This window comes from Agrobacterium sp. RAC06 (assembly GCF_001713475.1).
In the GTDB taxonomy this organism is placed as follows: domain Bacteria; phylum Pseudomonadota; class Alphaproteobacteria; order Rhizobiales; family Rhizobiaceae; genus Allorhizobium.
On the sequence record NZ_CP016499.1, the window covers coordinates 114,754 to 171,259 of the forward strand.

Annotated in this window: 54 protein-coding genes, 1 tRNA gene and 2 pseudogenes (2 of these 57 running past the window's edge); 24 read left to right on the plus strand and 33 right to left on the minus strand. The window is 59.6% G+C overall.

Annotated features, from left to right (window positions below):
- The 4 genes from nirK to BSY240_RS00555 form a co-directional block, all read left to right on the plus strand.
- Positions 1–711, plus strand: partial view of a copper-containing nitrite reductase gene (gene nirK / locus BSY240_RS00540; protein WP_069041054.1) — the 3' portion only. It extends 429 nt beyond the left edge of the window; 711 of the gene's 1,140 nt are visible here — the last part of the coding sequence; the start codon falls outside the window, past its left edge; its stop codon occupies positions 709–711.
- Between the two features lie 69 nt (positions 712–780).
- On the plus strand, positions 781–1,677 hold the full coding sequence (locus tag BSY240_RS00545) for an SUMF1/EgtB/PvdO family nonheme iron enzyme (RefSeq protein ID WP_069043764.1): 897 nt from the start codon (positions 781–783) through the stop codon (positions 1,675–1,677).
- 97 nt (positions 1,678–1,774) lie between these two features.
- On the plus strand, positions 1,775–2,476 hold the full coding sequence (locus tag BSY240_RS00550) for a Crp/Fnr family transcriptional regulator (RefSeq protein WP_069041055.1): 702 nt from the start codon (positions 1,775–1,777) through the stop codon (positions 2,474–2,476).
- 124 nt (positions 2,477–2,600) lie between these two features.
- Positions 2,601–3,020 (plus strand): pseudoazurin, encoded by a 420-nt coding sequence (locus BSY240_RS00555; RefSeq protein WP_371418487.1) that lies wholly within the window; start codon positions 2,601–2,603, stop codon positions 3,018–3,020.
- A 96-nt stretch (positions 3,021–3,116) separates the two neighbouring features.
- On the opposite strand, the gene BSY240_RS00560 is transcribed toward BSY240_RS00555, so the two are convergent.
- From BSY240_RS00560 to BSY240_RS00600, 10 genes and pseudogenes are all read right to left on the minus strand, one after another.
- Entirely contained in the window at positions 3,117–3,827 is a 711-nt protein-coding gene (locus tag BSY240_RS00560) for a NapC/NirT family cytochrome c (protein ID WP_069041057.1), read from the minus strand.
- Positions 3,828–3,829: 2 nt separating this feature from the next.
- Positions 3,830–4,321 carry a nitrate reductase cytochrome c-type subunit gene (locus tag BSY240_RS00565; RefSeq protein WP_069041058.1) on the minus strand — a complete coding sequence of 164 codons (492 nt, stop codon included), beginning with the start codon at positions 4,319–4,321 and terminating at the stop codon, positions 3,830–3,832.
- Positions 4,291–6,795 (minus strand): periplasmic nitrate reductase subunit alpha, encoded by a 2,505-nt coding sequence (gene napA, locus BSY240_RS00570; RefSeq protein ID WP_069041059.1) that lies wholly within the window; start codon positions 6,793–6,795, stop codon positions 4,291–4,293. The genes BSY240_RS00565 and napA overlap by 31 nt, the downstream gene beginning before the upstream one ends.
- On the minus strand, positions 6,770–7,063 hold the full coding sequence (locus tag BSY240_RS00575; protein ID WP_069041060.1) for a chaperone NapD: 294 nt from the start codon (positions 7,061–7,063) through the stop codon (positions 6,770–6,772). Before BSY240_RS00575 ends, napA begins: the two co-directional genes overlap by 26 nt.
- Positions 7,044–7,544, minus strand: coding sequence for a ferredoxin-type protein NapF (locus BSY240_RS23555; protein ID WP_083229526.1), 501 nt, complete (start codon positions 7,542–7,544; stop codon positions 7,044–7,046). The genes BSY240_RS00575 and BSY240_RS23555 overlap by 20 nt, the downstream gene beginning before the upstream one ends.
- Before the next feature lie 11 nt (positions 7,545–7,555).
- A complete protein-coding gene (gene napE, locus BSY240_RS00580; RefSeq protein ID WP_069043765.1) occupies positions 7,556–7,738 on the minus strand; it encodes a periplasmic nitrate reductase, NapE protein in 183 nt (60 codons plus the stop codon).
- 203 nt (positions 7,739–7,941) lie between these two features.
- A complete protein-coding gene (locus BSY240_RS00585) occupies positions 7,942–8,577 on the minus strand; it encodes a helix-turn-helix domain-containing protein (RefSeq protein ID WP_083229708.1) in 636 nt (211 codons plus the stop codon).
- Between the two features lie 67 nt (positions 8,578–8,644).
- Positions 8,645–8,992: a hypothetical protein gene (locus BSY240_RS00590; protein WP_069041062.1), complete on the minus strand. Its 348-nt coding sequence runs from the start codon at positions 8,990–8,992 to the stop codon at positions 8,645–8,647.
- A gap of 112 nt (positions 8,993–9,104) precedes the next feature.
- Positions 9,105–9,716 (minus strand): response regulator FixJ, encoded by a 612-nt coding sequence (gene fixJ, locus BSY240_RS00595; RefSeq protein ID WP_069041063.1) that lies wholly within the window; start codon positions 9,714–9,716, stop codon positions 9,105–9,107.
- A pseudogene (locus BSY240_RS00600) lies at positions 9,706–11,186 on the minus strand (PAS domain S-box protein). Before BSY240_RS00600 ends, fixJ begins: the two are co-directional and overlap by 11 nt.
- 471 nt (positions 11,187–11,657) lie before the next feature.
- Between BSY240_RS00600 and rnk the strand changes: the two are divergent.
- The 3 genes from rnk (at position 11,658) to BSY240_RS00615 (ending at position 13,743) form a co-directional block, all read left to right on the plus strand.
- Complete coding sequence (gene rnk / locus BSY240_RS00605; protein WP_069041064.1) at positions 11,658–12,077, plus strand: nucleoside diphosphate kinase regulator; 420 nt, start codon at positions 11,658–11,660, stop codon at positions 12,075–12,077.
- A gap of 140 nt (positions 12,078–12,217) precedes the next feature.
- Positions 12,218–12,757 carry a hypothetical protein gene (locus BSY240_RS00610; protein ID WP_069041065.1) on the plus strand — a complete coding sequence of 180 codons (540 nt, stop codon included), beginning with the start codon at positions 12,218–12,220 and terminating at the stop codon, positions 12,755–12,757.
- Positions 12,758–12,825: 68 nt separating this feature from the next.
- Positions 12,826–13,743, plus strand: coding sequence for a DMT family transporter (locus BSY240_RS00615; RefSeq protein WP_069041066.1), 918 nt, complete (start codon positions 12,826–12,828; stop codon positions 13,741–13,743).
- A 275-nt stretch (positions 13,744–14,018) separates the two neighbouring features.
- Here the strand turns inward: BSY240_RS00615 and BSY240_RS00620 are convergent, their stop codons facing one another.
- Positions 14,019–14,348: a helix-turn-helix domain-containing protein gene (locus BSY240_RS00620; RefSeq protein ID WP_069041067.1), complete on the minus strand. Its 330-nt coding sequence runs from the start codon at positions 14,346–14,348 to the stop codon at positions 14,019–14,021.
- A gap of 125 nt (positions 14,349–14,473) precedes the next feature.
- Here BSY240_RS00620 and BSY240_RS00625 point away from each other — a divergent pair, with 125 nt between their 5' ends.
- Positions 14,474–15,364, plus strand: a complete 891-nt coding sequence (locus tag BSY240_RS00625) for a LysR family transcriptional regulator (RefSeq protein ID WP_069041068.1) — start codon at positions 14,474–14,476, stop codon at positions 15,362–15,364.
- Between the two features lie 312 nt (positions 15,365–15,676).
- Here BSY240_RS00625 and BSY240_RS00630 read toward each other — a convergent pair whose 3' ends face one another.
- Both BSY240_RS00630 and BSY240_RS00635 read right to left on the minus strand, forming a co-directional pair.
- Entirely contained in the window at positions 15,677–17,278 is a 1,602-nt protein-coding gene (locus tag BSY240_RS00630; RefSeq protein WP_069041069.1) for a type IV secretory system conjugative DNA transfer family protein, read from the minus strand.
- 2 nt (positions 17,279–17,280) lie between these two features.
- On the minus strand, positions 17,281–17,592 hold the full coding sequence (locus tag BSY240_RS00635; RefSeq protein ID WP_069041070.1) for a mobilization protein: 312 nt from the start codon (positions 17,590–17,592) through the stop codon (positions 17,281–17,283).
- A gap of 202 nt (positions 17,593–17,794) precedes the next feature.
- Between BSY240_RS00635 and traA the strand changes: the two genes are divergently transcribed.
- Positions 17,795–21,232 (plus strand): Ti-type conjugative transfer relaxase TraA, encoded by a 3,438-nt coding sequence (traA, locus tag BSY240_RS00640; protein WP_069041071.1) that lies wholly within the window; start codon positions 17,795–17,797, stop codon positions 21,230–21,232.
- Between the two features lie 132 nt (positions 21,233–21,364).
- On the opposite strand, the gene BSY240_RS00645 is transcribed toward traA, so the two are convergent.
- The 4 genes from BSY240_RS00645 to BSY240_RS00660 are packed head-to-tail and all read right to left on the minus strand — an operon-like array spanning position 21,365 to position 24,774.
- Positions 21,365–22,603 carry an ABC transporter substrate-binding protein gene (locus BSY240_RS00645; protein ID WP_236759399.1) on the minus strand — a complete coding sequence of 413 codons (1,239 nt, stop codon included), beginning with the start codon at positions 22,601–22,603 and terminating at the stop codon, positions 21,365–21,367.
- A gap of 46 nt (positions 22,604–22,649) precedes the next feature.
- A complete protein-coding gene (locus BSY240_RS00650) occupies positions 22,650–23,696 on the minus strand; it encodes an aldo/keto reductase (protein ID WP_069041072.1) in 1,047 nt (348 codons plus the stop codon).
- A 1-nt stretch (position 23,697) separates the two neighbouring features.
- The gene (locus BSY240_RS00655; protein WP_069041073.1) at positions 23,698–24,048 is read right to left on the minus strand and encodes a TIGR04076 family protein; all 351 of its coding nucleotides are present in this window, start codon (positions 24,046–24,048) and stop codon (positions 23,698–23,700) included.
- 12 nt (positions 24,049–24,060) lie between these two features.
- Positions 24,061–24,774 carry a GntR family transcriptional regulator gene (locus BSY240_RS00660; protein WP_069041074.1) on the minus strand — a complete coding sequence of 238 codons (714 nt, stop codon included), beginning with the start codon at positions 24,772–24,774 and terminating at the stop codon, positions 24,061–24,063.
- Between the two features lie 95 nt (positions 24,775–24,869).
- Between BSY240_RS00660 and BSY240_RS00665 the strand changes: the two genes are divergently transcribed.
- From BSY240_RS00665 to BSY240_RS00685, 5 genes are read left to right on the plus strand one after another with little or no spacing between them, the layout of a single operon-like run.
- Complete coding sequence (locus BSY240_RS00665; protein WP_069041075.1) at positions 24,870–25,682, plus strand: ABC transporter ATP-binding protein; 813 nt, start codon at positions 24,870–24,872, stop codon at positions 25,680–25,682.
- The gene (locus tag BSY240_RS00670; protein WP_069041076.1) at positions 25,679–26,425 is read left to right on the plus strand and encodes an ABC transporter ATP-binding protein; all 747 of its coding nucleotides are present in this window, start codon (positions 25,679–25,681) and stop codon (positions 26,423–26,425) included. Before BSY240_RS00665 ends, BSY240_RS00670 begins: the two co-directional genes overlap by 4 nt.
- Complete coding sequence (locus BSY240_RS00675; RefSeq protein WP_069041077.1) at positions 26,422–27,333, plus strand: branched-chain amino acid ABC transporter permease; 912 nt, start codon at positions 26,422–26,424, stop codon at positions 27,331–27,333. Before BSY240_RS00670 ends, BSY240_RS00675 begins: the two co-directional genes overlap by 4 nt.
- Positions 27,330–28,289 (plus strand): branched-chain amino acid ABC transporter permease, encoded by a 960-nt coding sequence (locus BSY240_RS00680; RefSeq protein ID WP_069041078.1) that lies wholly within the window; start codon positions 27,330–27,332, stop codon positions 28,287–28,289. Before BSY240_RS00675 ends, BSY240_RS00680 begins: the two co-directional genes overlap by 4 nt.
- A 10-nt stretch (positions 28,290–28,299) precedes the next feature.
- On the plus strand, positions 28,300–29,769 hold the full coding sequence (locus BSY240_RS00685; RefSeq protein WP_069041079.1) for an aldo/keto reductase: 1,470 nt from the start codon (positions 28,300–28,302) through the stop codon (positions 29,767–29,769).
- Between the two features lie 230 nt (positions 29,770–29,999).
- Here the strand turns inward: BSY240_RS00685 and BSY240_RS00690 are convergent, their stop codons facing one another.
- Positions 30,000–30,746 (minus strand): hypothetical protein, encoded by a 747-nt coding sequence (locus BSY240_RS00690; RefSeq protein ID WP_069041080.1) that lies wholly within the window; start codon positions 30,744–30,746, stop codon positions 30,000–30,002.
- Between the two features lie 517 nt (positions 30,747–31,263).
- Between BSY240_RS00690 and BSY240_RS00695 the strand changes: the two genes are divergently transcribed.
- The gene (locus tag BSY240_RS00695; RefSeq protein ID WP_069041081.1) at positions 31,264–31,959 is read left to right on the plus strand and encodes a hypothetical protein; all 696 of its coding nucleotides are present in this window, start codon (positions 31,264–31,266) and stop codon (positions 31,957–31,959) included.
- 23 nt (positions 31,960–31,982) lie between these two features.
- On the opposite strand, the gene BSY240_RS00700 is transcribed toward BSY240_RS00695, so the two are convergent.
- Genes BSY240_RS00700 through BSY240_RS00710 form a run of 3 tightly spaced genes read right to left on the minus strand, consistent with a single transcriptional unit; the run spans position 31,983 to position 34,747 of the window.
- Positions 31,983–33,041 (minus strand): trypsin-like peptidase domain-containing protein, encoded by a 1,059-nt coding sequence (locus BSY240_RS00700; RefSeq protein WP_150127363.1) that lies wholly within the window; start codon positions 33,039–33,041, stop codon positions 31,983–31,985.
- Between the two features lie 7 nt (positions 33,042–33,048).
- Positions 33,049–34,023 carry a hypothetical protein gene (locus tag BSY240_RS00705; RefSeq protein ID WP_069041083.1) on the minus strand — a complete coding sequence of 325 codons (975 nt, stop codon included), beginning with the start codon at positions 34,021–34,023 and terminating at the stop codon, positions 33,049–33,051.
- A complete protein-coding gene (locus BSY240_RS00710; RefSeq protein WP_069041084.1) occupies positions 34,013–34,747 on the minus strand; it encodes a hypothetical protein in 735 nt (244 codons plus the stop codon). The genes BSY240_RS00705 and BSY240_RS00710 overlap by 11 nt, the downstream gene beginning before the upstream one ends.
- 222 nt (positions 34,748–34,969) lie before the next feature.
- On the opposite strand from BSY240_RS00710, the gene BSY240_RS00715 reads away from it, so the two are divergent.
- From BSY240_RS00715 to BSY240_RS24565, 3 genes and pseudogenes are all read left to right on the plus strand, one after another.
- Positions 34,970–35,347 carry a hypothetical protein gene (locus BSY240_RS00715; protein WP_069041085.1) on the plus strand — a complete coding sequence of 126 codons (378 nt, stop codon included), beginning with the start codon at positions 34,970–34,972 and terminating at the stop codon, positions 35,345–35,347.
- Positions 35,348–35,642: 295 nt separating this feature from the next.
- A complete protein-coding gene (locus BSY240_RS23560; protein WP_083229527.1) occupies positions 35,643–35,912 on the plus strand; it encodes a helix-turn-helix transcriptional regulator in 270 nt (89 codons plus the stop codon).
- Positions 35,913–36,513: 601 nt separating this feature from the next.
- Positions 36,514–36,855: pseudogene (locus BSY240_RS24565) on the plus strand (tyrosine-type recombinase/integrase); the annotation flags it as partial.
- A gap of 200 nt (positions 36,856–37,055) precedes the next feature.
- Here BSY240_RS24565 and BSY240_RS00725 read toward each other — a convergent pair.
- Positions 37,056–37,131, minus strand: a tRNA-Ile gene (locus BSY240_RS00725).
- 193 nt (positions 37,132–37,324) lie between these two features.
- Here BSY240_RS00725 and BSY240_RS00730 point away from each other — a divergent pair.
- Positions 37,325–38,068 (plus strand): SIMPL domain-containing protein, encoded by a 744-nt coding sequence (locus BSY240_RS00730; protein ID WP_069041086.1) that lies wholly within the window; start codon positions 37,325–37,327, stop codon positions 38,066–38,068.
- A 74-nt stretch (positions 38,069–38,142) separates the two neighbouring features.
- Here the strand turns inward: BSY240_RS00730 and BSY240_RS00735 are convergent, their stop codons facing one another.
- On the minus strand, positions 38,143–39,399 hold the full coding sequence (locus BSY240_RS00735; protein WP_069043767.1) for an AGE family epimerase/isomerase: 1,257 nt from the start codon (positions 39,397–39,399) through the stop codon (positions 38,143–38,145).
- 157 nt (positions 39,400–39,556) lie between these two features.
- Between BSY240_RS00735 and metH the strand changes: the two genes are divergently transcribed.
- Positions 39,557–43,318, plus strand: coding sequence for a methionine synthase (gene metH, locus BSY240_RS00740; RefSeq protein ID WP_069041087.1), 3,762 nt, complete (start codon positions 39,557–39,559; stop codon positions 43,316–43,318).
- 14 nt (positions 43,319–43,332) lie between these two features.
- Here metH and BSY240_RS00745 read toward each other — a convergent pair whose 3' ends face one another.
- The 10 genes from BSY240_RS00745 to BSY240_RS00790 form a co-directional block, all read right to left on the minus strand.
- A complete protein-coding gene (locus BSY240_RS00745; RefSeq protein WP_069041088.1) occupies positions 43,333–43,995 on the minus strand; it encodes a hypothetical protein in 663 nt (220 codons plus the stop codon).
- A 260-nt stretch (positions 43,996–44,255) separates the two neighbouring features.
- Positions 44,256–44,786: a GNAT family N-acetyltransferase gene (locus tag BSY240_RS00750; protein WP_054151628.1), complete on the minus strand. Its 531-nt coding sequence runs from the start codon at positions 44,784–44,786 to the stop codon at positions 44,256–44,258.
- 74 nt (positions 44,787–44,860) lie between these two features.
- Entirely contained in the window at positions 44,861–45,730 is an 870-nt protein-coding gene (locus BSY240_RS00755) for a hypothetical protein (protein ID WP_069041089.1), read from the minus strand.
- A gap of 74 nt (positions 45,731–45,804) precedes the next feature.
- Complete coding sequence (locus BSY240_RS00760; RefSeq protein ID WP_069041090.1) at positions 45,805–46,962, minus strand: ABC transporter substrate-binding protein; 1,158 nt, start codon at positions 46,960–46,962, stop codon at positions 45,805–45,807.
- A gap of 102 nt (positions 46,963–47,064) precedes the next feature.
- Positions 47,065–48,108, minus strand: a complete 1,044-nt coding sequence (locus tag BSY240_RS00765; protein WP_069041091.1) for a zinc-dependent alcohol dehydrogenase family protein — start codon at positions 48,106–48,108, stop codon at positions 47,065–47,067.
- A 74-nt stretch (positions 48,109–48,182) separates the two neighbouring features.
- Positions 48,183–49,235: an ABC transporter ATP-binding protein gene (locus BSY240_RS00770; RefSeq protein WP_054151632.1), complete on the minus strand. Its 1,053-nt coding sequence runs from the start codon at positions 49,233–49,235 to the stop codon at positions 48,183–48,185.
- A 12-nt stretch (positions 49,236–49,247) separates the two neighbouring features.
- Complete coding sequence (locus BSY240_RS00775; RefSeq protein WP_054151633.1) at positions 49,248–50,030, minus strand: ABC transporter permease; 783 nt, start codon at positions 50,028–50,030, stop codon at positions 49,248–49,250.
- Positions 50,027–50,917: an ABC transporter permease gene (locus BSY240_RS00780; protein WP_006728769.1), complete on the minus strand. Its 891-nt coding sequence runs from the start codon at positions 50,915–50,917 to the stop codon at positions 50,027–50,029. The genes BSY240_RS00775 and BSY240_RS00780 overlap by 4 nt, the downstream gene beginning before the upstream one ends.
- Positions 50,918–51,015: 98 nt before the next feature.
- Positions 51,016–52,074 carry an ABC transporter substrate-binding protein gene (locus tag BSY240_RS00785; protein WP_371418486.1) on the minus strand — a complete coding sequence of 353 codons (1,059 nt, stop codon included), beginning with the start codon at positions 52,072–52,074 and terminating at the stop codon, positions 51,016–51,018.
- 181 nt (positions 52,075–52,255) lie between these two features.
- Positions 52,256–53,131 carry a MurR/RpiR family transcriptional regulator gene (locus BSY240_RS00790; RefSeq protein WP_371418485.1) on the minus strand — a complete coding sequence of 292 codons (876 nt, stop codon included), beginning with the start codon at positions 53,129–53,131 and terminating at the stop codon, positions 52,256–52,258.
- A gap of 184 nt (positions 53,132–53,315) precedes the next feature.
- Between BSY240_RS00790 and BSY240_RS00795 the strand changes: the two genes are divergently transcribed.
- The 4 genes from BSY240_RS00795 to BSY240_RS00810 form a co-directional block, all read left to right on the plus strand.
- Positions 53,316–54,086 (plus strand): N-formylglutamate amidohydrolase, encoded by a 771-nt coding sequence (locus BSY240_RS00795; protein ID WP_069041092.1) that lies wholly within the window; start codon positions 53,316–53,318, stop codon positions 54,084–54,086.
- Positions 54,087–54,191: 105 nt separating this feature from the next.
- Entirely contained in the window at positions 54,192–54,701 is a 510-nt protein-coding gene (locus BSY240_RS00800; protein WP_054151637.1) for a TRAP transporter small permease subunit, read from the plus strand.
- Entirely contained in the window at positions 54,698–56,047 is a 1,350-nt protein-coding gene (locus tag BSY240_RS00805; protein ID WP_069041093.1) for a TRAP transporter large permease, read from the plus strand. Before BSY240_RS00800 ends, BSY240_RS00805 begins: the two co-directional genes overlap by 4 nt.
- 105 nt (positions 56,048–56,152) lie before the next feature.
- Positions 56,153–56,506 carry the beginning of a TRAP transporter substrate-binding protein gene (locus BSY240_RS00810; protein ID WP_054151639.1) on the plus strand. It continues 687 nt past the right edge of the window, so the window shows 354 of its 1,041 coding nt (coding positions 1–354); its start codon is at positions 56,153–56,155; its stop codon lies off the right edge, out of view.

Genomic DNA, 56,506 nt, shown 5'->3' on the forward strand with positions numbered 1-56,506 from the left:
GGTGCGCTAGGCGGCGGTGCTCTGACCCTGGTTAATCCGGGCGAAACAGCCGTCTTGCGCTTCAAGGCTACCAAGGCCGGGGTCTTCGTCTACCATTGCGCACCTCCCGGAATGGTGCCGTGGCATGTGACCGCCGGCATGAATGGCGCGATCACGGTCTTGCCGCGCGACGGTCTCAAGGACCACAAGGGCAATGATCTGCCTTATGACAAGGTATACTATGTCGGCGAGCAGGACTTTTATGTCCCCAAGGATGCCGACGGCAATTACAAGAAATACGAGAGTGCCGGCGACGCCTATTCGGATGTGCTCGAAGTGATGAACACGCTGACCCCGAGCCACATTGTCTTCAATGGTGCGGTCGGAGCTCTGACGGGCGACAATGCGATGACGGCAGAAGTCGGCGACCGGGTCTTGATCCTGCATTCGCAGGCCAATCGTGATACCCGTCCGCACCTGATCGGTGGCCATGGCGACTATGTCTGGGCAACCGGCAAGTTCGCCAACCCGCCGGAACTCGATCAGGAAACCTGGTTCATCCCCGGAGGCGCTGCGGGTGCAGCCTACTATACTTTCCAGCAGCCGGGCATCTACGCTTATGTCAACCACAACCTGATCGAAGCCTTCGAAAAGGGTGCGGCCGCTCACTTCAAGGTCACCGGCGACTGGAATGACGATCTGATGACCGCCGTGGTCAAGCCGGAAAGCTGATCCTTGCGAATGTACGGGGTGCTCGATGAGCACCCCGTGGACTTCCTCTCAAACTCGTTGGAAATCGCCATGTCCGGCGCCGTTCTCACTCCCAGGCAGCCCAATTCGGTCGGCTCGGTGCTGCTGCCGCTTCTGCTCGTAAGCGCTCTGTCTACCGCCATCGCGTTTCAATCGGGCATCGTGCAGATGAGTGGTGGCGCCGATCTGCCACCACCTCAAACTATTTCGGTGGCGGCGGGACGTTTCGCCTACCGTCAACCTGGCGAGTTTTACCGCGCCGGATACGCCGTCGATGGGCCGAAGGCAGAATACGTGATGACGGCTCCTCTCACGATTATGAAGTATCAGGTCAGCACCCAGGACTACGATGCCTGCGTGGCCGATAGAGCCTGCCCGGCTCGGGAATCGGTCACTCCATCGCGCTCTGACATGCCGGTAACCGGCGTCAGCCACGACGACGCGACAATGTTTGCCCGGTGGTTTTCGAAAAAGAGTGGTGGAATCTGGCGACTGCCAAGTGACGTGGAATTGGCCTTTGCCGCTGGTCAGAAGTTTCCGGATGACGCCCTCGGTATCGACCCGGACAATCGCAACCCGGCATTGCGTTGGCTCGCCGACTATGAGCGCGAGGCGGCTCGCAAGAGATCCAAGGAACCGGCACCGCTTGCCCATGGAAGCTTCGGCGAGAACGAGCATGGGCTTGCCGATTTTGCCGGCAATATCTGGGAGTGGACAACGACCTGCAATCGGCGTGTCGACCTCGTCAACGGAGGGCAGCCGGTCACAACCGAAGCCTGCGGCGTCTACATCACCGCTGGCAAACACAGATCGCCATTAAGCTCGTTTATCCGAGACCCGAAAAGCGGAGGCTGCTCTGTCGGAGTTCCCCCTGACCATGTCGGTTTCCGGCTGGTCGAAGATCGTCGCTGGTACGCTCCTTTGCTCTTTTCGATCGGTGCCTTGTGAGGTAGGCTACCCCTCGAATGGCACACTCGCCACAATGGCCACTATTGGGCTCTTCGAGCCCTGAGAATGTGGGCTGGTGGCGGGAGAGGGATATATTTTGAAACTTGATCGGACGATCATCAAGTCTTTGTCATTGTTCGACAAGATGACCGATGACGAGTTGGACGCGCTACTTGTTCCCGCTCAGACGAAGCGATTGCCGATCGGCGAGTCCGTGTTCGAGCAAGGCCAGCCTGCCGCCTATTTCTTTCTCCTCCTGCATGGCCGCCTAAAGGTCACCCAGGTCACCAGCGCCGGTCAACAGATCATCGTGCGCGTGGTGCACCCCGGTGACCTCTTCGGCTTCGCCAAGGCGCTGCAGCGACAAGACTATCCGGGAACAGCCCTTGCTGCTGCCGAAAGCATAGTTCTGTCGTGGCCCACAGAGATGTGGCCAAAATTCGTAGAGCGAAATCCAAGGCTCGCTGTCAGTGCAATGGAGACGATCGGACAAAGGCTCGAGGAAGCCCATGTCCGCATTCGCGAAATGTCGACGCAAGAAGTCGAAAAGAGAGTAGCACATACCGTATTGCGGCTGGCACAGAAGGCTGGTCGCCCAGAGGCTGCGGGAATACGGATCGATTTTCCAATCTCTAGGCAGGATATTGCCGAGATGACCGGAACGACAATCCATACGGTCTCGCGCATATTCAGTTCCTGGGAGAGCAAGGGCCTGATCGAAGGTGGTCGGCAGAAACTCCTTGTGCGCGATATGGCTGAATTGGCATCGCTGGCGGATTCTCTCCCCGAACGTCGCTAACTGGATGAAGCGTTCTCTTACTTGATATTGAGCAAAGAAGGCTCGCCCATCCTGGCCTATCTCTTTTGCAACGGAACGAGGTGTTCTGTCTAAGGAGATGAAAATGCAACTTCGTAGTTTAACAATGGCAGCCGTAATCTTACTTTCGGCCCCAACCCTCTCAATCGCTGCTGATTTCGAAGTCAAGATGCTGAACAAGGGCGCCGAGGGTGCCATGGTCTTCGAACCGGCCGGTCTAAAGATTGCCCCCGGCGACACCGTCACCTTCGTCGCTACCGACAAGAGCCACAATGCCGAAGCCATCAAGGGCATGATTCCGGACGGTGCGGCGGAGTTCAAGGGCAAGATGAACGAGACGATCAAGGTGACCTTTGACGTTCCCGGTCTCTACGGCGTGAAATGCGCGCCGCATGTTGGCATGGGCATGGTCGCCGCCATCCTCGTCGGTGATGCGCCCGCCGCCAATCTCGATGCTTTCAACGCCGCAAAGCTGCCGAAGAAGGCGCGCGAGCGGATTGATGCAGCCGTCGCTTCGGCCCAGTAGATTTGCCCACTCGTTCATATTGCTTGGTCGACGCCGCCAGGGTGCTAACCCCGGTGGCGTCGCCATTTCTGCCTCGATGGTCGGCCGTGGCAGGGATCAGATCCCGCCATCAACCAGCAGGCCGCTATGCGCTCGGTCGATGGCATTGCGTAGTTCGTCGACCGGAGATGCGGTGGGAAGCTCTTCGCCTTCCAGTTCTTCCGGCATCCGCCAACCGGGATCAATTCCCTGCATGTTCGGGAGTTCGTGGGCGATGCCCTTGTGGCAATCAATGCACGTCGCCTTGCCGTTCAGAAGATAACGCGTGTGGATCTCAGCTGCACGTTCCGTCTGTTTCGACAGGTCCATAGCAACCGAGGAGTGGCAGTTTCTGCACTCAAGACTGTCATTAGCTTTCAGTCTCGCCCATTCGTGCTGCGCCAGCCGCAATCTCTCATCGAGGAATTTCTGACGTGTATTGATCGTTCCGAAGATCTTGCCCCAGACTTCCTTCGAGGCCTGCATCTTTCGGGCAATCTTGTCCGTCCATTCGTGGGGCACATGACAATCCGGACAGGATGCCCTGACACCGGAGCGGTTGGAGAAGTGGACGGTCCTCGTCATCTCCTCATACACATTGGTCTTCATTTCGTGACAACTGACGCAGAACTCCTCCGTATTAGTCAGTTCAAGTGCTGTGTTGAACGCACCCCAGAACATGACGCCGCCAACAAAGCCGCCGAGCGTCAGGAAGGCGAGGCTGAGCGTTGCCGCTGGCGTCGTCAGAACGCGCCATGTCCATGAGAGCAGGTTGCGGAGCCTCTGCATTTCTAATGCTCCTCGCCCATCAGCTTGACCCCCATGTCGCTCATGTCGCGGAAGGTGTTGCCGACCAAGGGGTTGGTCTGCGCCTGGGGGACGTGACAGGCTGTGCAGAAATATCGTCTCGGCGAGACATCTGCCAACATCTGTCCCTCCCGCGTGATGTAATGGGTCACGCTGATCATGGGCGCACCGGACCCTTCCGTGAACTCGCGCTTGTGGCAGGAGAGACATCGGTTGGTATTGACCGACAGTTGGTAGCCTTCGATCGAGTGTGGAATGATGGGAGGCTGGTCCGGATAGGCGCGCATCTTGCGCACGTCATCCACATTCCATTTCGGCAGGGGCTTTGCCGGAACGCTTTCCATCTGTTGGGGCGGGCCGGACAACTGCGGAACCGATTGAGCGACCACGCCACCACCGATGAGACAGGTTGCCAACAGGGCAGCGGCACCAAGTTGGCCTCTTGTCAGGCCACGGGAACGATCTTGACTGCGCATTTTTTGAAATCCGTTTGTTTGGAGATCGGATCGGTAGCGTCAAGCGTCACCTTGTTGATCAACTGGCTGGCATCGAACCATGGAACGAAGATCACGCCAGGTGGCATGCGGTTGCGGCCGCGGGTCTCGACGCGTGTCCGCATCTCGCCGCGACGCGAAACGATGGTGATCTCTGCCCCCTGGTTGATCCCGCGTTTTCGCGCGTCGTCGGCGTTCATGAAGCAGCGGGCGCCGGGGAAGGCCTTGTAGAGTTCTGGCACCCTCATTGTCATCGAACCGGAATGCCAGTGCTCCAGCACCCGGCCTGTTACCAGCCAGAAATCGTATTCCTCATCCGGCGATTCGGCCGGCGGTTCATAGGGCACAGCCAGGATGACCGCACGTCCATTGGGTTTGCCGTAGAAGCGCACCCCTTCGCCGGGTTTGACATATGGGTCATAACCCTCCCGGTAGCGCCATTTGGTCTCCTTGCCGTCGACGACCGGCCAACGAAGGCCCCGTTCCTGATGGTAGACGTCGTAAGGTGCCAGGTCATGCCCATGTCCGCGCCCAAACTCCGCATATTCCTCGAAGAGGCCCTTCTGGAGATAAAAGCCAAATGCTTCGGCTTCGCGATTGGCATAGTCGGCGTCCACCTCTGAGAGTGGGTATCGGTCCACCTTGCCATTGGCGAACAGCACCTCGAAAAGTGTTTTGCCGCGGTAGTCCGGGTTCTGCGCCAAGATCTCCTCGGTCCAGACTTCATCCGTCGTGAACCGTTTGGAAAACTCCACCAATTGCCATAGGTCCGAGCGCGCATCTCCTGGCGCATTGACCAGTTGATGCCAGACATGTGTTCGGCGCTCTGCATTGCCATAGGCTCCTTCCTTCTCGACCCACATGGCGGCCGGAAGAATGAGGTCGGCAGACATGGCGGTGATCGTGGGATAGGCATCGGAGACGACAATGAAGTTGTCCGGGTTCCTGTAGCCGAGATAGGTCTCGTTGCTGGTATTGGGGGCCGCCTGGACGTTGTTGTTGACCTGAACCCAATAGAAGTTCAGCTTGCCGTCCTTCAGCATCCTGTCCTGTTCTACGGCATGGTATCCTGGTTTGTCGGGAAGAAGACCTTCCGGGAGCTTCCAGATCTCCTCTGCGTGATGTCGGTGCTCCGGATTGGTCACCACCATGTCTGCCGGCAGGCGATGCGCGAATGTGCCGACTTCACGCGCCGTTCCACAGGCCGATGGTTGGCCTGTCAGTGAGAAGGGGCCGTTGCCCGGTTCAGAGATCTTCCCCGTCAGCAGATGCAGATTATAGATCATGTGGTTTGCCCAGACGCCGCGCGTGTGCTGGTTGAACCCCATGGTCCAAAGAGACATGACCTTGGTGTCGGGATTGGCATAGAGCTCAGCGAGTTGCTCCAGAAAGCCCGGATCGGACCCAGTCAGCTCGGCGACTTTTTCTAAAGTGTAATCTGCGACAAAGGCCTTGAAACTGTCGAAGTCGATCGGCTCCATCTTGGTCGGGTCGCCTGCGTTCTTCGCCTTCATCTCGAGCGGATCGTCGGCGCGAAGACCATATCCGATATCGTCCACTCCCTTCATGAAGGTCGTGTGGGCGCGGACAAAGTCCTCGTTCACTCGACCGGTCGAGATGATGTGGTTTGCGATATAGTTCATGATCGCCAGATCCGTGCTCGGCTTGAAGATGATCGGAACGTCGGCCAGATCCATGCTGCGGTGGGTGTAGGTCGAGAGCACTGCGACTTTTACATGTTCGTGACCCAGGCGCCGGTCTGCAAGGCGTGTCCACAGGATCGGGTGCATCTCCGCCATGTTGGAGCCCCAGAGCACGAAGGCATCGGCGTGTTCGAAGTCGTCATAGCAGCCCATGGGTTCATCCATGCCGAAGGTGCGCATGAAGGCATATGCGGCGGATGCCATGCAATGGCGGGCATTAGGGTCGAGGTTGTTGGAACGGAAGCCCGCCCGCATCAGCTTGGTGGCGGCATAGCCTTCGAAAATCGTCCACTGGCCGGAGCCGAACATGCCGATCGCTGTTGGTCCCTTTTCGCGCAGAACCTTCTTGCATCGCTCGGCCATTATATCGAACGCTTCGTCCCAGCTTACCGGTTCGAATTCGCCGTCCTTGTCATATTGTCCGCCACGCTTGCGCAGGAGCGGTGTGCTCAGGCGATCCTCGCCATACATGATCTTTGAGAGGAAATAGCCCTTTATGCAGTTGAGGCCGCGGTTCACCTCGGCTTGCATGTCGCCGTGTGTGGCGACGACCTGCCCTTCCTTGACGCCAACCATGACGCCACAGCCGGTGCCGCAGAACCTACAGGGCGCCTTGGACCATTTTATCTCGAGCGCTTCCACGCCACCGGGAACGGACTGGGCATGGGCCGGCAAGCTGATGCCGGCGGTGGCTGCCGCAATCGCGGCAGCATGGGCCTTGAGCAGACTACGCCGCGTCAGGTCTGTGTCCATTGATTAAACCCTCCTCCAAATTCTCTGCATGCTCAAAAACCATGTTTGCCGCCATGACATCCGGAAGGCCCGAAATGGCAGCGAGTGTCGCGCCCATCTCTCCACTGGATCTGCCCTCGATCACGATGACGATCTTGCCGCGTTCCGCGGCATGAACTTCGACGTCCGGCATCTCTGCCAATGCTTCGACAAGACGACCAGCGGCGGCCGGAGAGGTCAGAACGACAGCACTGGAAACATGGAAGCGTTCAGGGTTGCGCGTCGACATGAAAGCCACTCCTCCCCGATAGGGAAATTGCGTTCGTTGGACAGTGGCTGATGCAGGCTCCGCAGCCGGTGCAGTCATCCTCTACAACTGAAGGATGCCATGGTCCGCCAGCGCGTGGACGAAACCGGATTGCGTCAGTCGGACAATGGTCGCGGCATGACTGACAGTCGACGCTGTTGAGCGCCAGGCAATGCGGTTGCACCTGTGCCTTGTGGGGAATGGAGAGTTCGGCGCCGAAGAAGACATCCGCGTGCGGACAGTGTTCGCGACATTGGCCGCAAAAATCGCATCCGCCGGATGAGAAATCCAGTGCCGGTATGCCGGACTGCATCGAGATGATCGACTGCGGACAGTGATCAACGCATGCGCTGCATTGATCGCAGGTCTCTTCCACCGGACGTAAGAGACCCGGTGGCAGGATGCGGAGCTCTTGCCTGATCTGTCCTCGAAGGAGGGCTCGCCGCGAAAGTGAGGTCACCATGGCCTCCTCGCTTAAGCTGGAGGACCGGGTGGACCGGCGATGATCTGGTACATCCAGACCATGAAACCGAAGCCTCCAACGGCCGCTACCGCAAGGATCGGCCAGATGCCAAAGGCGAGGATAAAAAATGTCACAAGCTCTGATCGGCGCCGTATACGACGGTCCGAGGCAGGTAGCGGGGTCGAATTCTCGATGCTGTGATGCACGGGGTCTCCTCCTACTCCTCGCCGCAAGTGTGCGGAGTGTTCACTCTTCTGTCAAGGAAAGTGATGATTCGTGATATCGCACTGGTTGTGTCGGGGGTCCTGTCGCTGCGGCGCGGGTGTCGGCAGCCATGCGATCAAAATATCGGGAAACCCAGCTCTATGTTGACATTTTCCCAAGCCGCGCAGGTGGACTAGTTGCTGAGTATGCGAAGCTTTTCAGGCTTGATGATTTCTATGCTGCGCGCATTGTGAAGCTTGACGATGCCCATGTCGCGCAGTTTCGAAATCGTGCGCGAGACTGTTTCGATGGTGAGGCCGAGATAATCGCCTATGTCGATACGGCTCATGGGCAGGTCGATTAATTCAGTGCCACCTTGGCGATCAGCCAGATCGACCAGGAAAACGGCTATCTTTTCCAGTGAACTTTGGCGGCCGACGACACGCAGGTGCTCCTGAGCTCGAACCATCGCCTTCAATGCGACGCCAACCAGGCGGTCGTTGAGCTGGCCGCCGGCTGCGCGTTCGACGGTGGTCAGGCCTGTGTTCACCATGGCCTCGGCATAGAAGCTGTGGGTCTCATTGATCTCGAAGCCAAAGGTGTCGCCGACAAGATGAAAGGCGACGATCTGCCTGCGGCCGTCGGCCAGGAGGCGATAGATCCGCACAGCCCCGTATTCGATCTGGTAAAGTGATCGCGAGCGCTGGCCCTGGGCATAGATCACGCAGTCCGGCGCGTGAAAGGTCACCGGCCTGATATGCGTCTGGCTGCGTGCACGCGGCGGGGGCGAGAGATGCGAATTTTGTGCGATGGAAGCTGCGGTTTGCATCGGCATGTCCCCTTTGGTTGAAGGGATCATGTTGAATTGGGAGCTTGGCCGCTATTGAGTTCTTCCACTACGGATTTCTACGTAGGGCTGATACCGCGTTAGCAATATCAGGCCCGTTAAGCGGTTTGGACAGTACGCAAATGTCTTGCCTGTTTCCCCGGCCGTAATCTCTGTCGTCCTCCGCCAGAACAACGAGCTTTATGCCCCGGCTGGCAAGACTGAGGCCGGCCGTCAGATCGGCAGGCGGCAGACAGGTGTCGAGGATGACGCATTCCGCTCGGCTGATCGCCTCGTTCGCCATGGCCCAGTCGTTGAACTGTTCTACCGCCTGTCCATGCGTGTTGAGCGCAAAGCTGATCGACCGCAACAAAGCCGGGTCTTTGACAACAGCAACAATTGCAGACAGCGTGGACAATGGGATCCCAGAAGCTCGGTCGTGATCTTTCACCAAGCTTGCAGATCGCATCTTGGCCGACGCGCCACCTTGTCATGGATCAAGCGTTACGTCGGATTGCGCGACATATTGGCTAGACGCTGACGGTCAGTGACATGCGCACCAGTTCGGGTAGGCTGCGCGCCCTCATCTTCGTCATGACATTTGCGCGATGGACTTCGACGGTTCGCGGGCTGATGTCGAGATTGAACGCGATGGCCTTGTTGGGCTGGCCGGCGACGACGGCCGCCAGAATTTGCCGCTCGCGTTCGCTAAGGCTGCCAATGCGCGAGCGGATGTCATCGACGCTGAGCGTGCCCGCCGACGAGTCTGCCAGCCTCTCGGCCGCGCGCCGCACCGCCTCGATGATGACGGCCTCCTCAAACGGCTTCTCGATAAAGTCCACGGCACCCGCCTTCATCGCTTCGACAGCCATGGGAATATCGCCATGCCCCGTGACGATGATCGAGGGTATCGGCGGCGATATGCTCGAGATTTTGCGCACCAGATCGAGGCCGCTCATGTCCGGCATGCGCATGTCGGTGACCAGCACGGCGTTGCGAAGGCTCGGGGCGATTTCCGAAAAGGCGGTTGCGGACACATGAAGCCTCACGCCGAAACCGTTCACCGTGAGCATGAAGCCCAGCGATTTGCGAAGTGCCTCTTCGTCGTCAACGATATGGACGGTGAAGTCATCAGGCTGCATTCTGGTCCTCGTCGTGCTGGATAAGGGTGAAACAGAAGGAGGCACCGCCAAGCTCGCTCTTGGAAACGGTCATCTCGCCGCCATGGGCCTCGACGATGCGCCTGGAAATCGACAACCCGATCCCCATGCCTCCTGCCTTTGTCGTCGTGAACGGCTTGAAGATATCCTGGGCAACCTCTGGAGCAATTCCGGGACCGGAATCCTCGACCGTCACGGTCAGGAGCCCCATTTTGTCGGAACAGACGCTGACCCGGATTTCCTTTTTCTCGGTTTGCTTCATCGCCTCGATCGCATTGCGCATGAGGTTGGTCAGCACCTGCTGAATCTGGATCCGGTCGACGAAGACCTGGTCGTTGTCCGAAGTGAAATCGAACACGGTGCGCACGCCCTTTTCCCGCGAGCCGACGAGAGCGAGCGCTCCGGCCTCTTCGACGAGTTGGCGCAGGCTCTCCGTCCGCTTTTCCGTCTCGCCTTTGGTAACGAACTCGCGCAAGTGTCGAATGATCTGCCCGGCGCGAATGCTCTGTTCGCCCGCTTCCAGCAATGCGTCGCGGACCTGGATGTCGCGGTCGCCAACCGCGTTTTGCAGCAGGCGCGCGCAGCCATGTACGTAGTTGGCGATGGCCGACAATGGCTGGTTCAACTCGTGCGCCAGCGTCGACGCCATCTCTCCCATCTCGTTCAATCGGCCGAGCCTTGCGAGCTCGGTCTGGATCTCCTGTAGGCGGGCGGCGGATTCTTCTCGCTCCGTGAGGTCGCGAACGAACCCGGTGAAGAACCGCTTTCCGCCACGTTTGATCTCGCCTACCGCGAGCTTCATCGGAAAGGTCGAGCCATCCTTACGCTGGCCGACCACAACGCGGTCGACGCCGATGATCCTCTTTTCGCCCGTTGCCATGTAGCGACGCATGTAGCCATCGTGCTCGACGCGGTAGGGCTTAGGCATCAGCAGCTTCAGGTTCTGACCGATTGCTTCGGCTTCGGAATAGCCAAACTGGCGGACGGCTGCGGAGTTGAACGAGATGATGATTCCGTTTTCGTCACTGACGATGGTGGCATCGAGAACCGTGTCGAGGATAGACCCCATCCGGGCCTCGCGATCATCCAGCGCTTCCCTGAGCCCTGCTAGGGTCTCCCGATCCTCGTCTCTTCGTTTGGCAAACCAGACGATCAACGTCGCCAGGACGGCGAACGCGACTGCTTGGGCAATGACGATTTCCGAGCCTGATGAATGCACATTGAGAAGCCAAAGGGCGAGGCCGAAGACAGCCGCGAGCAAAGCCGGACCCGCGCCCCGATCATAGCTGTGGCGATGACCGGGATCGGCACGAGCAGGGAGAGCGCTTGCGAAGCGGCGGCGCCCATGACGAAAAGCGGCACGCCGACGATCGCGACCGTTCCGAGAACAGCAACGACATAACCCCAGGAATTGGGGAGCAATCGTCTTTCATTTCGTTGCACGTCGTCCATTTCGCCCCTGATTTCGCACACAATCAGCCAAAACAATGCAGATGGCGCAATGATCTGCGCTAATTCCGCTCGATTCGACATACGTACATGGGAAGCTAGCCCTTGTGTCCAATTGATAGAAGTCAAAAAGCTCCGAGGTCGAGTTCGTCCCCACAGATGGTCTGTTTCTTCGGCATCAGATCGCCCGCGCTGTGATACTGGCTAGGCGGCAACCGGCCTTGCTTGACTTCCGTGTCCGAGCCGGCCATCTTTCGTGCATGTTGATCGAACGCTTCCATAACATCCGCACACGGATGTGCCTCATCGCAGGCATCTGACCCCCGGCCAATCGCGTCGCGATAAGGTCGTGGGGCAGGGGTAGCGGTCCCCGCGAGGGGACAATGGGCTACGAAGCGACATTCAATACCAGTTTTTTGTTTCAGAGCGGTGCGCCGGATGCGCGGCCGCGCGTCTTGTACAGGAGGCCCGAGCATGGCTCTCGCAAAGAAACGGCAGCGCAAGCCGGCAATCATCCTCACCCGGACCGATCATGAAAGGCTTTACCGTCTCGCGGAGGCCTATGCCGGCCGGAATCCTGATGTTTCCGAGGAGCTTCTTAGCGAGCTCGATCGTGCGCGTATCGTTCAGGACACCAAGATAGGTGCCAATGTCGCACGCATGGGATCCAGGATCCGCTTCACCAGCGATCTCGGAGAAGATCGCAGCGTCACGCTGGTCTTCCCGGCTCAAGCGGATATTGCGGCTGACAAGATCTCCATCCTGACGCCAATCGGAGCGGCACTGATCGGTCTTTCGACTGGTCAGTCCATCGATTGGGTGGCACGTGACGGGCGTCTGCACCGCCTCCATGTCGAAGAGGTCGCATCCCCTGCAGTGATCGATCCGGCATGATGTTGCCTGCATTTTCCCGCCTCGCAATCCGGGGAGGTTGTCTCATCGCAGGATAGCCTCCCCTGCGCGATGTTCGTGCAGGGGTATCTCCCGCTCATGTCGATGGACGCGCTGGCGACAGCGCGATGGAGAACTGCGAAATGTCGAACGACACTTACATTCTGACCACAAAGGATTTCACCATACTCGAAGCCTTGTGTGACAACTGGCAGGGCCGCAATGATCGGCTCGTCGCGCTTTGCCGGCGCAAGATCCAAAAGGCCATCGTCGTGTTCCGCGACGATCTTCCGGGGGATGTCGCCAGCATCAACAGCCGTGTCCGCTTTCGCGCCCATGCCGGCGAGAGCGATATCCGCGTGATCTCGACCGGCCAGGCAACTGGCCCGGTCGGCCTGTTCCTGCCCATCACGACACCGCGTGGCCTCGCTCTGCTCGGACTTCGCGCAGGCCAGAAGATCGAGTTTGAAAACTCGAATGGTCTCGCGGAGACCATGTTGCTGGAAGCAGTCGAATACCAGCCCGAGGCATCGCGGCGGGAACGGCAGATGATTGGTCAGGAGGCGGGCACGAGCTTGCAGCGACCGCACTTGCGTCTCGTGCCGGGCGGCATGGATGGACGTCACGATCAACTTGTCGGTGCTTCGGACAGTCCCGACGATCCGGGTCCTTCGGCGGCCTGACTGCCATTCCATCAATCTCTCGGACGCGTGCTCTTCCCGCGCACGCGTCCGACCTGAAAGAACCGAGCATGCAGAAAATCAAGCAGTTTCAACATTCCGATTTCATCCAGGGGCTCATCTGGATGGCCCTGGGCATGATCTCTTTCGTAGGTATGTCCGTCGGATCGCGAGAGCTTGCCAGCACACTGTCGATCGAACAGGTGCTTTTCTTTCGCGCGCTGATCGGCCTTTGTGTAATCGTCGCCTTCGGCCGGATGCTGCTGCCGGAACTGCGTCATGCAAAGCTCTTCAAACTGCATATCGCGCGCAACCTCGTGCATTTCATGGCCCAGTATCTCTGGACGATCGGCGTCGTCATGCTGCCGCTCGCTTCCGTGTTCGCGCTGGAATTCACCATGCCGATCTGGGTTGCCCTATTTGCCTTCTTGTTTCTGCGCGAGAAGATGACGAGGCCAAGGATCTTCGCAACGATCAGCGGCTTCATCGGGGTGCTTGTCATCATCCGTCCCGGTATCGCGATGGCCGACCCGGCTGCAGGTCTCGTGCTGATTGCCGCCGCCGGTTACGGGCTCTCTCTGATTTTCGTCAAAAGACTGACGCGCGACGTCTCACCGGCTGCGATCGTAGTCTGGATGATCGTCATCCAGTTGCCACTCGGCCTCGTGGCTTCGCTGACCGACTGGCGGCCGGTGCATGTGGCGGATATCCCCTGGATGGTGGTTGCCGGCCTCGGAGCTCTCTGTGCCCATTACTGCCAGGCGCAAGCGCTGAAGCGCCTCGACGCTTCCGTTGCCATGCCGATTGATTTCCTGCGCGTGCCGATGGCGGCCGTCGTCGGCTCCTATGCCTATGGCGAGGCGATCGACCTCTGGGTTTTCCTTGGCGGTGCCATCATCGTGCTGGCCAACTATCGCACGGTCATGACGGAACGACGCGCCGGATCAGGATCGCTTTCCGCCAGCCCGACTCCTCCAGGATCAGCGTGAATGCCTGGTCTTGGCACCCTGTGAAGGGACCGCCGACACCATGGCGGACCTTTTCCCTGCGAACCAAAGAAACTGAATGTAGTGACGTGAAACCAGCCAGTGTGTAGAATAGCCGGTGGAGCAAACTGGCTTCTTTGGTTCCATAATTATGCTTATGACATTTTTCTGGATTTATTAATTTATATCAATGACTTGGCTTGAGATAACTGCGGGGGCCGTGTCCGTTCAGTTGTCCCAAATCTCTGCTAGTCCGAATGCCTATAGACGATCCGCACTTAGCGTTTGCTCGCAGATACCGCTTCCGCTTGGATGACCAGCAGTTCAAGTTCTCGCATATTCATACCATTAGAAGCGTTCACAAAACGATCGATTAGGCCAATCGTCTCTGGGGCCGCGGCATCTGCAGATGGCACACCCAGTAGCCAGTTAGGTGTCGTCCCGAGCGCCTCGGCGATTCTTACAAGAGTAGCTAAATCCGGCTCGCGTCTCCCAGACACATAGTGTCCAAAACGGCGCTCATCCAAACCCGAACGTCTAGCTGCCTCCGCGTTGGAAATGCCCAACTGTTTAGCGCGCTCACGAAGCTTATTTGCCAAGAGATCCATGGGAACAATATGTTCCCCAATCACACAGCTCCGACCATGAACGATACGGAGTGACAAGAGAACAAAATGTAGTTATGGTGTGGCCTGCCGTTCATTTCCACTTGCGCGAGCGCAGGAGCTGCCCGATGGAACTCCGCCAACTCTCCTATTTTGTCGCGGTTGCCGAGGAGCTCCACTTCGGTCGTGCCGCCATGCGGGTAAATATTGCCCAGCCGGCACTGAGCACACAGGTCCAGGCGTTGGAAAAGGGGCTTGGAGTGCAGTTGCTGACGCGCTCGACGCGCAAGGTCGAACTGACGCGGGCAGGGGAGGTGTTCTATGATCGCTGCATCAGAATGCTGGGAGAACTGGATCTGTCGGCGGAGATGGCCCGGGCTGCAGCGGGCAGAACCATGCGGGAGATCAGGATCGGCACGATCTATCCGGCAACGACTGGCGTACTCCCGGCATTCCTTGCCCGGATCGGCCGGAAGTTTCCCGACATCCGTCTGCATGTCTCGAATGGTTCGACATCAGAAATCATCCGGCAGCTGGAATGCGGCAAGCTGAATCTCGGCTTTATTCGACCGGTCGAGAACATCGGCTCGCTGCGCTTCTTCTCGATCGCCCATGAGCGGTACCTGCTGGCCGTGCCGATGGGAAACCCACTTGCCTCGAAGCACGAGGTGACGATCGAGGATCTGAGGGCCGAGAAGATCATCGCCTTCAAACGACAGAACCTGTCCTTCACCGAGCGCTATTTCGCCGAGACCTTCGACGAGCACGGGCTGAATGACAATATCGCCTATACCTGTGATGACACCTTCTCGCTGATCTCGCTTGTCTCCTCAGGTCTTGGCGTCGGCTTTGCGCCAGAATGGACGGCAGATCTGCCGGGCAGGGACGTGGTGCTGAAGAAGGTGACGGGGATCGATCTGAAGATCGGGCTTGGTGTCGCTTGGAGCAAGGATGATCCGACGGCCGCCCGTGATGACATCATCGATATTGCCCGGACGCTGGGAAGGCCGGGCAGGTGAGGGACGTGGTGTGGGCTACTGCGCTCACTTAGCCCACTGCCTCCTTGAAGCGGAACGCAATGGCCGGGCGAAGTCGGTCCCGCCTGACCCCAATTGGGGGTCGCTATGCTCAGGCTCCTGCGGCTTCGCTTCTTCCGGCCCTGACGTGACGAGAATTCCCGCGTTCGCGCCCTGCGGTCGCCGCTATGCTGAACGCTCCGATGTTCTTCATTGTTTGACCCGGATCTCGCGCAAGCGCGGCTTTGATCCGGGTCGGTCTCGGGCGTCGGGTGCGGTCTGCTCGCTATGTGCGCTTCGTGCGGAGTTTGTTGCTCAAGACGGGTCGAAGAGAGTGCGAAACTCTGGATCTGCGTAGTAGCGGATCTTCCGCGCGAGTGCCGGTCTCTGCCCCCTGTTGAGCAGGATCATTGCTTCGTCGGGGAGCCGCATGATCTCATCCGGAGTCATCAGGTCACGGGCAACGATATGCTCGCTCGATGTGATGCTGGGCGGCTTCCACGGCAGGTTGGGACTGTTCCAGGATTGCGTGACGTGCCGTTCGTCCATCCGGCCGATGGTTCTTGCCATCAGGCTTGCCGTCTCGATGTCGTTGACGCCGAACACCTGTAGCACGCTGGCATTGGAGAGGAAGGTGCCAGCTCGCGGTCCATAGGTCGCACGCAGCTGATGCATGTCCTGCAGGATTGGCCAGAGCTGGACGCCGTAGCCTGCCATCAGGCCCATGGCCCGTTCGACAGGTGCGAGATGTCCGAGGGCCGCGAACTCGTCGAGCAGATAGAGCACAGGCTTTGCCGGTGTTGTCGGATCGCGCGCCATGTCGGTCAGGCTCTGGGTGACGAGCAGTCGGAGCCATCTCGAATAGGTCGACAGCCGATCCGGCGGCAGGACCATGAAGACGGTTGCGGGTTCATGCTTCAGGTCGGCAAAGCGGAAATCCGATCGTTTCAGCACTTCCACCATGCGCGGACTGTCGAGGAAGTGCGTGTGGCGTTGAGCGGCCGAGAATACGCCGGCCGCCTCCCTGTCTGCCTTGCCGAGATGGCGATTGGCAGCCCGGGCAATCAGGCCATTTGCTTCCGGTATCTGCTGCATTTCCTTTAGCAGATCTGTGAACCGATGCGGGTCGGCGGTGAGATGGCGGCGGAGCGTTCCAAGATGCCGCTCGTCGGGTGGCGCTGTTGCAACGATCATCAGCATCAGTCCTGCGATCAGCGCCTTTGCCTCCTCGTTCCAGTGTGCTTCTCCTGCCATGCCCGGTTCATCGAAGACGAGGGCATCGGCAAGCGTTCCTGCATCCTCAGCGAGATCGACACTGTCGGGATCAAGACGGTCGAGAGGATTGAAGGCAGAGGTGTTGAAGGCTGTGACGGCGAAGGGATCGAGTACGTAGACCGGGCCGAAGCTCAGCCGGGCGCGTGCCGTGATCCTCGCATTCTCGCCCTTCGGGTCGATGCAGATGACCGAGCGCTCAGAGGTCAGGAGATTGGGAATGATCGTGCCCACCCCCTTGCCGGTTCTGGTCGGTGCCATGGTGAGGAGATGGCCCGGTCCATCATGGTGCAGCAGCTTTCCAGAGTGCAGGTCCCGACCGATCAGCAGCCCATCAGTGCCCCTGGTCAGCCTGTTCAGCTCCTTGGGCGTTGCCCATTCCGCCGTGCCATGGATCCATGAGGCACGAGCCCGGGCGAGGAAGGGAATGAGAAGTCCGATGGTCGCCGCAATCAGGGGCACATACTTCAGCACATCGGGCAGATTGCTGCTCAGCCAACCACGCTCTTCGCCGGGTTCTGCATTGTGCTGGATGACGACATCGATGCCGAGAATGATGCCGACCACGAGATAACCGAGGAACAGGTAGATCACGGCAAGCTTGATGCCGATTGCCAGCAGGCGAAGGCGCGTGAACAGGGTCATGGCTACTCCTCCCCGTCGGCCAGCTCGTTCGGCTTCTCCTGTTGCTCCAGCTTCTCGAGCTCAAGGATATCGTCGAGCAGCTGCCGGTCATTGTCGCGGGTGAGGAAGCCCGGCAGTTCGGCCCTCAGCCATTCATCGAGCCGGCCGTTGAGGTATCGCTCCGGCTGCCGTTCGATCCGGTCGAGCACAAGCGCTCCGATCAGGATCTTGCGTCTTGTGTCACGGGCTCTCTGCTCTTTGCCCAATCGCGCCACCAGTACCTGCTTGCGGGCTTCGAGCTGTCTCAGTCTTTCCTGAATGCTGCGTCTCGCCATCGCCTCGTCCTTTCGAAACAAGACTTAATTCGACGCGGAAGGGCAAAATCGCACAAGGTACAAATCTGTTGCCGTGAGCGACACGCGGCGAAGCTGCATCCCGGTGGCTTATGAGCGAAGCGAAGAAAGCAACAAGGGCGCACTTACGAGTTGCGGCGCAACTCAGTGCTCAGGTGACCCCGCGACGTGCTGGAGACTGCGAATGGCGATCTACCATTGCAGCATGAAGCCGGTGAGCCGCTCGGGCGGCCGCAGTGCCGTGGCCGCAATCGCCTATCGAACGGCAAGCCGGATCGTCAACGAGCGCGACGGCCTGGTGCATGACTTCACAGCCAAGGCCGGCGTCGTGCATGTGGAGATCGTACTTCCCGAGGGCTCGGAGGCGAGGTGGGCGCTCGACAGATCTGTGCTGTGGAATGCGGTTGAGTTTGCCGAGAAGCGCAAGGATGCGCGGCTGGCGCGGGAGTTCGAGGTGGCGCTTCCGCATGAGCTGAATGCGGGAGAGAGGTTGACGCTGGTTCGTGCCTTTGCCCGTGATCTTGCAGACCGACATGGGGCAGCCGTCGACTTTGCCATTCATGCGCCCGGCGGCGACAGCGACATCCGCAACAGCCATGCCCATGTGATGATGACGACGCGCAAAGTCGAGGCATCAGGACTTGGCGAGAAGACGCTGATCGAGCGGGAGAACAAATGGCTGCTGAACCACGACCTGCCGACGGCGCAGATGCAGTTGCGGGAAATCCGCCACGCCTGGGAGACGCATGCCAACCGGGCACTGATGCTGGCAGGCCATGAGGTGAGGATCGATCATCGCTCGCATCTGGAGCGTGGGCTGGAGATCGAGCCGACCGAGCGCATGGGTGTGCATGCCTCCGAGATCGACCGGCGGGGAGGATCTGTCTCCCGCACACGGATCGATGCGGAAGCGGCACGGCGCAATGCCGAGCTGATCCGCGAGAAACCGGAGCAGGTGCTGACCCTCATCACCGGCGAGAAGAGCGTCTTCGATCGATACGATGTCGCGAGGGCACTCCACCGCTACATCGACGATGCCGGCCAGTTCCGCAATGCGTTCGCCGCGGTGATGGGCTCGAAGGCCCTGGTAGAACTGCGCAAGGAGACGGGTGGTGAGCTTGCCCGCTATACGACACGCGAGATGCTGGAGATCGAGCACGCCATGGCCGTGCGTGCGGATCGCATGAGCCGCCACTCACCTTCGCAGGCCGGCTCGCACGCATCCCGTAATGGGAGTGGCCATGGCGTCGACCGACATCATGTCGACCGTGCCTTGAGGCTACAGGACGAGGCCATCAGGGCAATGACAGATGGCTCGAGCTCGCGGACAGTTGAACGGCAAATGCGAACTGTCCCTTGGGTCACGTCCCGCTACACTCCCCCAGGAGGACTGAGCGAAGAGCAGCGGCTTGCGGTCCGGCATGTCACCGGTCCCGAGCGCATTGCCGCGGTCATCGGCTTTGCAGGCGCCGGCAAGTCGACCATGCTGGCAGCAGCGCTGACAGCCTGGGAAGCACAAGGTTACCGCGTTCATGGAGCAGCTCTTGCCGGCAAGGCGGCGGAAGGGTTGGAGGAATCCTCCGGCATAACCTCCCGCACGCTCGCCTCCTGGGAGCACAGCTGGCAGGCGGGCAGGGCGGAGCTCCAGTCCGGTGACATCCTCGTCATTGACGAGGCGGGCATGGTCGGTAGCAGACAGCTCGGACGGTTCGTCGAGGAGGTCGAGCGTCGCGGCGCAAAACTGGTGCTGGTCGGCGATCACGAACAGCTGCAGGCGATTGGGGCGGGGTCTCCGTTCCGGGCGATTGCAGAGCGGATCGGTGCGGTAGAACTCTCGGAGATCCGCCGGCAGAAAGAGGAGTGGCAGCGGCAGGCCTCGATTGCCTTTGCCACCCATCGGACAGGCGAGGGATTGTCCGCCTATGCCGAACGCGACCAGGTGCGCTTTGCCGAAAACCGGGAGGGTGCACGCGAAGCGCTGATGCGGGATTATCTCGCCGATCGGGATGCACGGCCGGAGGGTTCACGCGTTGCCTTGGCGCATCGGCGTATCGATGTCCGGGCCATCAACGATGCGGTTCGATCAGCATTGCAGGCGCGGGGAGATCTGGCGAAAGCTGCTCTGGGAGACTTCGTGCAAGGCATCCGTGAAGGTCAAGGGCAGGGGGCTGACAGCGTCAACCGGGAGATCGTCTATCAGACGAATGACGGCAAGCGCGGCTTTGCGCCAAGTGACCGCATCGTGCTCCTGGAGAACAACCGGGATCTTGGCGTGAAGAACGGGATGCTGGGAACGGTGACGGCCGTCGAGCCTGACGCACTACAGTTAAGGCTCGACGGCGCAGGGCAGAATGCTGCCCGTGTCATCTCGATACCGGTCAGAAGTTACCAGAGCTTTGACCATGGCTACGCAACGACGATTCACAAGGCTCAAGGGGCCACGGTTGATCGTGCCTTCGTCATGGCATCCGCCACCATGGATCGGCATCTGACCTATGTCGCAATGACCAGGCACCGGGAGGCAGTCACGCTTTATGCCGGCCGCAATGAGCTGAAGGAAATGAAGACACTCTCCGCCAGTCTTGGTCGATCCGGCGCCAAGGAGACGGTGCTTGACTACACCGATGCGTTCGCTGCCCGGCGCGGGCTTGGGGAGGGCATTGGTGTCACGAGTGAGATCGTGATGGGCCCAACGCCACAACGGGATGCGGCACAGCGGGCTGACGATCGGATGGCGGCTCACTACGGCGCTTTGGGTGAGCGCGTTCGCCCGCCCGCCGATCGGCAGCCCTTCGAGGAGACTGCAAGGGCAGAGATAGGGCAGGCGCATCGGACGGAGAATGGTCCGTCAGCCGATGCGCAAGACGGCAAGGTCCAGCCGCTTGTGCCGGTGATCACCCACTATGCCCAGACGATCGAGGAGGTGGCGTTGGCAGAGGTATCGCGGCATCTCGAACAGGTACTCGGTGGTGTGCGCTCACTTGGGCGCGGTGTGTTTGCCAATCCAGAACAATTTGCCGGACTGGTCGCAAAGACGCTCCGTGAACGCAACGGTGATGTCGCTGATCTGGCTGACGCGGTGGCGAAAAGTCCGGAGGCATTCGGTGCGCTGCTTGGCAAGGCTGGGCTCCTGGGCGAAAATCGGGAGCGCAGGCAAGCGCGTCAACTGGCAGGCCCGTTAGGTGCCCATGTCGGACGCGCGTCACGCCACTGGACGAGGCGATATGAGGAGGCGGTGAAGTCCGAACAGTGGAAGCGGGAGAAACAGGATGTGATCGAGGTGCCGGGCTTAAGCGCCCAGAGTGAGAAGATACTCAGGCAGTTGGATGGACTCGAGCGTGCGAAGAAGCCTGCGTTTCTGGAGAAGCTTGTCGGGATGCCGGAGGGGCGGCGGGCGCTTGAGGAGGCGGAGGCGGTCGCCGATGCGATGAGGCAGCGGTTTGGAACCGACGATCTGCGCCATAAGGACCTAATCGAGCTGACGAGGAGACAGGCAGAGAGGAGGGATTTGGCACGGCTGGCCGAGATGGCGCGAATTACGCATCAGGCGAAGGAGGCCGCCAATACCAGGAAATATGAACTGGTTAGAAGTCAGATTAAAGGACTTTCGATGGGCATTTGAATGTCTCAGCCGCCCGGATATGACTGGCGGCTGAGAGTGATCGACATCCGTCTTGGCTTCGATCTTTATTGACTTGCTTCTATTCGTTGGCGGGCGTCGACTGCCCGCCCATTTCTTTGCTCGCCTTGGTGGCTACTTCGCCAGACTAGCCTTGATTTCTGCCACTTCCGACGATTCCATCTGGCCCACGGTTGTTACCTCGCCATCGGTGATCTTCCAGAGCCTGAACGGACCAGTGATGTCGCCATACTGGTCGAAGCTCACAGGGCCGATGACGCCTTCATATTTGATCGGCTTGCCGTCCTTGAGCAGGCCGAGCGCCTTCTCGAATTCCGCCTTGCCAGCGTATATCGGCGTGCCGCCAGGCGCTGTGACATCCGAAATCGCGGTCTTGATCGCGTCCTTGTCGGCCTTGCCAGCCTTGGCGATGGCGAGCGCAACAATGGCACCGGCATCGTAGGACCGATCGGCCGCCGGGGCAGACGGTTCAATCCCACCGGAGAATTCCGCGTAATTGGCGTTGAAGTATTCGGTCGATGTCGTCGGCGTCGTTCCCGACGATGTGCCGTAGGCCTCGTTCAGATATTGTGGGCCGACGCTGGCGATGAAGTCCTTGGAGTTCATGCCGTCGTTGAACAGGAATTTCTGCACGCCGCCGCCAGAAATCCAGGCGCGGGCAATCGTTGCACCGTCAACCGGTGTAGAAATGAGGTAAAGCGCGTCCGGTTCGCCTTCCATGGCGACCGAAGCCTCCGAGGAATAGCTCGCCTGCTTTTCGTTATACGGTGTCGTCGAGGTGATCGTGCCACCGAGCTTGGTGTAAGCGGCGGTGAACTCCCGCATCAGATTGTTGCCGAAGTCGTTGTTGACGTGAATGATGGCGATCTTCTTCATGCCCTGATCGAGCGCGTATTTGGCGGCAGCCGTTCCCTGCAGCGCGTCCGAGGTGATGGTGCGGAAGAAGACGCCATTGGTTTTGCCGTCACGACCAAGGGCTGTCAGCGTCGGTGAGGAGGATGCAGGCGAAACCTGCACGACGCCTGCTGGTGCCGTGACCGAGGTCAGGATCGGGATCGAGACGGAAGAAATGATGCCGCCGATGATAACAGGCACCTTCTTGATGTTGACGAGCTGTGTGGCCTGATCCACGGCGACATTGCCCTGGCTCTGGCTGTCGCGTGTGTCCATGACGAGCTTGCAGCCGTCAACGCCGCCCGCCTCGTTGAAGTCACGGAAGGCCATCTCGACTGATTTCGCGCCGGCCTTGCCATACTCGCCGGCAGGGCCGGTCAGTTCCATGACGACGCCGACCGTGATGTCGCATTCTTGTGCCGCTGCAGGTGCTGCACCGATTGCAAAGCCCGCGAGCATGGTGGACGCGAGGACGAGGCGTTTCATCTGATTTCCCTTGTTCATGTCATTCCCCTTTGTTGAGATTATATTTCATGATGCTGCCGTGGCGCCCGCTGCGGTCCCGCTCGAGCGTATAGACGTCGCCTTCCAGTTCGCGGGCGCCGGCCAGGGCGGTGTCGATCTCCGCGAGATCGGCGTCCGAGAGGACGACATTGGAGATGGCGAGGTTGGAGGCGAGGTGATCGCGATTGCGCGCGCCGACGATGACTGAGGTCACGCCTGGCCGGCGGAGCATGGCGGCACTGGCAATCGTTGCGATGTCGGTTGCATGGCGGTCCGCCACCTTGCGAAGCGTTGACAGCAGTACCTGGAACAGTTCCCAGCCACCGAGGTCATCGATGATCAGCTTGTACTTTGTCAGCGAGCGGTTCTCGAGCGGATGCTCCGGTTCGGCCTGGCCGAGCCAGCGGTCGGAGAGGAAGCCGCCGGCGACCGTGCCATAGCAGAACAGCGCGAAGTCGTGGCGGGCCGCGAGTTCCACCATGCGCTTTTCCGGGCGACGGTCGAGCAGCGAATATTGCAGTTGCAGCGAGGTCAACGGGATTCCGCCATCAAGGATTGCCGTGACATGGTCGCTGTCGAAATTTGTGGCACTGATCTTGTCGATCCGACCGTCTTGCTGAAGCTCCTTCAGCCAGCCGAGGGTGTCGAGCCAGGCAGGCATCTCGTAGTCCCACCAGTGAAACTGGACGAGATCCAGGCGCTCCATGTTCAGCCGCTTGCGCGACGTGTCGATCACGCCTTCCACATAGGCCTTCGTGATCGTCGGCAGGACGCCAAGATCGGGTACGAACTTGGTATGGACGCGAATGCGATCGAGGGCCGCCTGGCCCCGCATGTCGCGGTAACGCAGCCGGAAGCGCCCGATCAGGTCTTCCACGCCGGTGTAGATGTCTGCGCAGTCGAAGGTGGTGATGCCGGCGTCGGCGAAGGCCATCATGTCTTCAATGGCCATCTCCTCATCGATGGCACCATGGCCACCGGCAAGCTGCCATCCGCCGCGAATGACGCGGGAGATCTCGTAACCGGGGGCGATGGAGATACGCTGCATGTTACTCTTTTCCTTCGAGGGGCACGGCTGTCGTGGCGGCATGGCTGAAACGGCGAAGGCCCGTGCGCCGAATTCGCAATCGGGTGGAGCAATTGGGATCTGGACAGGCGATGTCCGCATCCGTCGTCATCCAGTCATGCGCATGGGTCGGGCGCTGCTTGGCGGCCAGCAAGGGAAGGACGGAGGCGAGGGAGTAAATCGATATTCCCTGTCCCGGCGGAAGATAGAGCATTTCACCCTGAAGCTCGAAATAGTCGCCGGGCTTGGCGCCGCAGTAGACGGTACCATTTTCGGGGACCACCACCTCGACACGCAGGTCAAAGAGCTCGAATGTGTCGTCCGTTCCGCTCATCAGTGTCTTCCCTCACGCCGCTTCTTCGCCGGCGTCGAGACGCCCTCGCACGAGATCGAACGAGCGCCCGATGTCATTGGAAAGTGCGTTGACCGCAGCCTCTTCGTCGCGCGCCTCGAGTGCCTCGATGAGTGTCCAGTGATGGTTCGTCGCAGCCAATCCGCCTTGTTCGTCGTGGATATGGGCGGCGGCCCGAACCACCGGGCCGGACTGGAGCCAGAGGCTTTCCACCATCGGGATCAGGACACGTGAGGAGGCGGCGCGATAGATCTGGAAATGGAAGCGATGGTTGATTTCAGAGGTGACTGGGCCGACGTCTTGGCCATGCCGCTCGAAAGCTGCCTCGCAATCCCGGTTGATCTGTTTCAGGCTTTCGATGTCTTCCGCCGTCAACCTGTCACAGGCGAGCGCCACCAGACGCCCCTCGATGAGGATGCGGGCACGCTCCAGGTCATCGAGGCGTTCGCGGGTGATCAGCGGGACCCTGACTGAGCGATTGGGCAGGGCTTCCAGCGCCTGTTCGGATACAAGCCGGCCGAGCGCTTCCCGCACCGGCATAGTGCTCGTCTTGAGCCGATCTGCCATGTCGACGATCCGCAGCATGTCGCCTGCGGCAAAGCCGCCGTTGATCAGCGTACGGCGCAGCTGGTCGTAGACGCGGTCCTGCAAAGTCTCGCGGCCGACAGGCGTGAGGAAGTCGTCCGATTGGCCAATCGTGTCCGTCATCCCGCCTCCAAGCCTCCCGGAAATATCGGTTGATTTTCGCGTCCACGTAAAGTTTGATCAAACATCACGGATCAAATCAAGGCTCATTTTTGAAGATGGCTGCCGCCCATTCCCAACCATCACGATCGTTTCAGAGTGCCGCAGCACCGCCTGCCATCGAAGCACGGCATCTGACGAAATATTTCGATGGGCTGACCGTAGTCTCCGACATGTCGCTCCATCTCGCTCGGGGCGAGATCCTGGGCCTGATCGGCCCGAATGGTGCGGGCAAGACCACCATGTTCAATCTGCTGGCAGGCAGCCTCAAGCCCAGTTCTGGCGAGATCTGGGTCGAGGGTCTTGAAGTCTCCAGCCAAGCGCCGGAGCAGCGCATCGCCCATGGAGTCGCACGGACTTTCCAGATCCCACGCCCTTTTCTGGAAATGAGCGTGCTTGAGAACCTGTTGGTTGGGGCGCAAAAGCAGACGGGCGAAGGCCTGTTTGCCAATTTCCTCAAAGCTGGTCTGGTGCGTCGCGAAGAAAAGGCAGCACTTGAGAAAGCGTATGCGATCCTGGAGTTCGTCACGCTTTCGCGGCTTGCCCATGAGCCCGCACGCGTGCTGTCCGGCGGGCAGCGCAAGCTTCTGGAACTCGCGCGCGTTCTGATGGCCGACCCGCAGGTGATCCTCCTCGACGAGCCGGCCGCGGGGGTAAACCCCGCTTTGCTTGAAGTGATCATGGAGCGGGTGGTGGCGTTGAATGCTGAGGGCAAGTCTATCCTGCTCATCGAGCACAACATGGACATGGTATCGAGGCTGTGCTCGAGGGTGGTGGCCATGGCGCTTGGCAAGCTGCTTGCCGAGGGCGCGCCAGCTGACGTTGCCGCTAATCCTGCAGTCGTCGAAGCCTATCTTGGCGGTGGCGCATGACCGATCCGGTTCTCAACACTGCAGCGCTGGTCGCTGGCTATGAGCCGGACCTTCCCATTGTTCGCGGCGTGGATTTTTCCGTCGCACAGGGCGAACTCGTGATCCTCTTGGGGCCGAACGGCGCTGGCAAATCCACTTTCGTCAAGGCGATCGCTGGCATGGTGCCGGTGCATTCGGGTCGAATTCATCTGGCAGGCCGGGACATCACGGATGTCGCTCCGCACCGTAAACTGGCCGAAGGTCTGGCCTTCGTCCCACAGACGGACAATGTCTTTGCCAGCATGAGCATTCTGGAAAACCTCCAGATCGCCGTGGCGCTCCTGCCGAAATCAGAGCGTAACCTTGCAATCGAGACGATGCTGACCCGATTTCCGGATCTTGCCGTAAAGCCGAAACGGCTGGCCGGCGCGCTCTCCGGCGGTCAGCGACAAATGCTGGCAGTGGCGCGCGCTCTTGCGCTCAATCCGCCGGTTCTCATCCTCGACGAACCATCTGCAGGGCTGTCGCCAAAGATCGTCGGCGAGGTCTTTTCAATGTTGAAGCGCATCAATGGTGAGGGTGTGACGATCGTTCTGGTCGAGCAGAACGTCAAGGCGGCCATGGCGATTGCCGATCGCGCTGTCATTCTGGCCGAAGGGCAGATCCGCCACGAGGGGACGCCTGCCGATCTCGCCGATGATCCCCTCATCGGCAAGATCTATCTCGGCACGACTGGTCGCGCAGCCAGTGAGGTAGCGCGATGAACCCGCAATTCCTGATGGACGGACTGATTGCTGGCGCAATTATTGGCCTCGGCGCGGTCGGTGTGACGCTCACCTATTCGATCCTGCGCTTCTCGAATTTTGCGCATGGAGAACTTCTGTCCTGGGGTGCCTATCTCGCACTCGGCATCAGCAGTGCGCTTGGCGTCCTGGCAGCGGGGCTGACCATCCCGATTGGGCCTTTTTCCTTTGGCTGGTCGCTTCCGATCGCAGCGGTGCTCGCCGTCGCATTGACGGGGCTCCTGGCGCTTGCCGTGGACGCAGCACTATTTTCGAGCTTCCGACGACGCGGCAGCGCCATCATCATTATGGTCATGGCAAGCTTTGGCGCGTCGCTTGCTCTGCGCAGCCTGCTCGAATTCCTGTTCACCTCAAAGCCCGCCTATTTTAGCCAGGCGCTGCAGATTGCCATGAAGCTGGGTCTTGGTCTCAGAGCAACGCCGGACCAGCTGGCCATGCTGGCCGTGGCGTTGGTCTCTGTCATCACAGTTCATCTCGTCATGACGCGGACGGATATCGGCCGGGCCATGCGCGCGGTCAGCGAGAATCCCGGCCTTGCCGGTATCGCCGGCATCGATGTCCGCCGGGTCATACGAACGGCTTGGTTCCTGGGCGCCGCACTCGCCTGCATAGCTGGCATCATGAGCGGCCTGATCATCCAGATCCGCCCCTATCTCGGGCATGACCTTCTGCTGCCCCTGTTTGCGGCTGCCATTCTTGGCGGTATTGGCTCGGTTCCAGGCGCTATGATCGCCGGCCTGTTCATCGGCCTTTCCGAAGCCTTTACGGTCCAGCTTATCGGGGCTGAATGGCGGGCGGCGGTATCCTTTGCCATCCTGATTGCGGTTCTTCTCGTCCGCCCCCGCGGCCTGTTCGGAAAATCGACATGAGCATCGACCTTATCGCCTATGGCGCCTTCTTCCTGACCATGGCCTTCACCTATGCAATCATCTGCCTGGGGCTGAATGTTCAGTGGGGCATGACGGGTTTGTTCAATGTCGGTATCGCCGCCTTCGTCGCGGTCGGTGCCTATACCTCGGCCATTCTGACTACACCTGAAACGGCAGAGCGCTTTGGCGGCTTTGGCATGCCGATTTTCGTTGGGTGGTTGGGGGCTGCCGTCGTCTCGGGAGCGCTTTCCTGGGCCGTTGGTGCGCTGACGATCCGGTTGAGATCCGACTACCTTGCCATCGCAACCTTCGGCGTCGCCGTCACCGTCCAGCTCTGCATGCTCAACCTGCAGAGCGTCACTGGGGGGGCCTTCGGGATCGGCTTCATTCCACGCCCCTTCGCCGATCTGCAGGGCAATGCGCTGCTCTTTAGTCTCGCCAATTGCGGACTTATGGCCCTTGTCGTGCTGGGCCTCTATCTCGGGCTGCAGCATTTGTCGCGCAGCCCATGGGGCCGCGTCTTGCGGGCGATCCGTGAAGACGAGGTGGCCGCCCAGGCGCTTGGCAAACGGCCCGTCCGCTTTCGCCTGCAGGCGTTCACCGTCGGCGGCGCCATTATGGGCCTAGCAGGGGCCGCCCAGGCACATTTCATCGGCTTTATCGCGCCCGACAACTATATGCCGGTTCTCACCTTCCAGGTCTGGGCCATGTTGATTGTCGGCGGCTCCGGCAACAATCGCGGCGCCATTGCCGGGGCCATTCTCGTCTGGGGGCTCTGGGCTCTCACGGCCGCTGCCGTCTCCGCCTTCGTACCGCCCGAGGAACAGGCACGGGCCGCCGCCTTGCAGATTGTCGCCATCGGCGTCGGGCTATGCCTCATGCTTCTACTGCGCCCGCGCGGCCTGTTCGGCGAGGTGAGCCCGCTCGCACGCCTGAGCCGTAACAAACCATCCTGACCATCGAGGAATGATCCCCGTGTCCCAGCATCCCGAACGCATCAATCTCACCCCGGACCTGTCGATCAGCCGTCTCGTCTGCGGCCTCTGGCAGGTTGCCGATATCGAAAAGAATGGCGCTACGGTCGATCCGGAGCAGGGGGCTGATGCCCTTCAGGCCTATGCGGAGGCCGGGTTCGACAGTTTCGACATGGCCGATCATTACGGATCGGCGGAGATCATCACTGGCCATCTCCTGAAACGCTATGGCGCTGGTGAGAAGAAACCGGTGGCCTTCACCAAATGGTGTCCCGAGCCCGGTCCGATGACGCGCGATGTGGTGCGCCGGGGCGTGGAGGACAGGCTTAATCGACTTGGCGTCGACAAGGTCGACCTTCTGCAATTCCATTGGTGGACCTTCGAACACCCGGCGTGGCTCGATGCCCTGCATGAAATGCAGGCGATGAAGGAGGAGGGACTGATTGGCGCCCTTGGCCTCACCAATTTTGATGCAGCCCATCTCAATCTCGCACTGTCAGACGGGATCGAGATTGCCAGCAATCAGGTCTCCTTCTCCCTGATCGACAGGCGGGCTGCGGACGATTTGTCCGCACTCTGCCTGAGGCGGGACGTAAAGCTTCTAGCCTATGGTACGCTCTGTGGCGGCTTCCTGTCAGAGAAGTGGCTGGATAAACCGGAGCCTGCGTCCATCCCCGACTGGAGCCGCTCGAAATACAAGCGCTTCATCGATACGGCCGGCGGATGGGCCGTCTACCAGGATATTCTGCGGGCAGCATCCGTGATTGCCCGCAAGCACGGCGTCTCGATGTCCAACGTGGCCAGCCGCTGGGTTCTCGAACATCCGGCCGTTGCCGCCACGATCATCGGGGCACGGCTCGGTGAAAACGAGCATCGCGATGACAATCTGAAGGTCTTCAGCTTCAAACTGGATGGTGATGATCGGGCTCTGCTCGACGGAGCCTTTGCAAAAGCTAAACCTATTCCCGGCGATTGCGGTGATGAGTATCGAAAGCCGCCATTCCTGACGGCATCTGGTGACCTTAGTCATCACCTCGATGCGATCCCGTCTGTCTACAAGTCGGTTCCCGTGCCGGGGCGCGAGGATCGCTTCCGTGTATCCTCCGGTAGCATCTGGGAGCCGCTTGCCGGTTACAGCCGGGCCGTGCGGGTTGGCGATCGAATTCTGGTATCAGGGACCACGGCGACTCACGGAAGTAACCGTTGTGTGGCACCCGGCGATCCGGGCGCTCAGGCGACCTATATTCTCGACAAGATTGCAGCATCCATTTCCGCGCTTGGCGGAAAGATGGATGATGTCGTTCGCACGCGCATCTATCTCAAGGATGCGTCACAATGGGAGCCGGTCTCGCGTGCCCATGGCCGTTTCTTTTCCGAGGTTCTTCCGGCGAATACCTTGATCGAGGCTGGCGCTCTGGTCGGCGATTATGAAGTCGAGATTGAAGCAGAAGCTGTAGTTTAGCCGAAGGCATGGAAACTGGATATTTCTGCCGGTAAAAATCAAAACTTCGACATATCCCTAGCGCTTTGATTCGCACGCACAGTTGATGACCTCAAAGTACGTGGACATGGACAGCAACGTGACGCATGTCCATTTCCCTGAGATGATCGTGTGCCGAATCTGACGGGGTAGTTGGTTGTGCCCGCGACTCTGTCGCCCTTGGGCGCCGAGGCAAGCAAAAGTGGGTGCAATCAATCGCCCAAGCTGACGAATTTCAGTGTGGAGTTCCCGTTGTTTTTGTAGCCGATCACCCTGCAGCCGTTCTTCTCGCGAATGGGGGCGGGACCTTGCAGTATTAGCGTATGCCAACCTTCGTGGCGTCCTGAAACGCGATAAGGGGCGGGCTCGCATCCCTTCTTGAACACATACGCAGTTCCTTCCACCACCGACTTTTCGTCGTAAACGTCCCAGGGGCGGTCAGCCTTGAACAGGAGGGTTCGTGGTTTGACGGTACCCGCTATGGCCGGCTTTGGTGCCCTGTAAAGGATTGTGCCGGCCTCAGGATCGACGTCCATCTCGGAACCGTTGTGGTCGAAAACAGATCGGTAGTCGATCAGATGTTGCACGTCCGAGGTGTAGTACTGGTCAAGCGGCTGAGGGCCGCAGATTTGTATCATGGTGCCGGACGAATAAAGGCGTCCGTCGGCAAGGATAGCCAGGTAGAAGCCGTAGTTGCCATAGGGGTCCATGGCGACCGGTCCGCCCAAACTCTTGTCGTAGACCGCATCAACGGACCAACTACAATTCTGTCCGTTGCCTTCAACCGAGAACTTGATCTCGACTGTCTTGCGCGACTTCATGTCATCGATATCCAACCGGCAAATTTGTTCTTCTCCGCACGGTCGCGACCATCCGCCTCTGAATTCTTCTCGTGTCGCGGCATTTGCGGCCGGGATAAGCAGAGAAAAAGCGATCAGGGAAGAGTATGCGAGCTTCATGAAATACCATTCTCTTCAGTGAGGCGCGGCGGAAAGTCTGGATTTCGTGCCGAGCCAACAGTCTATAACATGGGCACGTCGAGTTCCTTTGATGATGCAACCTCGCTGTTTCGTTTCGATTAAGTTGCTCGCTAAAAAGCTATGGGTTCAGCTGAGGACCTCTCCGTGGTGAGACTGTACGTTGCGCTCGGCCGAACATCGACTGCGGGTCGGGAAAGCGGATTTGAGCGCGCAAGAAGCACCAGCTCATGCGCATCTGCCGCGCGTCAGACGTTGCACGCCGTATACTGGAGCAGTCTGGGCCTGTCAGTTGAAATGGCCTGAACGGTGTAGCGGTTCGTTTGAAGCATTGGGGTGAAATGATCTGACGCAGCCTTAGGAGATCTGCCGTTAATCTGGCCTCAGAGCGCGCGTGATGTCCGGCGGGTCCAAGGCGTGTACGAGCAAATCGCGCAGGGACTTAACCCTAGGTTATCAAACGCTTGATAATGCTGTGACGTAATCTAGGAGCTCCCCAATGACATTTTTCTCCAAGTTGTTCGTCTCTGCAGCACTTTGTTCGTTGTCGATATCAAGCCCGGTGTTTGCGGATGCAACTGCCCGCTACGGTGAACTTCAGGCGGTCATTGATGCAATCAACGATCCCGATCCGGTGATGAGGTTGGCCCAGCTAGATGAGATCCTCAAAAAAGGCGACGCCACCGAGGTTCAGCTCGCAATCCGCACAGCATTCTCAGTCGAAGATCCGAACGTTCGCTCGCTGGCGCTTCGTGCACATTTTGCTGGTTTCAACACCTTTGTCATCACGGCTTCTCTCCCTAAGAAAATGCAGGACGCGGTCGATAGTGGTGACAAGAAAGTAATAGACGAAGTTGGAAAAAGTGATCTTGTGAGATATTTCAATGAGCGTGGGTACCAATTTAGTTTAGCATCTGATTATCCGGGAAGTAATTCGCTTGAGTTTAAAGTTAAACTTTTGAATGATAGGGAGCAATCTGAAGATTTTCGTGGCTCCGGAAATATTCGAGGTGGATTGATTACGGTGGTTGTTCCATTTAATTTCCAGGCTCAAACAAAAATTTGTAGCTTTGAATTCGATGATTACGATGGATTTACTATTCACGGGTTTGGTAGCTGCAATATAGAGAAAGGCTTTTTGTTTCCGGTCGTTTTGCACCTTTTTGATAGCGATAAGCCTGTGAGCAAGGACTAGAGAAATTTTCGGGTATTTGGCGGCTATCGATCGTCGCTGAATGGCTCAATACTGTTGATCATATAATTTGCTGTTTTAGGGCCGGTTAGCGTCAGTCGAAGGCGTGACACACGTCTGGTTGACATGCCGCATATGGTTTCGTCTGATAGCTCGCAGCGCGTACCCGGAACGAACCCCTGTCCGTCTGTGTCCGTTTCAACGATCAGCGCACCTTGACCTGACAGCCCCTGTCCGCTCAAGCGTATGCCGCTGATGTTGGATAGCCGATCCATCTCGACAAGCAGCGTCACACGATCGTCTGTCGGCGATAGATAAAGCGGGGATCTCTCCGCAAGGAAGGCGCCGATGCTGCTGTCGCGTTTCGAGATGCGTCCCTTAGTAAGCATCAGGCTCTGAAATGGGAGGTTGTGCTGTATCTGGGGCTTCACGCCGCCTGAGATCTTCTGCAGTTCGACAGCAATCTGATCATAGCGCAAGGCGACACCGATACCTTCGTCCGGATCGACCTCGTACAGCATCGCTATCGGTCTGCCGTTGTTCATGATCGTGCCGCCGCTCATCCCTTTTTGCAGCGATGCCCCAGCATCAGTGGCTGACAGTGCTATGATCTTGCCACCTTCGCTGTCTCGTGACAAAGCGCGAAAGGCAACGGTGATCGATTGCCGTTCCGTCGGCGTCGTGATTTCCAGCGTCGCCTGCTTGATGCGATCGATGATGGGCTGAAGCGGCGTCGCTTGGACCCGGTCTCTGCTACACGGCTCCTGCGTGATCGGCCCGCCGACAGTCAGAAACGCCAGGTCTAGATCTGCATCTAACGCAGGCACAGGATTTGCCGTTGGATGAAGACGGCCGAAACTGTCGAGCAAGTCCGGGGTCGTCAGCGTTCCATCAGCCGCTTCAATCACATGCCTGGGGGTTGCGATGCGGCAGTTTCCCGAGCCATCCAGGAACAGCCATCCTTGGCCGAAAGTGTCATCTCCTCGGGATAGCATCACTGTTTCCGCAGTCGCTGAAACTTGCGATAGTGAAAGCGCGAGGCCTACCAAGGCAGTGGTGCAGAGTTGGCGGGTGTTGGTTGTCATCTTTCTCTCAGCCTTCACCGATTTTGGGCCCGGCAGTATCCTTGCTCTCATCTTCGGCCTTACTGATTGCTGATGATGCAGACCTAATTAGCTCAATGGCGAACGGCCAAAGTGCAAACATGAAAATGAAGAACAGCTGAATTTTCAGGAAGCCGGGGTCGTTCAGCGCTTGAACGAACAAGCCAAGGTCAATTCTGCTGCTGTCAGCGCGCGCCCCGGGGGGAGTCAGGCGCAGTTCTCGTGACTCAGTGGATACTGATAGGGAAAAACCCGGATCCGTCTCATTCACTTCTATGAAGCCGAACATGGCGGCTTCGGCATCGTCGTTCCCTGGAACGCCTTGTCTAACGTTCGTTTCAATCAAACTGCCTGGCGGTACAGCCATCCCCTCGATGGCGGCGTAAAGAGAGCCGCCATCGCCAAGCAGAGGGAGGTTCAGGGTGCGACCAAAAACGTCGAGAGATCCAGAAACAAGGATCGGTCCTGGTCCGTCGCCACGCATTGAGAAGGGCGATCCAATCTGACCCGGCCCCCAGACGGGAAAGCGCTCCGCTTGGAGTGTGCCACATTCTTCGTTATCTCGAAAAAGTAGCAACTCGCCGTCGAACGGTACAACATTGCCCTGGGGGCTGCGAAGCTCGCCTCGGCCCTCAATAGTTATTTGAAGGGGGCCGTTTTCAGTGCGCAAATATGTTACTTGAGCACCGACGCCAGGTAGAAATGCGCCTTCAAAGCACTGGTTCTCCCGGCTCTCATCATCAGGCCAAGTGCTTACCTTTAAGCCTCGCGCGTAGATGATTGCGAGTTCAGGATTGAAGACGCTGAACGAGACGATTTCGGTGTTTGCCTTGATCGATGTCAGCGTTGTCGAGTTGGCAGAGAACCAGAACAATGCGGAGGTGGCCGCCGTTGCGAGCAATGCCGCCACGCCGAACGATGCAGCAATCGGATTGCGGCAGAGACGCTTGAATCTAGTCAACATGAATTGCGTAACGTTGTTCGGTCGCCTGTCCGGTCAATCCCTTCACGCCGATGACGAGCTTGACTGGCTTGCCTCTGGCCGCTGCTGGGATCGCAACTTGACAGATGTGGGAGTAAGTCACACGCGGACCGCCTGCAGGTTTCTTGCAGCTTCCAGATTGGAGGACGCTATGGTCCTCCGCCTCAAGTCTCGCCAGCACCTTGCTCTGGCTGACGTTGACATGCGCCAGCAGCAACTGCTCTTCATCGCTTTGGCCAATGATTCCCGGAACATAAATTTTTTCGGCTGTCTCCGCGCAGTCGGTTGCAACTGTCGCAAGCATGAGGAGACTATTTGCGCCGTAGAGGTCCAGCTGTTCTTGATACTTGGTTGGGATTGGCACCCTTGGCGGCACGCTGAATAGTCCTGTCGCACGATACATGTTGGCCGCCCAGTAGCGCCCATCGTCAGACGTCAATCGGACGCAAAGTGTTTGCGGTGCTGCATCATCTCTTCGAATAAATGCAACCTTGAGGTCTTTGAAAGCCCCAGTTGGCAGGCCACTGACATAAGACAGGCCAGAGAGAAACTGTCCGTTGACTTGAGTGTTGCCGGCGTAGCGCTCAGTGAAGCCGGGCGCATTCGCCAGTTCTAGAACTGGCGTCGGTTCGCTTGCATGTGAGATCCCGGCATAGGCGAAAAGTGCTGAGACGAGAACTGAAGGAAGTCTGGGCGATAAATGCATCTGGAACTCCGGCGAGGGATGTAGCGTCGCTCACTAGGCGCTAATTTTCGCTTAAGGACCCTTATCGGTTGTGATGCATACGCAAACATTTCAGGGCCTTGGCGATCATATCGGTTGTTCGCCGGACATTTTTCGTCTCGGCGTTTGCCGTTCGGGAAGACCACTTTAAGGATCTGCGCGGTATCCGTGGTGTGAGTGGAAGCTTTGTCGAGGAGCGCGCTTTTGAACGCCACGGAAGAAGAGGCCAAACGGCTTCGCGCTATGAATATCAGTGTGCCTGACATTTCGCGTCAGACGGGGCTTTCCGTGTTCAAGGTCTATGAAGTGACCGAGAGCCGCGACGTGGCAGTTAGAAAAATGGCTCGCCTGCATTTCCTCCGTGGGACAGGATGGCCATGGGATGAGAAGGCCTGCGATCCCGACAGCCAGAGGCCTCCATCTGGGGATCGACCGTTGGACGCTGCCCGAGCAATCATTGACCTTTTGCGCGGAACTTCTTTGGATAACCCAATCCGTATGGCATTAGATCAACTTGGCGACGATGAACGCATGCAGATGCTCGAAATCATGCGTTATCTTATCGCAGATGCAGCGAAGTAGGAGCGGTCCTGCGTCTAGGCCCGCATTGGTCTTCCGACCTTTTCTCCGTAGTGCAACGTGCCTCGAAGGCTGCGTTCAATAGAACGCGAAGGCTCAACGGGGGCGGGGCAGACAAGAGCTGCCGGGATTTCAATCACGACAAATTTGTCTGTTTACGGGCCGGGTAATGCAACCGATTATTGCCGTTTGCGACCGCTTGAAGGCGCCCTTGCTCGTCGTTGGGCAATTCCAACATGAGCGGTCGCGCTTTGATCCGATTGCCCTGTTTGAAATCGAGTAAAGCTGGAGACTTAGGATGAAGACCCATGTTTCTCGTAGTTCAGATCCGCCTCTTCTGCGTTTCGCCGTTGGCAGGCTGGAAGCTTCTAAACTCCTTGATGTGTCGCCCGGCACTTTCGACAATTGGGTTAGGCAGGGATTGATGCCAAAAGGGGTCAAGATTGGAAGTTTACGCCGCTGGGATGCTGGCCAGCTTCGGGCGTGCTGGTACGACCTTGTTGATGCGCACCAGGAAGGAGACGTCGAAGATGACCTCGAAAACCCCTTCGACAAGACGGTTGGGTAGAGCCAGCACGCCGTTTCGCTATTGCAATCGCGATGTCGACCGGTTTGGCAACGAGCGCTACTACGTCCGGATTCCAGGCTTGTCGAAATACCGGATGACGGCGCCATATCTCGATGAGCGAGGCAGCATTACGGTAGCCTTCGCTGAAGAGTATCATCGCGTTATTGCCGGCGATCGTGGCAGCAGGCCATTGCCTCCAAAGCGTGTTCAAGAGGGGACGGTTCTCTGGCTGGTGGAGACCTACTACCGGTCAAAGCTTTTCCAGACCTATTCGGCTGCGACGAAGAACGACAAGAAGAGTGTCCTTAACCGCTACTGCGCGCTTGTCGGAGACCTGCCGTTCAAGAAGATGCGGAAGTCGGACGTTGAGGCAAGCCAGATGAAGCGCAGTCAGACGCCTGGAGCCGCCGACAAACTCGTCAAGTATCTGAAGGCTTTGTTCAATTGGGCGATCAAGGAAGGTATCGCGACCTTCAACCCCGCGGAAGGCGTAACAAAAATTCATAAATCAGACGGTTTCCATTCGTGGAGCGAGATCGAACTTGATCGGTTTCGCACCGTCTATCCACTTGGGACGACGGCGAGATTGGCATTCGAGCTGATGGTGAACCTCGGTGTCAGGCGATCGGACCTTGTAAAGCTTGGTTGGCGCAACCTGATTCGCGATCGCATCGAGTTCGTGCCGCAAAAGGGCGCGGGCAAATATGCGCAGTTTTTGAGCTTGCCGGTCACCGCAGAGCTCAACGATGCTTTGAATACCATCACTCATGACAAGCCGACCTTCCTGGTTACGGAATACGGCAAGCCGTTCATGTCCAACGGTTTCGGCAACAAGATGCGCCAATGGTGCGATGAAGCCGGGCTACCGGAATGCTCGTCTCACGGACTTCGAAAAGCTTCGGCCACAATCCTTGCAGAAGCGGGCGCCACTGAACATCAGCTCATGGCCATTTTCGGCTGGTCCGATTCGAAGATGGCTCAGCACTACACGAAAACAGCGCAGTCGAAGCGCGTTATCGATGCTGGTTTTGAGCGGCGGAGAAGCTACGTGGCCCGGCGGAATGTCCCACTTTCGGCGGGTCGGGAATTCAGTGAGACAATACAAGGAGAAAATGATGCAAAAACAATGCTGGAAAGCAGAAGTGGTGGGCCCGGAGGGACTCGAACCCCCAACCAAGCGGTTATGAGCCGCCGGCTCTAACCATTGAGCTACAGGCCCAGCCCGGCGTGATGCCGTCGGGCGGGTTATGGTCACCCCGCACCGGTCACGGGCTCTAACGCAATTTCAGGTATGCGACAAGCCTCTGCCGCATTGGCTTCACAATCACGCGTCATCACAGATGTCGGAAGGGCATCTGTGCCGGGTGAGACGAAGAGGTCCGCCGGCGCTGCGGGACACAAGGAAACATTTCATGCTGAAATTTACACGCGCGCTCGTCATGGCCACGGCTCTGTCGGGTTCGGTTCTCTCGAGCGGCTTTGTTGCCCAAGCCGTGGCTGCTGAGGGCGAGCGTCGCGAGGCGACGATCATGGTCTCGGGTGAGGGTGAGGCTGCGATCGCGCCCGATATGGCCGTCATTTCGCTTTCCGTCGTTCGCGACGCAGAGACTGCTGGCGAGGCGCTCTCGGCCAACAGTGCTGCCATGAGCGAGGTGCTGGCAGATCTCAAGGCGCAAGGGATTGCCGAGAAGGACCTGCAGACCACGGATTTCTCGATCCAGCCTAAATACAAGCAGGAAACCAGAACCGATGGCACCTACGAGGCGCCCGTGATCGTCGGCTATACCGTCAGCAACGGTTTGACCGTTCGGGTGCGTGACCTTGCCAAGCTCGGTGAGATCATCGATCGGTCGGTAAAGCTCGGCGTCAACCAGGGTGGCGGCATCACCTTCACCAATGATGATCCGGAGACGGCCATCGAGGCGGCGCGCAAGCAGGCGGTCGAGAAGGCCGCGGCAAAGGCGAAGACGCTGACGGAGGCCGCCGGCGTCAAGCTCGGCCGTGTCGTGGAGATCTCGGAGAATTTCGCCCGGCCGATGCCGCAGATGTATGCCGCAGCGCCGATGGCGAAGATGGCGGACGAGTCGGTGCCGATCGCATCCGGCGAAAACCTCTATACGGTGACCGTCAACGTCACCTATGCGATCGAGCAGTAAGCGCCAACGCTGTTGCGATAAATGAAAGAGGGCCGGTCTTCCGGCCCTTTTGTCTTTGCTGCTTTCGCCGACGGTCAGACGTCGAGCGTGTGTTCCGAAATCATCTTGGTCAGGCTGCCTTCTGCCGGGAAAAGCGGGATCAGGCAGGCCTGCAGGGCGTGGTAGATGTCGCCCTTGCCGGGGAAGAGGCTGTTGCACGGCTTGCCGTCCTCGGTCAGTTCCTCGTACCAACCGCCGAACTCGCGGTCGAGGCTGTTGCCGGCGATGTAGTTCCAGATCTTTCGGTAGCTCTCCTCGTGGAAGTCGCTTTCCTGATGCTGGTTGAGGAAGTGGGCAGCCGCTGCCCCTTCGCAGAGCGGCCACCAGAGCTTTGCGCGCTTGTCGGGGGCATTTTCCCAGTCGAGCGTATAGAAGAAGCCGCCCTTGTCCTTGTCCCAGCCGAGCGCCATGGACTGGAAGAACAGGCCGCGTGCCGCCTCCGGCATCCAGGCCTGTCGCTTGCCGCCGAGTACCCAGAGCTGCAGGATGAGGCGGGCCCATTCCAGCCAGTGGCCGGGCGTGGTGCCGGCCGGGCGGAACATTTCGTTCGGATGATAGTAGTTGCGGTCGACCACCCAGTTTTCATCGAAATGCTCAGCGACGCGGAAGGCTTCTTCGCGGGCGCGGCGGTTGATGATCAGGTCGGCGATGCGCTCGGCCTTTTCGAGGTAATGCCTCTCACCGGTCGCTTCAAATGCGGCCATCAGGCTTTCGGTCAGATGCATGTTGGAGTTCTGGCCGCGATAGCCGGGCACAGGTTGCCAATCGGCGGAAAATTCTTCCGCGATCGCGCCGTGCTCGTCTTCCCAGAATTTCTCGTCGATCACCTGGGTGATGTCCGCCAGCATGGCGTCGGCCAACGGATGGCCGGCGCATTTGGCCGAGGCGGCCGCGAGCAGGACGAAGGCGTGGCCGTAGCCTTGCTTCGTGTCGTCGGCGGCGCCTGTGTCATCAGCCTGCCAGAAGTAACCACCATTCTTTTCGTCGCGGTGGCGCTCCCAGAGATAACGCATGCCGTGATCGACGATGTCGGCCGAACCCGGCCGGCCGAGCAGGTGGCCGATGGCGTAACAATGCACCATGCGGGCGCTGGCATGGATGCCACGCGCGGGGTTGTCGAGGCTGAGCGGCTTGCCGTCGCGCGACAGGTCGTAGAAGCCGCCCTTTGGGTTGATGGCCGGGCCAGTGAAGAAACCGAAGAGCTCGTCGGCGCGTGCCAGCAGCCATCTGCGATGATAGGGGCGGGCGCTCCAGGGGGTGGACGGCAGCAGCTGTGATTGATTTTCCGACATTTCTTCCTCCCTGAAAGCAGCGTTGCAGCCTCTATAGCCGATCACCGACGCCGCTTCCACCGCCTGGCCTTTGTCACGCACAAGTGGATCAATTGTTGACATAAAGATATCTTTATGTGATTTGGGCGTGTCGCATACGCAATAGGAGAGTTCGCAGATGCTCGATCAACTGTTCGGCCGCGAGGGCGCAAACCGTGACGGGGCGGAGATCCTGAAGGCGCTCAACCAAGCAGCGCGCGAACGCATCCTGATCCTCGATGGCGCGATGGGTACCGAAATCCAGGGTCTTGGCCTGACGGAAGACGACTTTCGCGGCGAACGCTTCCTCGGTTGCGCCTGCCATCAGCAGGGCAATAACGACCTCCTGATCCTCACCCAGCCTGATGCCATCGAAGACATCCATTTCCGCTATGCGATGGCGGGTGCGGATATTCTTGAAACCAACACCTTTTCGTCGACGCGTATTGCTCAGGCCGACTACGAGATGGAAGGGGCGGTCTACGACCTTAACCGCCATGGTGCGGAACTCGTGCGCCGAGCGGCTTGGCGCGCCGAGCGGGAGGACGGCAAGCGGCGTTTCGTGGCCGGTGCCATCGGGCCGACCAACCGGACGGCGTCGATCTCGCCCGACGTAAACAATCCCGGCTACCGTGCCGTCTCCTTCGACGATCTTCGCCTTGCCTATGGCGAGCAGATCGACGGCTTGATCGATGGCGGTGCCGATCTCATCCTGATCGAGACGATCTTCGATACGCTGAACGCCAAGGCTGCGATCTTTGCCTGCGAGGAGCGCTTCCTCGCCAAGGGCATTCGCCTGCCTGTGATGATCTCGGGCACGATCACCGATCTTTCAGGCCGGACGCTCTCCGGCCAGACGCCGACGGCCTTCTGGAATTCCGTGCGTCATGCCAAGCCCTTTGCCGTCGGCTTGAACTGCGCGCTCGGGGCAGACGCCATGCGGCCGCATCTGCAGGAATTGTCCGGTGTCGCCGATACCTTCATCTCGGCCTATCCGAATGCCGGTCTGCCGAATGAGTTTGGTCAATATGACCAGAGCCCGGAAGAGATGGCGGAGCTCGTTGCCGGTTTTGCCGAAGAGGGCATCGTCAATGTGGTCGGTGGCTGCTGCGGGTCCACGCCTGCGCATATCGCCGCCATTGCCGAGGCCGTGAAGGGCAGGGTGCCGCGTGCGCCTGCCGAGCATCGGCCCTTCATGTCGCTCTCGGGGCTCGAGCCCTTCGAGCTGACCAAGGACATTCCCTTCGTCAATGTCGGCGAGCGGACGAATGTCACCGGTTCTGCCAAGTTCCGCAAGCTGATCACGGCTGGTGATTATTCCGCAGCGCTCGTCGTCGCGCGCGATCAGGTGGAGAATGGCGCGCAGATCATCGACATCAACATGGATGAGGGCCTGATCGATTCGGAAAAGGCCATGGTCGAGTTCCTCAACCTGATCGCCGCCGAGCCTGATATCGCCCGCGTGCCCGTGATGATCGACTCGTCGAAATTCGCGATCATCGAAGCTGGCCTCAAATGCGTGCAGGGCAAGGCGGTGGTGAATTCCATCTCGCTCAAGGAGGGCGAGGAGAATTTCGTCGCCCAGGGCAAGCTCATCCGCAATTATGGCGCCGCCGTCGTCGTCATGGCCTTCGACGAGAAGGGCCAGGCGGATACCTATGAGCGCAAGGTGGAGATCTGCCGCCGCGCCTATCGGATCCTGACGGAAGAGGCGGGATTTGCGCCTGAAGACATCATCTTCGATCCGAACGTCTTTGCTGTCGCGACCGGAATCGAGGAACACGACAATTACGGCGTCGACTTCATCGAGGCGACGCGGACGATCCGGCAGGAAATGCCGCTGGTGCATATTTCGGGCGGTGTGTCGAACCTGTCCTTCTCTTTCCGCGGCAATGAGCCGGTGCGGGAAGCGATGCATGCGGTCTTCCTCTATCATGCCATTCAGGCGGGCATGGACATGGGCATCGTCAATGCCGGCCAGCTCGCGGTCTATGAAAGCATCGACAAGGACCTGCGCGAGGCCTGTGAGGACGTCGTGCTGAACCGCCGCAAGGATGGCACCGAGCGGCTGCTCGAGATTGCCGAACGCTATCGCGGCACGGGCGAGGCCAAGGCCCGCACGCAGGATATGACGTGGCGCGAATGGCCGGTTGAAAAGCGGCTGGAGCATGCGCTTGTCAACGGCATCACCGAATTTATCGAGATCGACACGGAAGAGGCGCGCCAAAAGGCCGACCGTCCGCTGCATGTCATCGAGGGGCCGCTGATGGCGGGCATGAATGTCGTCGGCGACCTCTTTGGCGCTGGCAAGATGTTCCTGCCGCAGGTGGTGAAATCGGCCCGCGTCATGAAGCAGGCTGTGGCGGTGCTGCTGCCCTACATGGAAGAAGAGAAGCGCCTGAATGGCGGCACTGGTGAGCGCCAGGCGGCCGGCAAGGTGCTGATGGCGACCGTCAAGGGCGATGTGCATGACATCGGGAAGAACATCGTCGGCGTCGTTCTCGCCTGCAACAATTACGAGATCATCGATCTTGGCGTCATGGTGCCGGCCACCAAGATCCTCGAAGTGGCGAAGCAGGAGAATGTCGATGTTATCGGTCTCTCCGGCCTGATCACGCCCTCGCTCGACGAGATGGTGCATGTGGCGGCCGAGATGCAGCGTCAGGGCTTTACGGTGCCGCTTCTGATCGGTGGGGCGACGACGAGCCGTGTGCATACGGCGGTGAAGATCCATCCGCAATACAAGGCGGGCCAGGCGATCTATGTCACCGATGCCAGCCGTGCCGTGGGCGTGGTTTCGGCGCTGCTCGCCGAGGACGGCAACGAGACCTATGTAGACGGTATCAAGGGCGAATATGCCAAGGTGGCCGAGGCCCATGCGCGGGCGGAAGTCGAGAAGCAGCGCCAGCCGCTGGCGTCTGCCCGGGAGAATGCGGTCAAGGTCGACTGGAGCGCTTACAAGCCGACCAAGCCGAGCTTTACGGGCACCAAGGTGTTCGAGACCTATGACCTCGCCGAACTCGCCCGCTATATCGACTGGACGCCCTTCTTCCAGACCTGGGAGCTGAAGGGGCGCTATCCTGCGATCCTCGAGGACGAGAAGCAGGGCGAGGCGGCGCGACAGCTGTTTGCCGATGCGCAGGCGATGCTCAAGAAGATCATTGCGGAAAACTGGTTCCGGCCGCGTGCGGTCATCGGCTTCTGGCCGGCCAATGCTGTTGGTGATGATATCCGGCTGTTCAAGGACGACAGCCGGGCGGACGAGCTCGCGACCTTTTTCACGCTGCGTCAGCAGATCGCCAAGCGCGAAGGCCGGGCCAATGTGGCGCTCAGCGATTTCGTCGCACCTCTGGAGACCGGCGTTCCGGATTATGTCGGCGGCTTCGTCGTCACCGCCGGTATCGAGGAAGTGGCGATTGCTGAACGTTTCGAGCGGGCCAACGACGATTATTCCTCGATCCTGGTCAAAGCGCTGGCCGACCGCTTTGCCGAAGCCTTTGCCGAGCGCATGCATGAACAGGTGCGCCGCGAGTTCTGGGGCTATGCGCCCGACGAGGCCTTCGCGCCGGAGGAGCTGATCTCAGAGACCTATGCCGGTATTCGCCCGGCGCCGGGTTATCCGGCCCAGCCCGACCATACGGAAAAGGTGACGCTGTTCTCGCTGCTCGATGCCACCGCTGCGACCGGCGTGACGCTCACCGAGAGCTATGCCATGTGGCCCGGCTCCTCAGTCTCGGGCCTCTATATCGGCCATCCCGACAGCTACTATTTCGGCGTTGCAAAGGTCGAGCGAGACCAGGTCGAGGACTATGCGGCGCGCAAGGGCATGGATGTGCGCGAGGTCGAGCGCTGGTTGGGGCCGGTGTTGAATTATGTGCCGAAGGCGGTGGCTGCAGAGTGATTGAGGGCGTCCGCTCAGATGTGGAAGGCTGGAGCGCGCAGAACGTTCAAGGGATTGAGATTGTCCATGGCATGAAGTGCGGATTGCATGACCTCTCTGGAGCTACCGGCAGTTCGCTCGTCGGTGGCCTGCAGGTCGTTCTCCCGGATGAGGTCCTCCAAGGACAGATCCAGTAGCGCCCATGCTTGGTAGATTGCCGAGCGGAAGGTATCGAGGGTGTCCTGGTCGCGCTCCGTCAGAGTAGCGATGGAGGCGTTTTCAACAGGCGATGCCGTTGACGGAAGCTCTGAACTCACAATGCCATTGGTGACGGCAGTGGAACCTGGATCTCTCTGTGCGGTCTCCATGCTGTCGCGAACGAGCTCGGTATAGTCTGTCGCTGCGTTTCCAAGCTCCTTCCCGATGGCCGCTGCACGTTGCGCCAGAAAGGCCGGCGAGACGGAGAACTGACGGAGGATCCGCATTTCCTCCTTAGCCCGATCGAGGCGGTCTTCCGCGATCTTGCGACGTGTCTCGGTCAGCGCTTCTTCCAGGCCGGAAAGCAGATTGTGATCAGGCTCGGAGCCTGTTGCGTGGACGGCAACCTCGCCCCCGCCGGTCTTCAGCCCTTGTGTCTGAACGCGATCCGTTTTTCTGGCTTCCAACCGGCTTGCCGAGGCACTTTCAATGCTGATCACCGGGGCGGCCTCACTCGATTTCCTCAACACGTTCGAAAATTCAAGCGAAGTATGCACGCAGAAGATTGATTTAGCTTTACCGTTAGTTGCCTGCGTGCGGCCGTCTCTTTGTGGCTGCGTCTTCTTCTCCTCGCTTGCGGGGAGAAGGAGCCCGAAGGGTGAGGCGCAACTCGTTGCGCCGGGGATGAAGGGCTCATCCTTTCCTTCACCTTCCTCACAAACCGATTCCGAATCAGGCGGTAAGTTATTGAGGCAGATTCCTAATTGCCTTCGCGCCTGCTGCCTTTAGCCTGCCTGAGAGCAAAGGCTTCTTTACGGCTGATATAGACGAGATTTCTCTCTTCAGTCCCGGATGCCTGGGGGACCGCTCCAATCCTTTTCGCGACCGCGATGGAGGCGAGGTTCTCAGGGTGAATGACGTGGATTGCTTCGGTCCAGCCAAGTTCCTCAAACGCCCAGATAAGGCAGGCTGTCGCAGCCTCCGTCGCATATCCTCTTCCCCAGACGGTGCGATGAAACGCCCATCCGATTTCTCGCCCGGGCCAGCCGGGCGGGTACCATGCACCAGCGCGACCGACCCATCGGCCAGACGCTTTCTCGATGACGGAGAAATTACTGTATCCTTGGATGCTCCAGGCACCTGCAAAGAGGCACAGATTGCGCCAAGCTCCAGCCTCATCCTGCGGTCCGCCAATGAAACGCGTCACTTTCGGATCAGAGAGGAATGCTGTCCATGCCGAGCGATCCGAAGTGTTGGGCGGGCGCAGAAGAAGGCGTTCGGTTTCTATCATGTGGCGCCTCCTCGTTCCGGCCCGGACGTGCGTTTAGCTTTCCTTTGTCACAACAGGATGACCTTTCATTGCCTTTACGCGTCCAGCCTCAGCAGGATCGCCGTCGTGTCGTCGCTCTGCTTGTAACGCGGATATTTCAATCCGTCCGGGTCCACCTCACGCTCCATATGCCGCAGTTCTGACACCAGCGATTTCAGCCCGGCTGTCGCGGCGCGCTGGATGAGCGTGGCGGGGTCGTAGAGCTTGTAGAGAGCCACAAGATCGGCGAGGCCGTCGGAGCAGAGGAGGGCGGTGGCGCCGCCGCCGTAAACGGGGACGTCGACCAGAGCGAGGTGATCGGCGGCTTCGGGGACCACGCCGAAGGTCCAGGTCGAGCCACTTGGCGTGTTCTGCAAGGCGCGACCACGACGCAGGTCTTCCAGCGTCTGCGGGTCGTCATTGGCGACCCCGGCCGCGCCGATGCCGCCGAGGCGGGCGATGTGCTCTGCCGCCCGATGTTGCTCCCATTCATAGGCGCCTGGGATCGGGATGACGAAGTCGGATTGTCCGTTGTCATGCAGGATGTACATGCAGCTGTCGCCGAGGCCGAACCACCGGAGGCCTGATGACGTTGCCTGCAGGGCGGTCAGGCTGCAGAGCGGCCAGGCGTAGCGCGGCTGGTCGCCAGCCATTGTCGTGAATGTATCACGCGCCTCTTCTGAGACCTCTCGCAGGACAGCTTTCGGATCGGCGCCGCCATCGAGGCGTTCAGCGAAGCGGAGTGCTGCGAATTCCGCGATCCAGGCGGCGTCCGAGCCGAAGCCATCCATGAACTGGCGGTCGCCAAGGCCTGTCGCGCCGTCGATGACGAAAGCGGCATGCCTGTTGTAGCCGAGGCGATCCTCGTTTGGTCTCGTGTCTTTGCCGGGGTCTGAAATGGTGTCGATGATGGAAATCTGTGGCATGAAGGCCTCGCGCTGAAAACGTCGTGCCGGAGGTATCCGGCGCGTTTCGTGCCTAGCATGGCAGGAGGTTGGCGTCAGCCGCGGGCGGCGCGAAAGCGGCTCATGATCTCGGCGCGGGTCGGGTCCGTCATTGCGACGGCCAATCCGAATTCGAGCGGTGAAAGTCTCGCTTCATCCGGATAGATGATCTCGTCCGCGAGGATCTCTTCCGGCAGAAGCGCACGGACGCGTCGATCGGTTACCGTGCCGCCATGGACGATGTGCTCGCGGGCTGCGATCTCCGGGTCGAGCAGGTGGTTGATCAGGGCATGGGCGCCCGGCTTGTTATGTGCCTTGGCCGGGATCGCGTAATAGTCCGTCCAGATCTCGCCGCCATCGGTCGCGATGGAATAGGCGATCTCTGGCACATCTCGGTGCATCTGCGAGGCGTCATTGCTCCAGCACATCGTCATCCAGGCCTCGCCGGTGCGCATGGCAGGCTGATAATCACTGTCGACCGCCAGCAGATGCGGCCTGACCTCAATAAGCAGCTTTTCAGCGCTTTGCAGTTCAACGGGGTCAAGTGAGTTGAAGTTGTGGCCGAGGGCGACCAGAGCATTGCCGATGGCGGTCAGCTGGTAGTCATGCACGATGGTCCTGCCCGCAGCCTCCGTCATGGCGATATCGAAGAAATCGCGCCAGGTCTGCACCGGCTCAAGTTCACGGCTGTTGTAGGCAATGCCAGTCGTACCGGCGTTCTTTGGTACGCCATAGATCGCGCCTGCCCGGACGCCGGGCTTCATGAAGCGGTCGGCATGCGCGGCCAGATCAAAATTCGGAAGGCGCCGGAGTTCAAGGGGCTCGAGCATGTCTCGTTGCACATAGGGTGCGATCGCATACTGGGTGGGTACGATGATGTCCCAGACCCTTCCTCTTTCAAGGGCCAGCAAGGTGCCCTCGTTGGAACCGATGATCGAAACGTCGACCTCGACGCCGTAGCGGGACGTGAAGTTCTCGAAGGTCGTGGGATCATGGTAGTTCGGCCAGGTCGCGAGCGAAACCTTCTTGCCGAGCGGCGAACCTTCCGACGTTGCCACGCTGGTCCTGCGGCTTCCTCCAATCACGAGGGCGGCCATTCCGAGCCCGGTGACAGCAAGAAAATGACGACGCGTGACGGAGCCACGTTTCAGCCGCATGAACTCTGCCATGAAACCCTTGGCGTCAATCTCCGTCGATGTCTTCCTGGCGGCCATGGCTGCTCTCGATCCGTTGCCGGTTTCGTGCCGCCGAATTTCACCACAAACGGGTTAACGCTATCACACCATAAGATGAAAACTGCCTGCGCGCCTGGGTTCTTACAGCATGCGATCGATGATGCTGATGCCGTTTTCGCGGAAGCTGTCCATGGTGGCGAGCGCCGGGGCCGCTTCCGAAAGGGTGATGCGACGGCCGATCAGGCGATCGGGTGAGAGCTTGCCGGAGAGGATCATGCGCAGCATGGCATCATAGCGCCAGGACTGCATTCCGTGGCTGCCATAGATCTCGAGTTCGTGGGCAATGACGCGCGCCATCGGGATTGCCGGTGTCGCGTGATCTGCCAGCATCAGCCCGACCTGAACATGGCGACCGCGTCGGCGAAGGTTGAGGATCGAGTTGCAGCAGGTCTGGGGATGGCCGAGCGCATCGACCGAGACATGTGCACCGCCGCCGGTCACATCACGCACTGCTTCGGAGACATCGGCAACCGAGCGGCTGTCGATGGTGACGGATGCGCCGAGCGCCTTGGCGAGTGCCAGCTTGTCCTCGGCGATGTCGATGGCGACGACATTGGCGCCAAGCGCTGCACCGATCATGATGGCCGAGAGGCCAACACCGCCGCAGCCGTGCACGGCGAGCCACTCACCACCCTGGAGCCGGCCCTGGTCGACCACGGCCCGGAAAGAGGTGGCAAAGCGGCAGCCGAGGCTTGCCGCCGTCTCGTAGCTGATCTCTTCCGGCAGATGCACGAGGTTCTGGTCGGCATAGTCGATTGCCACATATTCGGCAAACGAGCCCCAATGGGTGAAGCCCGGCTGGAACTGTTCCTCGCAAACCTGCTGGTTGCCGGAGCGGCATTCCATGCAGTGGCCGCAACCGGAGACAAAGGGCACTGTCACGCGGTCGCCGACCTTGAACCGGCGCACGTCACGGCCGACAGCCGAGATCGTGCCAGCCAGTTCGTGGCCGGGGACATGGGGAAGGCGGATATCGGGATCGTGGCCCATCCAGCCGTGCCAGTCGCTGCGGCAGAGGCCTGTCGCCTTGACGGAGATGACCACACCGGCATTGGTCGGCGTCGGATCGGGCAGGGTGCGGATTTCGGGTGCTGCACCGAATGCTTCAAAATACATCGCCCGCATGGGATATCTTCCAGATGCGAATGCCGCCCTTGCGGACGGCATTCCGACACAATTGCCCTTGGACGTCGTTTGCCTTAGTCGGCGAGCAGGATCAAGGCAGTCGGGTCGATCTTCACGCCCACGGTATCGCCAACGGTCGGCGGTCTGGTGCCGGGGTCGTTGAAGGTGTCGAAGGACAGTGTCTTGCCACCAACATCGATGCGTGTGCGGATAACCGAGCCGAGGAACTGGCTCGATGTAACCTGGCCCCGCACCGTGGCTTCATCCGCTCCTGCGAGCGTGCCGGCCTCCGGTCGCATGGCGAGCTGGATGGTTTGGCCGTTCGCCGTGGGGATCGTCTCCTTGATCGCCAGCGTCTTGTCCCCGATCTGCACGATGCCGGCGCCCTGATCGGCGACGACGGCATCCAGCACATTGAGCGTGCCGACGAAGGAGGCGACGAAGCGGGTCGTCGGGCGGTTGTAGATCTCGAAGGGCGTGCCGATCTGGTCGGCCTTGCCGGCATTCATAACGACGATGCGGTCGGATATCGACAGCGCCTCTTCCTGGTCATGGGTAACGAAGACAGTGGTGATGCCGAGCTTCTGCTGGATCTGGCGGATCTCTTCGCGCAGCGAAACACGGATCTTGGCGTCGAGCGCCGAAAGCGGTTCGTCCAGGAGCAGGACCTGGGGTTTGGGGGCAAGCGCGCGGGCGAGTGCGACGCGCTGCTGCTGTCCGCCAGACAGCTGGTAGGGGTAGCGCTCGGCCAGATGTTCGAGGTGAATGAGGGAGAGCATCTCCTTCACGCGCGCCTCGATATCGGCTTTCGGCATGCCGGCGATCTTCAGGCCAAAGGCGACGTTGTCGAAGACGTTCATGTTGGGAAACAGCGCATAGGCCTGGAAGACCATGCCGATGTTGCGCTGGTTTGGCTTCAGGTTCGTCTGGTCCTTGCCATCGACGACGATGGAGCCGGCCGACGGGGTCTCGAAACCGGCCACCATCCGCAGCACGGTGGTCTTGCCGCAGCCCGACGGGCCAAGGAAGGAGACGAATTCGCCCTTGTCGATCGCCATGTTGAAGTCGTGCACGACCTGCGTTGCACCGAAGGATTTCTTGAGGTTGTTTAGGGTCAGAAAGCTCATGAATTGATGTCCTCAAGCCTGGCGGGGGGCTGTTTTCTGGAGGCGGGAGACGAGCTGCATCAGGCCGAGGCAGCCCCAAGTGATGCAAAACGCTATCACGGCGAGAGCCGCCGGCTCATAGGCCCTGTTGGCGCCGAGCAGCTGCATGTAGGGGCCAAAGGCCGGCTTGTTCAGAAGGGCGGCCATCGTGAATTCGCCCATGACGATGGCGAAGGTGACGAATGCGCCCGACATGACGGCGACGGAGACATTCGGCAGGATGATGCGGCCGATGATCGTCGCCCAACCCGCTCCGAGGCTCTGGGCTGCCTCCGTCAGGGTGGCGACGTCGATGGTTCTCAAGCCCGTATCGACCGCGCGGTACATGTAGGGCAGGCCGAGCGTCGCATAACCGAACATGAGCAGCATGTTCGTGCCGGTGGAGGAGCCGGTTAGCGGCAGCCAGCTCGAGGTGTTATAGAGGCGGATATAGCCGAACACGACGACGATCGCTGGGATCACGAGCGGCAGCAGCGTGACGAATTCGATGTACGGGCGGAGGCCCGGCATCTTCAGCCGCACCCAATAGGCCGTGGGTACGATCAGGAATACGCCGAAGATGATGGTCGTCAGAGCCATCGTCACAGAATAGCTGAAGGTTTCCTGGAAGCGCGGATCGGCCAGAACCTTGGCATAGGCATCGAAGGAATACTCGCCGCGGCGCATCTTCAGCGAGAAGTTCGTCATGCCGATCAGCGGCAGGATGAAATAGAGAAGGCCGAAGATCAGCGCGGCCCAAGCCCAGAGACGTTTCATTTCATCCACCTTTCGCTGCGGGCGCGCAGCCAGATGTAGAGGCCATTGGCAATTCCGGTGACGACGATCATGCCAAAGGCGAGCGCGTAGCCGAGATGGGGGTCGCCCAGGACGTCGCCGCGGATCTGGGCGAAGAGCAGGATCGGCACGATATTCAGCGAAGAGCCGGTCAGTGCGATCGCGGTTGCGACAGCGCCGAACGCATTTGCGAAGAGCAGCGCCATGGTGCCGAGTATCGAGGGCAAAAGAATCGGGAAGGCCACGAGCCGCCAGTATTGCGCATTGGTCGCGCCAAGGATCGAGGCCGCCTCGCGCCATTCGCGCTTCAGGCCGTCGAGTGCCGGCGCGATGATCAGGATCATCAGCGGGATCTGGAAGAAAAGATAGGTGATCGTCAGTCCCCAGAAGGACAGGAGATTGAAGCCGAGAAGGCGCAGATCGATGCCAAGCTGGGTCTTGAGGAAGACGGTCAACATGCCGACAGGGCCGAGCGTCGCGAGGAAGGCGAAGGCGAGCGGCACGCCGGCGAAGTTCGAGGCAACGCCGGAAAATGTAAGCAGCGGGCTGCGGATCCAGGCAGGCAGTCCGCCGAGAATGACCGCGGCGGCCACGCCGAATCCGATCAGGCAGCCGAGAATTGCCGAGGCGAGACTGATCTTGATGGAGATCCAGTAGGCGGCCATGATCGAGGGGGTGAACAGGCCAAGCACATTGTCGAAGGTGAACGAGCCGTCCGGACGCTGAAATGCGCCGATGACGATCTTCATCGTCGGCATGATCAGGAAGAGAATCACGAAAGCTGCAAAGGGCAAGACCCCGAGCCAGTGAAGTGGAAGTTTCGTTCGTGGCCGTGCCTGATGGCCCGGGCTCACCGCCTCTGTCGACATTCGATCTGCCCCTCTGTCCGTGTTTCGACGGATCTTCTTAAAATGCGAGCGCCGCCCCGACCTTAGAAAAGATCGGGGCGGCACATCAAGGTCTCGACTTACTGAACGTTGGCGCCGACGACGCTGTCCCAGCCCGCCGTAACGGCAGCCTTGTTGGCGTCGACTTCTTCGAGCGTCGGGAAGTAGGCCTTTTCGTAGGACTCAGCCGGCGGCAGGGCGTCGAGAAGGTCCTGCGGAACCTTGCCGGCCTTGACCATGGCGTTGAAGCGGGCCGGGTGGCAGTAACCCTTCAGCCAGCCGAGCTGACCTTCGTCGGAATACAGGTGTTCCATCCACAGCTTGGCTGCATTCGGGTGCGGTGCATAGGCAGAGATGCCCTGAACGTAGACGCCAGCGAGAACGCCCTTGTCCGGAACGACGACTTCGACCGGCGGGTTGCCGGCGAGCGTGTCACGAGCGGCGAGCGCGTTGTAGTCCCACATGACGACGATCGGGGTCGCGCCCTGGGCGAGCGTGCCGGACTTGCCGATGACAGGCACGAAGTTGCCGGCCTTGTTCATTTCGGCAAAGTAGTTCAGGCCTGCTTCACCGGCGTCCTTGCCGGCAGCTGCACCGGTTGCCATGCCGGCGGCGAGAACGCCGAGGATAGCCTGGTTGGAGGCGCGCGGGTCACCGGCGAGAGCGACCTGGCCTGCATATTCCGGCTTCAGAAGATCGGCCCAGTCCTTCGGCGTGTTGGCGACGAGGTCCTTGTTCACCAGGAGCGACATGACGCCGTAGTAGTCGCCGTACCAGTAGCCTTCAGCGTCCTTGATGTTATCAGGGATTTCGTCCCAGGTGGAGACCTTGTACGGCTGAAGCAGGCCTTCGGCCTTCATCTGCGGACCGAAGGCGAGACCGACGTCAACGACGTCAGGAGCCTGCGGGCCCTTGTTGTCCTTGTTTGCCTTGATGGCTTCGACTTCGTCGGCCGAGCCGGCATCCGGGTTCAGTTCGTTGACGGTGATTTCCGGATACTTCGCCTTGAAGGCGGCGATGACTTCGCCGTAGCCGCACCAGTCGTGGGGCAGGGCGATGGTGGTCAGCATGCCTTCCTTCTTGGCAGCTTCGATGAGCTCGGCGCTCGGCTCGGCATAGGCGACGGCCGAGCTCGTCATGACCAGCGCGGTCGTGAGCGACAGGAATTTGCGAAGATTGGTTGTCACTGTAGTTCTCCTCTTGTGTTGGAAGCGATGCGGTTCACTTATGTGGCCTTTGTTATGGTTATGTGACGGATATCGGCCTTGCCTGGTCTATCGATATTGGCCCGTATCCTGAACGATCCTCCGGTTTCTTCTCTCAGCCATGTCGGGGCTTTCGGAACAGGCGTGCCTGTTCGAATAGTCCTTCGAGGGTGTTCATTCGCTCGCGCGTCTCGTCCCAGGACGAGCTCTGCACGGCCTCGATCAGGGCTTCGACGACAAACAGCGTCACGACGGAGCTGTCCCATGCCGACGGCGCCTCGATATGGAGCTTGAAACAGTGGCGGGCATGCTGTGCCACCGGCGACATCCACTGGTCTGTAAACACGATGATCTGCACGCCGTTGGCGCGCGCGACCTCCGCGAGCGTCGTCAGATCCGCCTCGTAGCGCCTGATGTCGAAGATCACGAGCACGTCGCCATCCTGCATATTGAGGACGTGCTGCGGCCATGAACTGGCATTCGATGACATCAAGGTCGTCCGGGGACGGATGACCTGCATATGGGTGAAGAAGTATTCGGCAAGCGCCCCCGTGATGCGTCCGCCGACGAAATAGATGCTGCGATGGCGGTCGCCGATCAGACGAGCGGCTTCATCGAAGGTCGCCGTGCGCAGTTCTCCCAGCGAGTTGCGCAGATTGGCCATCACGGCTTCTGCAAAGCGATTGAGGATATGGCGATTGGGGGCGTTGGCGGCCCAACGATCGTGCTTGGCGATCGGGTTTGAGATCGTCGCCTCAAGCTCCTGGTGGAGATGCGCCTGGAATTCCGGATAACCCTTGTAGCCGAGCTTCTGCACCATGCGGGCGACTGTCGGGGTCGAGACGCCGGCATTCTCGGCAACGGTGGTGATGCTGCCCAGTCCGGAGACGGGGTAGTTCTGCAGCAGGCTTTCTGCCAGCTGCCGTTCGGCACGCGTCAGCCCGTCGAAATGGGCATGGATCACGTCCGACACCGTGGTCGACGCATTCATCAAGAACCGATTGACTCCCCTCAAGCCAGTCTGTCGCCAGCTTTTTTCGGATTAAGCCTCGCTGTCACAATTGAGTCAACTGGCCATTGAAGAGAATTTTTCAGTAGCGGATTGACAGACGCTTAACCGTGAAGAATTCTCTTCGAAAATAAGTTGGGCCAACGAGCCCTGGGGAACAATCAGCATGCTCTTGAGGTCGGGGATCCTGACAGCGTCGGACGGTGAGGTAGTTGCAGTCGATAATGCGACGGCGACGAGCGGTCTCGTCTTTGTCTGCGAGCACGCATCTGCCGTGTTGCCGCCATCGGCAGGTGACCTTGGCCTCTCACCGGAGGCACTGTCCAGCCATATCGCCTGGGATCCGGGCGCTCTGGAGATCGCCCAGCGCCTGTCGACCTCGCTCAACGGCCTGCTCGTCCACCAGCGTTTCTCGCGACTGATCTATGACTGCAATCGTCCGCCGGAATCGCCGGCGGCCATGCCGGAAAAGAGCGAGATCTACGCGATCCCGGGAAATCTGAACCTCAGCCCGGCGGAGCGTTATGCGCGGACGGCGGCGCTCTACGTGCCCTTCCACGACCGGATTGCTGCCGAGATTGCGCGGATCGCCGGGGAGGGCGGCAAGCCCGTCATCGTAACCGTGCATACGTTTACGCCGGTCTATTTTGGCAAACCGCGCGAGGTCGAGATCGGCATACTCCACGATACGGACAGTCGTCTGGCGGATGCCATGCTTGAGGCCGCGGCCGGTGGTCCTTACCGTGTTGAGCGCAACTCGCCATACGGACCCGAAGACGGCGTGACCCATACGCTGCGTCTGCATGCGCTGCCGCAAGGCTTCGCCAATGTGATGATCGAGGTGCGCAACGACCTGGTTCGCGATGAAGCAGGCCTCAAGGCCATCTCCACCTATCTCGCGGACTTGATTTCAGGAGCGCTCGAAAGGGTCGCATAACTATTCAAAACGCTGAGCAAACCAAAAATCAATGAGGGAACGGATGCCGGCATACGAGATCATGAGACGAAGACCGCTGATGCGGTCCGGGCAGGCGGTAGACTGATGCCGCAAGCCCTGAAAACCTACGTGCGTATCGTCGATGCCTTCAATCGCCGCGTCGGCCGGATCGTCATGTATGGCGTCTTCGTCATGATGGGCATCCTGCTCTATTCGTCCATCTCCAAAGGCCTGTTCCTGCCAGCGCACTGGACGCTGGAAATGGCGCAGTTCGTCATGGCCGGCTATTATCTCTTGGGTGGCGCCTATTCGCTGCAGCTCGACAGCCATGTGCGTATGGACCTGCTCTACGGTCGCTGGTCGCCGAAGACCAAGGCGATCGTCGACGTGATCACGATCATGATGCTGTTCGTCTACCTGTTCTTCCTGCTCTGGGGCGGTGTCTCGAGCACCACCTATGCACTGCAATATGGTGAAACCAGCTATTCTTCCTGGTCGCCCTACATGGCTCCCGTGAAGATCGTCATGGTTGTCGGTATCTTCCTCACCTTCCTGCAGGCGACCTCGATCTTCATCAAGGACCTTGCCATTGCCATGGGGAGGCCGCTTGCATGACTGAGTTCCTCAGCTACGAAATGATCGCGCTCCTGATGTTCTCATCGATGATGATGTCGATGCTGACAGGGCAGCGTGTGTTTGCGACCATCGGCTTCGTCGGCGTCGTGGCGGCTGCCGTGCTCTGGGGCAATGGCGGCTTCGAGATGGGCTTCTCGGCCGGCATGAAGCTGATGAAGTGGTATCCGCTGCTGACGCTGCCGCTCTTCATCTACATGGGCTATATGCTGTCGGAATCCGGCATCGCAGAGGACCTCTACAAGGCCTTCCATGTCTGGTTCGGTGGCATGCCGGGCGGTCTGGCGGTCGGCACGATCGGGTTGATGGTCGTGATCTCGGCGATGAACGGCCTATCCGTCGCGGGCATGGCGATCGGGGCGTCTATCGCGCTGCCCGAACTGCTGCGCCGCGGCTACGACAAGATCATGGTCTCCGGCGTCATCCAGGCCGGCAGTTCGCTCGGCATTCTGATCCCACCGAGTGTGGTGCTGGTGCTTTACGGCATGATTGCCCGCCAGCCGGTGAGCCAGCTCTGGCTTGCAGGCGTCTTCCCCGGACTGATGCTTGCGACGATGTTCTGCCTCTACATCATCATCCGCTGCCGTCTCAATCCGGCGCTGGGTCCGGCCCTTCCCAAGGAAGAGCGTGACATGCCGATGCGCGAGAAGCTCAAGCTCTTGCAGGCGGGCATCCTGCCGTTCCTCATCTTCTTTCTGATGATGGGTCTCTTCCTGATGGGCATCACCAGCCTCGTCGAGAGTTCGGCGGTCGGTGCGCTCGGGGCTCTCTTTGCGGCCTGGTACAAGGGACGGCTCACCAAGGCGGTCTGGAACCGGGTGCTTGAGCAGACGCTCGGCATTTCCTGCATGTTCATGTGGATCATTCTGGCGGCCCTCTGCTTCGGTGCCGTCTTCGATGGACTGGGTGCGGTCAGAGCAATCGAGAAACTGCTGGTCAATGACATCGGTCTGACACCCTGGCAGATCCTGATCATGATGCAGTTGTCGTTCCTGGTGATGGGCGCATTTCTCGACGATACGGCCATGCTGGTCATCGTCGCGCCGCTTTACATTCCGCTCGTCGGCAAGCTGGATCTGGGCATCGAAAACCCGCTGATCTGGTATGGCGTGCTCTACACGATCACCTGCCAGATTGCCTATATGACACCGCCCTTCGGTTATAATCTTTTCCTGATGAAGGCGATGGCGCCACCCGATTTCAGGCTGATAGATATCTATCGGTCGGTGATCCCGTTCGTCCTGATCATGATGCTCGGCATGGTGATCATCATGATCTTTCCACAGATCGCGACATGGCTGCCGAGCCAGATCTATCTCAGAGGTTAGCGTTCGAATGAAAAGAGGCCCGGCAAACGGGCCCGGCACCAGGACTACCCGCCGGACCTCAGGTCCTGCGGGCTTCAAAAGAAACGAAGAACAGAGGGAAACAACATGACCAACAGCAGACGTTCATTCCTGAAGACGGCCGCCATGGCGACCCCTGCCGTTCTGGCAGCCCCTTATGTCAAGGCACAGAACGCCAAGATCACCTGGCGCCTGCAGACCTATGCCGGTGCAGCACTCGCCGAATTCGTCATCCGCCCGTCGGTTGACGCCTTCAACAAGGCTGCGAATGGCGAGATGGAAATCCAGCTCTTCACGGCAGACCAGCTGGTACCGACCGGCGAACTCTTCCGCGCCATGCAGGCCGGCACGATCGACGCTGTCCAGTCCGACGACGATTCGATGAACTCGCCTGTCGATATCAAGGTGTTCGGCGGCTACTTCCCGTTCGCCTCGCGCTAC

Coding starts and splice junctions, on each gene's coding strand:
- BSY240_RS00545 (WP_069043764.1), top strand. CDS start 781: ATGTCCGGCGCCGTTCTCACTCCCAGGCAGCCCAATTCGGTCGGCTCG.
- BSY240_RS00555 (WP_371418487.1), top strand. CDS start 2,601: ATGGCAGCCGTAATCTTACTTTCGGCCCCAACCCTCTCAATCGCTGCT.
- BSY240_RS00560 (WP_069041057.1), bottom strand. CDS start 3,827: ATGCAGAGGCTCCGCAACCTGCTCTCATGGACATGGCGCGTTCTGACG.
- BSY240_RS00565 (WP_069041058.1), bottom strand. CDS start 4,321: ATGCGCAGTCAAGATCGTTCCCGTGGCCTGACAAGAGGCCAACTTGGT.
- napA (WP_069041059.1), bottom strand. CDS start 6,795: ATGGACACAGACCTGACGCGGCGTAGTCTGCTCAAGGCCCATGCTGCC.
- BSY240_RS00575 (WP_069041060.1), bottom strand. CDS start 7,063: ATGTCGACGCGCAACCCTGAACGCTTCCATGTTTCCAGTGCTGTCGTT.
- BSY240_RS23555 (WP_083229526.1), bottom strand. CDS start 7,544: ATGGTGACCTCACTTTCGCGGCGAGCCCTCCTTCGAGGACAGATCAGG.
- BSY240_RS00585 (WP_083229708.1), bottom strand. CDS start 8,577: ATGCAAACCGCAGCTTCCATCGCACAAAATTCGCATCTCTCGCCCCCG.
- fixJ (WP_069041063.1), bottom strand. CDS start 9,716: ATGCAGCCTGATGACTTCACCGTCCATATCGTTGACGACGAAGAGGCA.
- rnk (WP_069041064.1), top strand. CDS start 11,658: ATGGCTCTCGCAAAGAAACGGCAGCGCAAGCCGGCAATCATCCTCACC.
- BSY240_RS00610 (WP_069041065.1), top strand. CDS start 12,218: ATGTCGAACGACACTTACATTCTGACCACAAAGGATTTCACCATACTC.
- BSY240_RS00615 (WP_069041066.1), top strand. CDS start 12,826: ATGCAGAAAATCAAGCAGTTTCAACATTCCGATTTCATCCAGGGGCTC.
- BSY240_RS00620 (WP_069041067.1), bottom strand. CDS start 14,348: ATGGATCTCTTGGCAAATAAGCTTCGTGAGCGCGCTAAACAGTTGGGC.
- BSY240_RS00625 (WP_069041068.1), top strand. CDS start 14,474: ATGGAACTCCGCCAACTCTCCTATTTTGTCGCGGTTGCCGAGGAGCTC.
- BSY240_RS00630 (WP_069041069.1), bottom strand. CDS start 17,278: ATGACCCTGTTCACGCGCCTTCGCCTGCTGGCAATCGGCATCAAGCTT.
- BSY240_RS00635 (WP_069041070.1), bottom strand. CDS start 17,592: ATGGCGAGACGCAGCATTCAGGAAAGACTGAGACAGCTCGAAGCCCGC.
- traA (WP_069041071.1), top strand. CDS start 17,795: ATGGCGATCTACCATTGCAGCATGAAGCCGGTGAGCCGCTCGGGCGGC.
- BSY240_RS00645 (WP_236759399.1), bottom strand. CDS start 22,603: ATGCTCGCGGGCTTTGCAATCGGTGCAGCACCTGCAGCGGCACAAGAA.
- BSY240_RS00650 (WP_069041072.1), bottom strand. CDS start 23,696: ATGCAGCGTATCTCCATCGCCCCCGGTTACGAGATCTCCCGCGTCATT.
- BSY240_RS00655 (WP_069041073.1), bottom strand. CDS start 24,048: ATGAGCGGAACGGACGACACATTCGAGCTCTTTGACCTGCGTGTCGAG.
- BSY240_RS00660 (WP_069041074.1), bottom strand. CDS start 24,774: ATGACGGACACGATTGGCCAATCGGACGACTTCCTCACGCCTGTCGGC.
- BSY240_RS00665 (WP_069041075.1), top strand. CDS start 24,870: ATGGCTGCCGCCCATTCCCAACCATCACGATCGTTTCAGAGTGCCGCA.
- BSY240_RS00670 (WP_069041076.1), top strand. CDS start 25,679: ATGACCGATCCGGTTCTCAACACTGCAGCGCTGGTCGCTGGCTATGAG.
- BSY240_RS00675 (WP_069041077.1), top strand. CDS start 26,422: ATGAACCCGCAATTCCTGATGGACGGACTGATTGCTGGCGCAATTATT.
- BSY240_RS00680 (WP_069041078.1), top strand. CDS start 27,330: ATGAGCATCGACCTTATCGCCTATGGCGCCTTCTTCCTGACCATGGCC.
- BSY240_RS00685 (WP_069041079.1), top strand. CDS start 28,300: ATGATCCCCGTGTCCCAGCATCCCGAACGCATCAATCTCACCCCGGAC.
- BSY240_RS00690 (WP_069041080.1), bottom strand. CDS start 30,746: ATGAAGCTCGCATACTCTTCCCTGATCGCTTTTTCTCTGCTTATCCCG.
- BSY240_RS00695 (WP_069041081.1), top strand. CDS start 31,264: ATGACATTTTTCTCCAAGTTGTTCGTCTCTGCAGCACTTTGTTCGTTG.
- BSY240_RS00700 (WP_150127363.1), bottom strand. CDS start 33,041: ATGACAACCAACACCCGCCAACTCTGCACCACTGCCTTGGTAGGCCTC.
- BSY240_RS00705 (WP_069041083.1), bottom strand. CDS start 34,023: ATGTTGACTAGATTCAAGCGTCTCTGCCGCAATCCGATTGCTGCATCG.
- BSY240_RS00710 (WP_069041084.1), bottom strand. CDS start 34,747: ATGCATTTATCGCCCAGACTTCCTTCAGTTCTCGTCTCAGCACTTTTC.
- BSY240_RS23560 (WP_083229527.1), top strand. CDS start 35,643: ATGAAGACCCATGTTTCTCGTAGTTCAGATCCGCCTCTTCTGCGTTTC.
- BSY240_RS00730 (WP_069041086.1), top strand. CDS start 37,325: ATGCTGAAATTTACACGCGCGCTCGTCATGGCCACGGCTCTGTCGGGT.
- BSY240_RS00735 (WP_069043767.1), bottom strand. CDS start 39,399: ATGTCGGAAAATCAATCACAGCTGCTGCCGTCCACCCCCTGGAGCGCC.
- metH (WP_069041087.1), top strand. CDS start 39,557: ATGCTCGATCAACTGTTCGGCCGCGAGGGCGCAAACCGTGACGGGGCG.
- BSY240_RS00750 (WP_054151628.1), bottom strand. CDS start 44,786: ATGATAGAAACCGAACGCCTTCTTCTGCGCCCGCCCAACACTTCGGAT.
- BSY240_RS00755 (WP_069041089.1), bottom strand. CDS start 45,730: ATGCCACAGATTTCCATCATCGACACCATTTCAGACCCCGGCAAAGAC.
- BSY240_RS00760 (WP_069041090.1), bottom strand. CDS start 46,962: ATGGCCGCCAGGAAGACATCGACGGAGATTGACGCCAAGGGTTTCATG.
- BSY240_RS00765 (WP_069041091.1), bottom strand. CDS start 48,108: ATGCGGGCGATGTATTTTGAAGCATTCGGTGCAGCACCCGAAATCCGC.
- BSY240_RS00770 (WP_054151632.1), bottom strand. CDS start 49,235: ATGAGCTTTCTGACCCTAAACAACCTCAAGAAATCCTTCGGTGCAACG.
- BSY240_RS00775 (WP_054151633.1), bottom strand. CDS start 50,030: ATGAAACGTCTCTGGGCTTGGGCCGCGCTGATCTTCGGCCTTCTCTAT.
- BSY240_RS00780 (WP_006728769.1), bottom strand. CDS start 50,917: ATGTCGACAGAGGCGGTGAGCCCGGGCCATCAGGCACGGCCACGAACG.
- BSY240_RS00785 (WP_371418486.1), bottom strand. CDS start 52,074: ATGACGAGCTCGGCCGTCGCCTATGCCGAGCCGAGCGCCGAGCTCATC.
- BSY240_RS00790 (WP_371418485.1), bottom strand. CDS start 53,131: ATGAATGCGTCGACCACGGTGTCGGACGTGATCCATGCCCATTTCGAC.
- BSY240_RS00795 (WP_069041092.1), top strand. CDS start 53,316: ATGCTCTTGAGGTCGGGGATCCTGACAGCGTCGGACGGTGAGGTAGTT.
- BSY240_RS00800 (WP_054151637.1), top strand. CDS start 54,192: ATGCCGCAAGCCCTGAAAACCTACGTGCGTATCGTCGATGCCTTCAAT.
- BSY240_RS00805 (WP_069041093.1), top strand. CDS start 54,698: ATGACTGAGTTCCTCAGCTACGAAATGATCGCGCTCCTGATGTTCTCA.